At 61.6% G+C, this 57343-nt stretch carries 49 protein-coding genes and 1 riboswitch (2 of these 50 cut by a window edge); of the genes, 24 read left to right on the top strand and 25 right to left on the bottom strand.

Going from position 1 to position 57343, the window contains the following annotated elements; genetic code table 11:
- The 7 genes from AC07VF_RS02670 to AC07VF_RS02640 all read right to left on the bottom strand — a co-directional run.
- On the bottom strand, positions 1-1647 hold the beginning of the coding sequence (locus AC07VF_RS02670; protein ID WP_495008657.1) for a dermonecrotic toxin domain-containing protein. It extends 1746 nt beyond the left edge of the window; only the first 1647 of its 3393 coding nucleotides appear in the window; its start codon is at positions 1645-1647; its stop codon lies off the left edge, out of view.
- Between the two features lie 150 nt (positions 1648-1797).
- Complete coding sequence (gene uca, locus AC07VF_RS02665) at positions 1798-5487, bottom strand: urea carboxylase (RefSeq protein ID WP_495008658.1); 3690 nt, start codon at positions 5485-5487, stop codon at positions 1798-1800.
- Between the two features lie 135 nt (positions 5488-5622).
- Positions 5623-6246, bottom strand: coding sequence for an urea amidolyase associated protein UAAP2 (locus AC07VF_RS02660; protein ID WP_346627117.1), 624 nt, complete (start codon positions 6244-6246; stop codon positions 5623-5625).
- A gap of 10 nt (positions 6247-6256) precedes the next feature.
- The gene (locus tag AC07VF_RS02655) at positions 6257-6982 is read right to left on the bottom strand and encodes an urea amidolyase associated protein UAAP1 (protein ID WP_495008659.1); all 726 of its coding nucleotides are present in this window, start codon (positions 6980-6982) and stop codon (positions 6257-6259) included.
- A 12-nt stretch (positions 6983-6994) separates the two neighbouring features.
- A complete protein-coding gene (locus tag AC07VF_RS02650) occupies positions 6995-7759 on the bottom strand; it encodes an ABC transporter ATP-binding protein (protein ID WP_495008660.1) in 765 nt (254 codons plus the stop codon).
- Positions 7756-8571 (bottom strand): ABC transporter permease, encoded by an 816-nt coding sequence (locus AC07VF_RS02645; RefSeq protein WP_192171652.1) that lies wholly within the window; start codon positions 8569-8571, stop codon positions 7756-7758. The genes AC07VF_RS02650 and AC07VF_RS02645 overlap by 4 nt, the downstream gene beginning before the upstream one ends.
- An 18-nt stretch (positions 8572-8589) precedes the next feature.
- Entirely contained in the window at positions 8590-9657 is a 1068-nt protein-coding gene (locus AC07VF_RS02640; protein WP_495008661.1) for a putative urea ABC transporter substrate-binding protein, read from the bottom strand.
- A 59-nt stretch (positions 9658-9716) separates the two neighbouring features.
- Positions 9717-9818: riboswitch (guanidine-I (ykkC/yxkD leader) on the bottom strand.
- Between the two features lie 695 nt (positions 9819-10513).
- On the opposite strand from AC07VF_RS02640, the gene AC07VF_RS02635 reads away from it, so the two are divergent.
- The gene (locus AC07VF_RS02635; RefSeq protein WP_495008662.1) at positions 10514-10678 is read left to right on the top strand and encodes a hypothetical protein; all 165 of its coding nucleotides are present in this window, start codon (positions 10514-10516) and stop codon (positions 10676-10678) included.
- Positions 10679-11075: 397 nt separating this feature from the next.
- On the opposite strand, the gene dspII is transcribed toward AC07VF_RS02635, so the two are convergent.
- A complete protein-coding gene (gene dspII / locus AC07VF_RS02630) occupies positions 11076-12188 on the bottom strand; it encodes an enoyl-CoA hydratase/isomerase DspII (protein ID WP_495008663.1) in 1113 nt (370 codons plus the stop codon).
- Between the two features lie 171 nt (positions 12189-12359).
- Between dspII and ung the strand changes: the two genes are divergently transcribed.
- On the top strand, positions 12360-13055 hold the full coding sequence (gene ung, locus AC07VF_RS02625; RefSeq protein WP_282366139.1) for a uracil-DNA glycosylase: 696 nt from the start codon (positions 12360-12362) through the stop codon (positions 13053-13055).
- A gap of 187 nt (positions 13056-13242) precedes the next feature.
- On the opposite strand, the gene AC07VF_RS02620 is transcribed toward ung, so the two are convergent.
- The 4 genes from AC07VF_RS02620 to AC07VF_RS02605 form a co-directional block, all read right to left on the bottom strand.
- The gene (locus tag AC07VF_RS02620; RefSeq protein ID WP_495008664.1) at positions 13243-14274 is read right to left on the bottom strand and encodes an AbrB family transcriptional regulator; all 1032 of its coding nucleotides are present in this window, start codon (positions 14272-14274) and stop codon (positions 13243-13245) included.
- Positions 14267-15781 carry a tripartite tricarboxylate transporter permease gene (locus tag AC07VF_RS02615; RefSeq protein WP_065992418.1) on the bottom strand — a complete coding sequence of 505 codons (1515 nt, stop codon included), beginning with the start codon at positions 15779-15781 and terminating at the stop codon, positions 14267-14269. Before AC07VF_RS02615 ends, AC07VF_RS02620 begins: the two co-directional genes overlap by 8 nt.
- A 1-nt stretch (position 15782) precedes the next feature.
- Positions 15783-16241 carry a tripartite tricarboxylate transporter TctB family protein gene (locus AC07VF_RS02610; RefSeq protein ID WP_192171645.1) on the bottom strand — a complete coding sequence of 153 codons (459 nt, stop codon included), beginning with the start codon at positions 16239-16241 and terminating at the stop codon, positions 15783-15785.
- Positions 16242-16315: 74 nt separating this feature from the next.
- The gene (locus AC07VF_RS02605) at positions 16316-17296 is read right to left on the bottom strand and encodes a Bug family tripartite tricarboxylate transporter substrate binding protein (RefSeq protein WP_346627459.1); all 981 of its coding nucleotides are present in this window, start codon (positions 17294-17296) and stop codon (positions 16316-16318) included.
- 496 nt (positions 17297-17792) lie between these two features.
- Here AC07VF_RS02605 and AC07VF_RS02600 point away from each other — a divergent pair, with 496 nt between their 5' ends.
- Positions 17793-18464, top strand: a complete 672-nt coding sequence (locus AC07VF_RS02600) for a response regulator (protein ID WP_192171643.1) — start codon at positions 17793-17795, stop codon at positions 18462-18464.
- Complete coding sequence (locus AC07VF_RS02595; protein WP_495008665.1) at positions 18457-19881, top strand: sensor histidine kinase; 1425 nt, start codon at positions 18457-18459, stop codon at positions 19879-19881. The genes AC07VF_RS02600 and AC07VF_RS02595 overlap by 8 nt, the downstream gene beginning before the upstream one ends.
- Before the next feature lie 18 nt (positions 19882-19899).
- On the opposite strand, the gene AC07VF_RS02590 is transcribed toward AC07VF_RS02595, so the two are convergent.
- Complete coding sequence (locus tag AC07VF_RS02590) at positions 19900-20721, bottom strand: HDOD domain-containing protein (RefSeq protein WP_192171641.1); 822 nt, start codon at positions 20719-20721, stop codon at positions 19900-19902.
- Between the two features lie 97 nt (positions 20722-20818).
- The gene (ygfZ, locus tag AC07VF_RS02585; RefSeq protein WP_495008666.1) at positions 20819-21760 is read right to left on the bottom strand and encodes a CAF17-like 4Fe-4S cluster assembly/insertion protein YgfZ; all 942 of its coding nucleotides are present in this window, start codon (positions 21758-21760) and stop codon (positions 20819-20821) included.
- Positions 21761-21902: 142 nt separating this feature from the next.
- On the opposite strand from ygfZ, the gene AC07VF_RS02580 reads away from it, so the two are divergent.
- Positions 21903-22157 carry an FAD assembly factor SdhE gene (locus AC07VF_RS02580; RefSeq protein ID WP_495008667.1) on the top strand — a complete coding sequence of 85 codons (255 nt, stop codon included), beginning with the start codon at positions 21903-21905 and terminating at the stop codon, positions 22155-22157.
- Positions 22141-22608, top strand: a complete 468-nt coding sequence (locus tag AC07VF_RS02575; RefSeq protein WP_495008668.1) for a protein YgfX — start codon at positions 22141-22143, stop codon at positions 22606-22608. The genes AC07VF_RS02580 and AC07VF_RS02575 overlap by 17 nt, the downstream gene beginning before the upstream one ends.
- Here the strand turns inward: AC07VF_RS02575 and nadB are convergent.
- Positions 22577-24193, bottom strand: coding sequence for an L-aspartate oxidase (gene nadB / locus AC07VF_RS02570; RefSeq protein WP_346630741.1), 1617 nt, complete (start codon positions 24191-24193; stop codon positions 22577-22579). The genes AC07VF_RS02575 and nadB overlap by 32 nt on opposite strands.
- A 494-nt stretch (positions 24194-24687) precedes the next feature.
- Here nadB and rpoE point away from each other — a divergent pair, with 494 nt between their 5' ends.
- From rpoE to pdxJ, 11 genes are all read left to right on the top strand, one after another.
- On the top strand, positions 24688-25269 hold the full coding sequence (gene rpoE / locus AC07VF_RS02565; protein ID WP_037014368.1) for an RNA polymerase sigma factor RpoE/AlgU: 582 nt from the start codon (positions 24688-24690) through the stop codon (positions 25267-25269).
- Positions 25270-25302: 33 nt separating this feature from the next.
- Positions 25303-25890 carry a sigma-E factor negative regulatory protein gene (locus AC07VF_RS02560; protein WP_346630740.1) on the top strand — a complete coding sequence of 196 codons (588 nt, stop codon included), beginning with the start codon at positions 25303-25305 and terminating at the stop codon, positions 25888-25890.
- 8 nt (positions 25891-25898) lie between these two features.
- Positions 25899-26861 carry a MucB/RseB C-terminal domain-containing protein gene (locus tag AC07VF_RS02555; protein WP_495008669.1) on the top strand — a complete coding sequence of 321 codons (963 nt, stop codon included), beginning with the start codon at positions 25899-25901 and terminating at the stop codon, positions 26859-26861.
- 292 nt (positions 26862-27153) lie between these two features.
- A complete protein-coding gene (locus AC07VF_RS02550; RefSeq protein WP_197983661.1) occupies positions 27154-28590 on the top strand; it encodes a DegQ family serine endoprotease in 1437 nt (478 codons plus the stop codon).
- A 170-nt stretch (positions 28591-28760) separates the two neighbouring features.
- Positions 28761-30557: a translation elongation factor 4 gene (gene lepA, locus AC07VF_RS02545; protein WP_065992448.1), complete on the top strand. Its 1797-nt coding sequence runs from the start codon at positions 28761-28763 to the stop codon at positions 30555-30557.
- Positions 30558-30566: 9 nt separating this feature from the next.
- Positions 30567-31421, top strand: a complete 855-nt coding sequence (gene lepB, locus AC07VF_RS02540; RefSeq protein ID WP_192171634.1) for a signal peptidase I — start codon at positions 30567-30569, stop codon at positions 31419-31421.
- Positions 31422-31521: 100 nt separating this feature from the next.
- A complete protein-coding gene (locus AC07VF_RS02535) occupies positions 31522-31899 on the top strand; it encodes a DUF4845 domain-containing protein (protein ID WP_192171633.1) in 378 nt (125 codons plus the stop codon).
- Positions 31896-32585 carry a ribonuclease III gene (gene rnc, locus AC07VF_RS02530; RefSeq protein WP_037014347.1) on the top strand — a complete coding sequence of 230 codons (690 nt, stop codon included), beginning with the start codon at positions 31896-31898 and terminating at the stop codon, positions 32583-32585. Before AC07VF_RS02535 ends, rnc begins: the two co-directional genes overlap by 4 nt.
- Entirely contained in the window at positions 32578-33480 is a 903-nt protein-coding gene (era, locus tag AC07VF_RS02525) for a GTPase Era (protein WP_065992456.1), read from the top strand. The genes rnc and era overlap by 8 nt, the downstream gene beginning before the upstream one ends.
- Before the next feature lie 202 nt (positions 33481-33682).
- Complete coding sequence (gene recO, locus AC07VF_RS02520) at positions 33683-34372, top strand: DNA repair protein RecO (protein ID WP_282366177.1); 690 nt, start codon at positions 33683-33685, stop codon at positions 34370-34372.
- A 90-nt stretch (positions 34373-34462) separates the two neighbouring features.
- Positions 34463-35218 carry a pyridoxine 5'-phosphate synthase gene (pdxJ, locus tag AC07VF_RS02515; protein ID WP_495008670.1) on the top strand — a complete coding sequence of 252 codons (756 nt, stop codon included), beginning with the start codon at positions 34463-34465 and terminating at the stop codon, positions 35216-35218.
- 236 nt (positions 35219-35454) lie between these two features.
- On the opposite strand, the gene cmoB is transcribed toward pdxJ, so the two are convergent.
- The 3 genes from cmoB to AC07VF_RS02500 all read right to left on the bottom strand — a co-directional run bounded on the left by cmoB (position 35455) and on the right by AC07VF_RS02500 (position 39430).
- Positions 35455-36414, bottom strand: coding sequence for a tRNA 5-methoxyuridine(34)/uridine 5-oxyacetic acid(34) synthase CmoB (gene cmoB / locus AC07VF_RS02510; protein ID WP_495008671.1), 960 nt, complete (start codon positions 36412-36414; stop codon positions 35455-35457).
- Entirely contained in the window at positions 36411-37154 is a 744-nt protein-coding gene (gene cmoA / locus AC07VF_RS02505; RefSeq protein WP_133772470.1) for a carboxy-S-adenosyl-L-methionine synthase CmoA, read from the bottom strand. The genes cmoB and cmoA overlap by 4 nt, the downstream gene beginning before the upstream one ends.
- Positions 37155-37309: 155 nt before the next feature.
- Complete coding sequence (locus AC07VF_RS02500; protein ID WP_495008672.1) at positions 37310-39430, bottom strand: TonB-dependent siderophore receptor; 2121 nt, start codon at positions 39428-39430, stop codon at positions 37310-37312.
- Positions 39431-39646: 216 nt separating this feature from the next.
- Between AC07VF_RS02500 and AC07VF_RS02495 the strand changes: the two genes are divergently transcribed.
- Positions 39647-41443 (top strand): methyl-accepting chemotaxis protein, encoded by a 1797-nt coding sequence (locus AC07VF_RS02495; RefSeq protein WP_495008673.1) that lies wholly within the window; start codon positions 39647-39649, stop codon positions 41441-41443.
- An 85-nt stretch (positions 41444-41528) separates the two neighbouring features.
- On the opposite strand, the gene AC07VF_RS02490 is transcribed toward AC07VF_RS02495, so the two are convergent.
- A complete protein-coding gene (locus tag AC07VF_RS02490) occupies positions 41529-41921 on the bottom strand; it encodes a protease inhibitor I42 family protein (protein ID WP_495008674.1) in 393 nt (130 codons plus the stop codon).
- A gap of 129 nt (positions 41922-42050) precedes the next feature.
- A complete protein-coding gene (gene lon, locus AC07VF_RS02485) occupies positions 42051-44468 on the bottom strand; it encodes an endopeptidase La (protein ID WP_282366187.1) in 2418 nt (805 codons plus the stop codon).
- Between the two features lie 260 nt (positions 44469-44728).
- Between lon and AC07VF_RS02480 the strand changes: the two genes are divergently transcribed.
- The 4 genes from AC07VF_RS02480 to AC07VF_RS02465 are packed head-to-tail and all read left to right on the top strand — an operon-like array spanning position 44729 to position 49078.
- The gene (locus tag AC07VF_RS02480) at positions 44729-45400 is read left to right on the top strand and encodes a methylamine utilization protein (RefSeq protein WP_495008675.1); all 672 of its coding nucleotides are present in this window, start codon (positions 44729-44731) and stop codon (positions 45398-45400) included.
- Complete coding sequence (locus AC07VF_RS02475; protein ID WP_495008676.1) at positions 45397-47742, top strand: bifunctional diguanylate cyclase/phosphodiesterase; 2346 nt, start codon at positions 45397-45399, stop codon at positions 47740-47742. Before AC07VF_RS02480 ends, AC07VF_RS02475 begins: the two co-directional genes overlap by 4 nt.
- 32 nt (positions 47743-47774) lie before the next feature.
- Positions 47775-48647 (top strand): DUF3034 family protein, encoded by an 873-nt coding sequence (locus tag AC07VF_RS02470; protein ID WP_495008779.1) that lies wholly within the window; start codon positions 47775-47777, stop codon positions 48645-48647.
- Positions 48647-49078 (top strand): group I truncated hemoglobin, encoded by a 432-nt coding sequence (locus AC07VF_RS02465; RefSeq protein WP_192171620.1) that lies wholly within the window; start codon positions 48647-48649, stop codon positions 49076-49078. Before AC07VF_RS02470 ends, AC07VF_RS02465 begins: the two co-directional genes overlap by 1 nt.
- 105 nt (positions 49079-49183) lie before the next feature.
- On the opposite strand, the gene AC07VF_RS02460 is transcribed toward AC07VF_RS02465, so the two are convergent.
- Both AC07VF_RS02460 and AC07VF_RS02455 read right to left on the bottom strand, forming a co-directional pair.
- Complete coding sequence (locus AC07VF_RS02460) at positions 49184-51616, bottom strand: glucose/quinate/shikimate family membrane-bound PQQ-dependent dehydrogenase (RefSeq protein WP_495008677.1); 2433 nt, start codon at positions 51614-51616, stop codon at positions 49184-49186.
- A 113-nt stretch (positions 51617-51729) separates the two neighbouring features.
- Positions 51730-53112 (bottom strand): carbohydrate porin, encoded by a 1383-nt coding sequence (locus AC07VF_RS02455; RefSeq protein WP_495008678.1) that lies wholly within the window; start codon positions 53110-53112, stop codon positions 51730-51732.
- A gap of 619 nt (positions 53113-53731) precedes the next feature.
- Here AC07VF_RS02455 and AC07VF_RS02450 point away from each other — a divergent pair.
- A complete protein-coding gene (locus tag AC07VF_RS02450) occupies positions 53732-53962 on the top strand; it encodes a VF530 family protein (protein WP_192171617.1) in 231 nt (76 codons plus the stop codon).
- 28 nt (positions 53963-53990) lie between these two features.
- Complete coding sequence (locus AC07VF_RS02445) at positions 53991-54653, top strand: Pr6Pr family membrane protein (protein WP_495008679.1); 663 nt, start codon at positions 53991-53993, stop codon at positions 54651-54653.
- Between the two features lie 74 nt (positions 54654-54727).
- On the opposite strand, the gene AC07VF_RS02440 is transcribed toward AC07VF_RS02445, so the two are convergent.
- From AC07VF_RS02440 to AC07VF_RS02430, 3 genes are all read right to left on the bottom strand, one after another.
- Positions 54728-55498: a siderophore-interacting protein gene (locus AC07VF_RS02440; protein ID WP_495008680.1), complete on the bottom strand. Its 771-nt coding sequence runs from the start codon at positions 55496-55498 to the stop codon at positions 54728-54730.
- Complete coding sequence (locus AC07VF_RS02435) at positions 55495-56088, bottom strand: PadR family transcriptional regulator (protein WP_463581930.1); 594 nt, start codon at positions 56086-56088, stop codon at positions 55495-55497. Before AC07VF_RS02435 ends, AC07VF_RS02440 begins: the two co-directional genes overlap by 4 nt.
- Positions 56089-56218: 130 nt before the next feature.
- On the bottom strand, positions 56219-57343 hold the 3' portion of the coding sequence (locus AC07VF_RS02430) for a transglycosylase domain-containing protein (protein WP_495008681.1). The gene runs 1998 nt beyond the window's last position; the window shows 1125 of its 3123 coding nt (coding positions 1999-3123); its start codon lies beyond the right edge, outside the window — the gene reads right to left on this strand; it ends in the stop codon at positions 56219-56221.

Raw genomic sequence — 57343 nt, 5'->3', positions numbered from 1 at the left:
ATTGAGTCGATGCTGCATGAGTCCCAGAAAATCGACGCCCTGAATGTACGCCTCGACGCTGGCGGCGCTGATGTTCAATTCCGCCTCGGGCGACCAGGCCCCGTTTCCGCTCGGATCTGCGTAGACGACCCAGCGACCGCCTTCATCATCGTAGCCCTGGGGCTGAAGCGCCCTGAACCGGCTCAACAGTGCCTGACTCAGCGTGACGGGCGTTTCGTCCAGCGTGACAATCACGTTCGCCGCTGCGATTCGCGGGTGCCCCCACGGCGTCCTTGACGTGCCGGGCAGGTAGCGGATGAATACACGCCGGGGGTCTGTGATCGGCGTGTGCGTTTGCTTCAACGGGACGGGCTTGAGTCGGGGGGACACCTGCCTGAGCCACTGGCCCATGAGCCGGTTTGCGAACCCGAGCGGGGTCGGGATTCGCGCCAGCAGCGGCTCATGGTGCTGCCAGTGATCGAGGGCGCTGACCAGTGCCAGTGCCGGCTCGATGGGCATGAGCGCCGCGTGATCGTCGTCGATGAATGCGTCGGTTGATTCAACCGCATCGATGCCCGTCAGTCGCTCAGCGCAAAAGCGTTGCTGGGCGACACGCAGTTGAGTGAATACGTCGTCCGAAGGCGCCGCCAGCGTGAGGGTGATTTGCGTGCCATCGAGCGAAAGATTCAGCCGATGCCAGGCCGATGCGTTGATCGCCTCCAGCACCTTGTCCGCTTTCCAGGGCGCGTCATCGCTGATGTACTCATGGCACAGGGGCGCGCTGCCCAGCACGTGGACATAACAATGCCCCGTGGTATTGGAGCGCAGATGGAAGATACCGGGGATGATCTCGCCGTTCAGCGCCACCCCGCGCACGACCGAGCGTGCCGGCGGTCCGGCCGACTGCAGGTCCTGAACACCAAGCGGGAAACGTGTGAGCCCCAGCGCATCGAGTGCGAGCAGATGGCCCTCGTTATCGATGCGCTTGCGCGACTGCAAACGGGTCACACCGTCAAGAAACGCCAGCTCGGCGAGCCTCTTCCATGTGTCGCCGTGATGCTCCCAGAATTGACGTTGCACCTGCTCATATTCCAGTGTCCATCGGGCTTCGATGAGCAGCTCGAAAAACGCCGAGACGGTCAGGGTGGGCGTCGACGCCGACAGCGGGCGATCAGCCTCGGCGCAGCGTCGAAGGGCGAGGAGTCCGGGCGGATTCAGCGTCTCCCGGCCCAGCTCGCGTAACGTCAGGCGCAGCTCGAAACGCTCCCGACCGTCGGTTTCCACGGCCGGCTCCAGCGCGGTGCTAAAACTGACGTGCAGCTCATCAAGGTCAATGGGCGTGCCAAATCTGGCCTGTAGCGTTTCCTCCAGCCGCCGGTCCAGATGGCGGACGACCGAGGGCGGAAACGCCAGATCGAGTTGCCAGGCCTTCAACACCCAGACCGATCCGTACAACAACTCGGCGACCGGGCTGACGGCCTGGCGCATCAAGCGCTTGTGGTTAATCCCGTGAGCTTCGCTGGCGGGCGCGGCGGCGTGCTCCGGGGATTCAGCCGGGCGCAAAGGTTCCGCGAACGGCGAAACGCTGAAATCCCCGCCATTGGGCAGGGTGTCGTTGGAAAGGAGATCAAGGCCGCTCGCGGAATCAGAGCTGCTGCGGTCGTTCATGAAAAATCGCGCCACGTGGAAAGATGCCCACTATGGCGCGATGCCGGGTGGCAATGGCGGTAACTATGTATCGCGTATGCCACCGCGTCTTATGCCTCTATGAAAGCTGCAAGCGTTAAGCCGCAAGCTGCAAGGAACATCAAGCGCCAATCAGCCGACGTCCAGCACGACCACCCGTTGCCCGGCGCGCACCGCCGAGCCAGGCTGCACGCGGACGTCGCTGACCACACCGGCGTGGGGCGCCAACAGCGGGATTTCCATTTTCATCGACTCCAGAATCACCAACGTCTCGCCTGCCTCGACCCGCTGGCCGACGCTGACCTGCACCTGCCAGAGATTACCGGCAATGTGGCTGTCGACGCTGGTCTGCCCGTCTTGCAGCGGCGCTTCTTCCGTGGATTCGGCCACCGCTTCGTCGCTCTCGAACGAGGCCTGCCCGTTGGCGATCCAGCGTTCGCGCTCGGCGTTGAACGCGCTCTGCTGCTGGTTGCGGAATGCCGCGATGCTCTGCGCTTCTTCGGCCAGGAAGGTTTGGTACTCCGTCAGATTGAGCGTGCTGTGCTCGATTTGCAGCGGGTACCGACCGAGGGGGAAATCGCGGCGGATGGTCAGCAGCTCGTCGGCGCTGACCGGATAAAAGCGAATCTGATCGAAAAACCGCAGCAGCCACGGTTTGCCATCGAACGCCGCCACCGCGCGATAGCGGTTCCACATCTGCAACGTGCGGCCCACGAACTGATAACCTCCCGGGCCTTCCATGCCGTAGACGCACATGTACGCGCCGCCGATGCCGACAGAGTTTTCAGCGGTCCAGGTGCGCGCCGGGTTGTACTTGGTGGTGACCAGCCGATGGCGCGGGTCCAGCGGCGTGGCGACCGGTGCGCCGAGGTAGACGTCGCCCAGCCCCATCACCAGGTAACTGGCGTCGAAGACCGTGCGGTGCACTTCGTCGAGGTTCGGCAGGTCGTTGATGCGGCGGATGAATTCCAGGTTGCTCGGGCACCACGGCGCGTCCTTGCGCACGGTGGTCATGTACTTCTCGACGGCCAGCTGGCAGGCCGGATCATCCCAGGACAGCGGCAGATGAACGATGCGCGACGGCACCTCCAGATTCTTGCTGGCGCAGACGCCGTCCCACTCGCCGGCGACCACATCAAGCAGCGTTTTCAGCGGCAGTTGCTCAGGCTGGTAATGCACCTGCAGCGAACGAATGCCCGGCGTCAGGTCGATCACGCCGGTGAGCTGTTTGCCTTCCAGCGCCTGCATCAGCGCATGGCCGCGGAAGCGCAGCACCAGATCCAGCTCCGGCGCGCCAATTTCCAGCAACAGATGGGTGTCGCCGGACAGGCGAGCAACGAGGCGGGTATCTTCCTTGCCGATGTCGAGCACAACAGGCGAGGTCAACGCTGCCCCTTTTGGGAACACAGCGGGCGAGGTCAACGCTAAACCCTGTAGGAGCGAGCTTGCTCGCGAATGCGATGGCCCAGCCGACACAGATCCATCGGATGTACCGACCTCATCGCGAGCAAGCTCACTCCTACCCAGATCGGTGTTCAGTTTCAGCGAGCGGGCCGCGTCGAGACTGACCGGATAAAACCGCACCTTGTCCCCGGCCTTGAGCTGCCCCAACTGCCACAAATCCGCCTCGATGATCGTCACCGGACAGACAAATCCGCCCAGGCTCGGCCCGTCCGGCCCGAGGATCACCGGCATGTCCCCGGTGAAATCCACCGCACCGATGGCGTACGGATTGTCATGAATGTTCGACGGGTGCAGGCCCGCTTCACCGCCGTCGGCACGCACCCATTCCGGCTTCGGCCCGATCAGGCGCACGCCGGTGCGGCTGGAGTTGAAATGCACTTCCCAGTCGGTGGCGAAGAAGGTCTCGATGTAGCGCTCGGTGAAGTATTCCGGCGCGCCGTGGGGGCCGTAGATCACACGGATGTCGCGCACTTCCGGCAGCGCAGCGATGCGTTCAGCTGCCAGTTGTTGGCCTGCGCTGCGGTCAGACAAAGGCGCGATATGCAGCACGTCCCCTGCGCGCAACGCTCGCCCGCCGTGCCCGCCAAACTGGCCCAGCGTAAAGGTGCTCTTGCTGCCCAGGTAATCCGGCACGTCCAGCCCGCCCCGCACGCACAGATAACTGCGGGCACCGGCTCCCGCGATGGTGCCAAGCACCAAGGTCGATCCAGCAGAAACAAGCAACGATTGATTCATCGGCAGCGCTACGCCATCCACCGACAGCGGAATGACCGCGCCCGTCACGGCAATGACCGCATCAGTGTTGAAGCGCAGCGTCGGCCCACTCATGGTGATTTCCAGCGCGGCGCAGCCTTCAGCGTTACCCACCAGAGCATTGCCCAGACGCAATGATCGACTGTCCATCGGACCCGACGGCGGCACGCCCACTGCCCAGTAACCCAGGCGCCCCGGATAATCCTGAACGCTGGTCTGGGTGCCGCCGCTCAGCACTTCGAAGGTGTCGGCTCGATAGGTCAGCCCCTCAAGGCATCGCGTCCACGGCTGGCCGCTGGCGAACGGCACGTCCGCGATGATCTGACGCAAGTAGTCGCGATTGGTCTCGATCCCGTAAAGCCGGGTTTCGCTCAGGGCCCGGGCCAGCCCCTCGCTGGCGGACGCTCGGTCAGGCGCCCAGCTGATGACCTTGGCGATCATCGGATCGAAAAACGGCGGGATCTCGCACCCGGCCTCGACCCAGGTGTCGATGCGCAGGTGTTTGCCGTCGGCGGCGGGGAAGTGCACCGAGGTCAGCAAGCCCGGGCTCGGCTGAAAATCCCGACCCGGGTCTTCAGCGTACAAACGCGCCTGAATCGCATGGCCGACTGGCTGTAAACCCGCGCGCAATTCAACCAGCGGCGGCAGATCGCCGGCTGCAAGCTGAATCATCCAGCTCACCAGGTCCACGCCCCAGACTTGCTCGGTCACGCCGTGCTCGACCTGCAAACGGGTGTTCACTTCCAGAAAATAAAACCGCTGATCATCGCTGTCGAAGACGAACTCCACGGTGCCGGCGCTACGGTAGTTGACCGCTTTCGCCAGCTTGATCGCCGCGGCGCACAGCTCATCGGCCATGCCGGCGGGCAGGTTCGGCGCGGGGGTTTCTTCGAGGACTTTCTGATTGCGACGCTGCACCGAGCAGTCGCGCACGCCGAGGGCGATCACTTCGCCACGACCGTCGCCGAACACCTGCACTTCCAGATGGCGGGCGCGCTGGATGTACTTCTCGATGAACACCCCGGCGTCGCTGAAGTTGTTCTGGCCCAATCGTTTGACAGCTTCGAATGACTCGCTCAGTTCGCTGGCGCTGCGGCACACGCGCATGCCGATCCCGCCGCCGCCCGCCGTGCTTTTCAGCATGACCGGGTAGCCGATGGTTTCAGCAGCGCTCAATGCGGCGTCCGCGCTGTCCAGCAGTTCGGTGCCTTCGAGCATCGGCACGCCGTGCTGTTTGGCGAGGGCGCGGGCGGTGTGCTTGAGGCCGAAGACCCGCAGTTGTTCAGGTGTCGGGCCGACAAAGGCGATGCCGGCGTCTTCACAGGCCTGGGCAAAGGCCGCGTTTTCGGACAAAAAGCCGTAACCCGGATGAATCGCTTTGGCGCCGGTGGATTGGGCGATGGCGAGAATCTTGTCCACCGCCAGGTACGTGCCGGCGGCGCCACCTTCGCCCAGGCTGTGGGCTTCATCAGCCTGAAGAATGTGCAAGCTGGCAGCGTCCGCTTCGGCGTACACCGCAACGCCGCCGACCTGCAGGTCGCGAAGGGTACGCAGGATGCGGCAGGCAATGGCGCCGCGGTTGGCAATCAGCAGTTTGTCGAACATGGCATAGACCCCGGGGATCGAGAGCGATCAATCCCTCACTGGGTAGCGGGCCGTCCCGCTGTGGTACGCGTTGCACGAAGGCCGTCCCTCGCGCCGAAATCTTGAAGCTTGAACCCGTGAAACTGGGGGCAGCGGTCAGTCCCAGACGAGCAGTTCTGCCGGGGTCGGGTTGTAGCCGTTGCACGGGTTGTTCAACTGAGGGCAGTTGGAAATCAGCACGATCACGTCCATCTCGGCGCGCAGTTCGACGTACTTGCCGGCGCCGGAAATGCCGTCCTCGAACGTCAGCCCACCGTCAGCCGTGACCGGCACGTTCATGAAGAAATTGATGTTCGGGCTGATGTCGCGTTTGCCCAGCCGACCGTCGTGGATGCAGGCGCGCAGGTAGCTGTCGCGGCAGCTGTGCATGTGCTTTTTATCCAGCGCATAACGCACGGTGTTGCTCTCTTGGGCGCAGGCGCCGCCGAGGGTGTCGTGGCGTCCGCAGGTGTCTTCGACGATGGTCAGCATCGGCTTGCCCAGGTTCGAATACAGGACGCTGCCTTTGCTCAGGTAAACGTTGTTCTGCCGACGCAACGTGCGTTGCACGTCATAGCGTTCACGGGGGTTGGCGAGGCTGTAAAACAGCGTGTCGACCGCCTGATTGCCTTCGAGATCGAGCAGGCGCAGGGTTTGCCCGGCCTTGAGTTCGGTCAGTGATGGCTCGCCGGCCGGGATGCGGGTGACGGAAACGGGGGCAGAGGTCATGGTGCTGGTCATACTGGCCTCCTCAGGCGAACAGGCGATCGGTGTTGATGAAACCGCGCACATTTTCTTCGCGGGACGTGCGGCAGTGCTCGGCGACGCTGGGGTCGGCCTTTATCCAGCTCAGCTGGACCGGCTGCGGTGCGTACTCGGGGTTGGGGTCCATCGGGTGTTGCAGGGCGGTCATCACGACCAGCGTGTCCATCGGCGCGTACAGCTCGATGCTGTCGCCCGCTTTCGAGTTGCCCGGGACGAAGGCCAGCGCGCCGTGATCGTCGACGTTGACCCGGCTGAACAGGTTCAGCGTCATCAACAGATCCGACAGGCCCAGGCCCCACTTGCCCATCTCCACCAGCAGGTTGTCGGCGCCGTTGCGGAAGAAGCCGTTGCGCAGTTCCTGATAGCGGCCCTGGCCGTATTTCTCGGTGACCTCTTCGGCGCACAGCACGCCGCCGATGCTGTCGCTCCAGCCGCAGGTGTCAGCGGTAATCGCCGCCAGCACGCGGCCCATGTCCGAATACAGGCAATGGCCGCTGGTGAGCTTGGCGGTGTGCTGGCACTTGAGGCTGTCAGGCAGGTTGAGCCGCTCGGTTTTTTCGTGGGCGTTGAACATCGTCAGGCTGACGTTGGCGTTGCCGTTCAGGTCGGTCAGGCGCAGCAGTTCACCCCGTTTGAGCACGAATGACAGGTGGCCGCCGCCGGGCAGCAGCTCTTCGGCGAACACGGGAAACAGCGTGGTTGAATCAGTCATGGGCAATGTCCTTCAAGCCGTTTTCAGCGAATCAAGCGCCACGCGGGCGGCGCGACGATCGCTGTTCAGGGGAATGTCGTAAGTGATGCGCGCGCCATAGGCGCCGGGGGCGTGGGGGTCGATGCGGACCTTGTCGAACACCAGCAGCCGGGTGCCGAGGTTGAAGCCTTCGGACAGGTCGTGGGTGACCATGAACACCGTCAATTTGGTCTCCCGCCACAGCTCCAGCAGCAGGGCGTGCATGTCCTTGCGGATGCCGGGGTCGAGGGCGCCGAACGGCTCGTCCAGCAACAAAACCCTTGGCTTCATGATCAGCGCCTGGGCGATGGCCACACGCTGTTGCATGCCACCCGACAGTTGAGTCGGGTACTTGTCCAGCGCGTGATCGAGGCCGACCTTGTGCAACAGCGCCGCCGCCTGCTCCCGGGCGTCACGCTTGGCGGCGCCGAACAGCCGCCCGAGCAACGCCGAGCGGGGCAATTCAAGGCCGAGCGCGACGTTGTCCAGCACCGACAAGTGCGGGAACACCGAATAGCGCTGAAACACCACGCCACGGGTCGAATCCGGTTCCTTCGCCAGCGGCTGACCGTCCAGCAAAATCGTGCCTTTGCTGGCGACCTCCTGGCCCAGCAGCAGGCGCAGGAACGTCGATTTGCCGCAACCCGACGCGCCCACCAAGGTGCAGAATTCGCCTTCGGCGATGCTCAGGTTGAGGCCTTCGAGCACCACCTGATCGCCATATTGCTGCCAGACGTTTTTGACCGAAATAAAGCTCATGGGCGCGCCCCCTCGTACCACGGGAACGCCTTGCGCGTGAGGGCTTTCAGGCCCCAGTCCATCAGCCAGGCGAGGAGGGTGATCCACACCACGTAGGGCAGAATCATGTCCATCGCCAGATAGCGCCGCACCAGAAAGATCCGGTAACCCAACCCATCGGTGGAAGCGATGGCTTCGGCCGCGATCAGAAACAGCCACGCCGACCCCAGCACCAGCCGCAGCGAGATCAACAGGCGCGGCAGCAATTGCGGCAGCACCACCCGCAGGATCAGCGTCCAGGTCGAGGCGCCCAGGGTCTGCGCCTTGATCAGCAGTTCGACCGGAATCTCCCGGGCGCGCTGCTCCAGATCACGGGCCAGCACCGGCGTGATGCCGATGACGATGAGCATCACCTTCGACAGCTCGCCCAGACCGAAGACGATGAACAGGATCGGCAGAATCGCCAGCGGCGGCACCATCGACACCACGGTCAGTAACGGCGAGAGCGGCGCGCTGAACAACGGCAGCACCCCCGACGCAATGCCCAGGCACAGCCCGACAATGGCGCTGATCGCCAGGCCGACCGCGAGGCGCTGCAGACTGGCGCCGGTGTCCTGCCAGAGCAGGTATTCGCCGGTGCGTTGATCGGGCACGAACGCCACCCGTTTGATCGCATCGGTCATCTGCACGGCGCTGGGAAGCAGCTTGTCGTTGGGGTTTTCCGTCAGCCGCGTCGCCGAGCCCGTGAAATAGGCGAACAGCAACAGGGCGAACGGCAGGAGCACCAGGATCAGGCGACTGGCGCGATCCGGGCGGCGGTTAATCAAGCGCATGGCAAAGACCTTTGGTTTTTACAGCGTGCCGTCGGCAGCCATCTGCACGTAGCTCGGGTCGAAGTGCAGCTTGAGGTTGGCCTTGTCGCCTTCGGTCACGCTGTTGGCGAAGGTCATGCCGACCGCGCTGGCGTCTTTGGCGCCTTCGCCCAGCAGGCCGTGGTCGAAGGAGAAGTCAGCGACCTTGCGCATGGTCGTCGGCAGTTGCTTGCTGGTGGCGAACTCCAGCGCTTCTTTAGGCGTGGCGAACAGCTTGGTGGTGTCCAGTTGCGACTGGAAGCCGGCCAGATCGGTGCCCGACGCCTGAGCCATGTGTTCCAGCGCTGCTTTCGATTCCGCAGATTTGGCGTTCATCAATGCCACCACTTCAAACCATGCGCCGGTCAGGGCTTTGCCCAATGCCGGGTTGTCTTTCAAGGTCTGGGTGTTGACCACCATCATGTCCATGATCTCGCCGGGGATCTTGCTGGAGTCGAACACTTCGGTGACGCCGGGCTTGGCCTTGATCTCGGAGAGCATCGGATTCCAGGTGGTGACGGCCTTGACCTCGCTGGTGTTGAAAGCGGCGGCGATGTCGGCGTCGGAGGTGTTGACGACTTTCAGGTCTTTTTCGGTCAGGTCCACCGAGTCCAGGGCGCGGGCAAGCAGGTAGTGGGACACCGACAGCTCGACCAGATTGACGTCCATGCCCTTGAGGTCGGTGACTTTCTTGCCGTCGCCCTTGATGACGATGCCGTCGTTGCCGTTGGAGAAGTCGCTGACCACCAGCGCGGTGCTTTCAACGCCGCCGGCGGCCGGGATGGTGAGGGCGTCCATGTTGGTCATGGTGCAGCCGTCGAACTGGCCGGCGGTGTACTGGTTGATGGATTCGACGTAGTCGTTGAGCTGGGTGACTTTGATGTGGATGCCGTACTTCTTGGCCCATTTGTCGACGATGCCTTGAGTCCCTGCGTATTCCCATGGCATCCAGCCGGCGTAAATGGTCCAGCAGACGTCGAAATCTTTTTTCGGCGCGGCGGTGGCCGAGAGGCTCAATGCGGCAAAGACGCCTGCGGTGAGCAGGCTGAACAGACGGGACTTTTGCATGGGGTGTCTCCAGTAGCGAAAAGGGACGGTCAGGAGCACGGCGACACCACTGGTGTCCTGTCTCCCGGGCTTTTATCCCGCCGTGTAACCTCTACTGGAGGTCGCCAACTCTCGGACCAGCCACTCGCGAAACGCGAGCCGGAACCCTAGTCGGCTATTGCAAATTGTGGTGCCGCGAACCTGTGGTGACTCCTGCACATCCTCTTCCAAGCGAGAGTTGTGCCAAGTTGCGCAAACCCTTGTGGCGCCTGAGCTGGGCGGGCGGAGGTGGTTTGACGACGGGCGAGACGTGCACTGATGCAGGGCGCCGTCTGGCGCCTGGGGACCGCGGTGGGGCACTAGGTCTGCAATTCGGAGTCTCAGTTAACGTTCTCGGCAGTTTCGAGAACGCCGACCAGCGCCGCTGGTTCGAGCTCTACCGCGGTCCGGGAGGCCGCCATGTATCGACGATTGCTTACCGCTTTGATGACGTTGTCCCTGGCAGGTTGTTACGGAGGTTATTACGAATCAGAAAGCTACACGCAGCCGATCTATAGCAGTGGCTACAGCAGTGGTTACGTGTACGACAGTTATCGCCCGGTCGCTCCGGTGTATTCCGGAGGGGCGGTGTATTACTCCTCGCCGCGTTACTACTCGGCACCCCGCTACTACGCGCCGCCACCCCGTTATTACGCGCCTCCACCCCGTTATTACGGGCCTGGATATGGCGGAGGTCGCCCCGGTTACGGAGGTCGCCCTGGTTATGGTGGCGGCAACTGGAATGGTGGAGGCGGCGGGTACCACGGAGGGGGTGGCTATAACGGTGGTGGCAACGGCTATCGCCCGCCACCCCAAGGCCCGAGACCCGGAGGCGGCAATGGCCCAGGGCCCGGCGGCGGTTGGCATGGCAATCCAGGCGGGGGCGGCGGTGGTGGCGGTGGTCCACGTCCAGGCCCCGGCGGATCTGGCGGCAATCACCGCGAAGACGGCGGTTTCGGTCGCGGCGGACACGGCGGGCCGGGTGGCGGCAATCGCTGAGTGATACAAGAACGGCGCTCCGAGGAGCGCCGTTTTTTATGGGTTGTATGGATGGCCCGAGCGGCCAGCGTGTACGCATTCCAAACGTAGGACCGGCTTCAGCCGGGAAGAGGCCCGTCCATTCACCCTCACATTTGCGGTGTAGCACCCGACGCATTCCCGGCTAAAGCCGGTCCTACAGGGAGTACGCATTCCAATAGTGGGACTGGCTTTAGCCGGGAAGAGGCCCGTCCATTCACCCTCACATTTGCGGCGTGGCATCTGACGCTTTCCCGGCTAAAGCCGGTCCCACAATCAGATCTCCGCCAATCCCGCTGAATGCACGCGATTCGAATGTAGGACCGGCTTTAGCCGGGAAGGCGCCCGTTTGAACACCGTCCATGCAGGCATGAATTCAAGCCTCAATACTCCGACAAATCCGCCAGCGGGTGCCTTCCTTCCCAGGCCTTCTCGAAATGCGCGTCCACAACCGCCAGCGGGATGGTCGAGATGTCCTGCCAGTGCCAGTGAGGCGTTTGGTCCTTGTCGATCAACCGCGCCCGCACCCCCTCGGCAAACTCGGGATGGCGGCAGCAATTAAGGGCCATGGTGTATTCCATCTGAAACACCTCGGCCAGCGACAAATGCCGCGCCCGCTCAATCTGCTCCCACACCAGATGCGCCGTCATCGGGCAGCCGTCAGTCAGCGTTTTCGCCGCCTTGGCCAATAACAGGTCATCGCCATTCAAATGATGTTTCAACGCATTCCAGGCGCTCGGTGCGTCGGCGATATCCAGCAGCTCATCGATCGTCTCGCGCCGAGGCAGCCATTGCGCGGCGGGCAACTGATCCACCGCCTCCAGTTGCAGCGCCCTGAACAGGCTGGTCAGTTGCACCTTGGTCTGCTCCTGCCAGTTGAGCTGCAGCAGCCGGTCGATCATTTCCTCCTGCTGATCGTCCAGGAGAAAACGATCCGCGAGACCAAGGTCCAGCGCGTCACGGCCGTTGATGTGCGCGCCGGTCAATCCAAGAAACAGCCCCAACTTGCCCGGCAGTCGCGACAGGAACCAACTGGCGCCGACGTCAGGAAACAGGCCGATGCTGATTTCCGGCATCGCCAGCCGGCTGCTCGGCGTCACGACACGAATGTTCGCCCCTTGCAGCAAACCCATCCCGCCGCCCAGCACATAGCCGTGGCCCCAGCAGATCAGCGGTTTGGGAAAAGTGTGCAGCGTGTAATCCAGTCGATATTCCGCAGCGAAAAACTGTGCAGCCAGTGGCGGAACCGTACCCGGCTGTCCACGCCCGGCCTCGACCAGCGCACGCACGTCGCCACCGGCGCAGAAGGCTTTTTCGCCATTGCCGCGCAGCAATACGCAGACGATTTGCGGGTCGCTGGCCCACTCATTAAGGCGGTCCTGCAGCGCCAGAATCATCGGCAGCGACAGGGCATTCAGGGATTTTTCCGCATCCAGCGTGGCGATGCCCAGGCGGGCGCCGTCGGTGGCGGTGAGCTCTTCAAATTGCAGATTCATCGTGACCTCTTGTCAGTGGTACGGGGATCTATCGTGACTTGTGAGTCCCCGCGACGCCCGGAAGTTGCAAACCGGCGGCTGTGAACGAGTGTAGGAAGATCCGACGGCGCCGCGCTGGAAATAATCAGCCACAGTCCCTAAAGTTGCGCATTGTTTCTGCCGGATCACACCATGACAAACGACGACCGCATCAAACTGGAGGCCAGCTGGAAGCAGGCCCTGCGCGACGAGTTCGAAAAGCCTTACATGGGCGAGCTGCGCGAATTTCTGCGTCAGGAGCATGCGGCGGGCAAGGAAATCTATCCGCCGGGGCCGCTGATCTTCAATGCGCTGAACTCGACGCCGCTGGATAACGTGAAAGTGGTCATCCTCGGCCAGGACCCGTATCACGGCCCCAATCAGGCCCACGGCCTGTGCTTCTCGGTGCAGCCGGGCGTGCCGGCGCCGCCTTCGCTGGTCAACATCTACAAAGAGCTCAAGCGCGACCTGAACATTGACATCCCCAATCACGGCTATCTGCAGTCGTGGGCGGAGCAGGGCGTGTTGATGCTCAACACCACGCTCACCGTCGAGCGCGCCAACGCCGCGTCCCATGCCGGCAAAGGCTGGCAGCATTTCACTGACAAGATCATCGAAACGGTCAGCGCCCATCAGCCGCACTTGGTGTTCCTGCTGTGGGGCGCCCATGCCCAGAGCAAGAAAAAGCTGATCGACGCGTCCAAGCACCTGATCCTGACCGCCGTGCACCCGTCGCCGCTGTCGGCGTACAAGGGGTTTATCGGATGTGGACATTTTGGTCTGGCGAACAAGTTTCTGGAGCAGAACGGCCTGGCGCCGATCGAGTGGCGACTGCCGGCTGTTGTCTAGCGCGGGATGACGTCAGAAGTTGGGGTACTCCTGACACCGGATCATTCCTGGACAGACGCAGACCTTGTGGGAATGACCGGGGTGGCGTTCCACCTTGCTCACGAAGAAGGTATTTCAACCGCTGAAAATTTAGCGGATGTACTGACCTCTTCGCGAGCAAGCTCGCTCCCACATGTTGAGTGAGTCGTTAACCCAGCCGTCGATCCCAATACCGAAACAACGGCTCGGCCAGAAACAGCACAAACAACAACCTCATCACCTGCATCGCCGTCACCAGCGGTACCGACAGCTGCAGCACCTCCGCCGTCAGGCTCATTTCGGCAATCCCGCCCGGCATCATCCCCAGGGTCAACGAGCGCAAATCCAGATGAGTCAGCGTGCTCAACCCCAGTGCGCACAACGCCGCGATGCTCATCGTCAGCGCCGTCCCCAGCAACGTGCGGCCGATGAACGACGGCGCACGGCGAAAGAACGCCCGGTTGAAGTGGCAACCCAGGCCGCTGCCGATCAGCCACTGCCCCAGCTGACTGCCGCCCTGGGGCAGGCCGATGTGCAAATCGAAACTGATGCTGATTACCGCGCTGATCAGCAACGGCCCGAACAACCACGGATTGGGCTGTTTCAGCCGCTCCCAGCCCCAGGCCACCAACGCGCCCAGCGGAAACAACAGCAGCAGCCACCGCCAATCCACCACCGTCCCATGGGAAGGCGGGCCGCCATCGCCCATCAAATACTTGAAGATCGCCGGCACGCAGAGCACCACTGCCAGCACCCGCAGGCTCTGCCCGGCGGCGACGTTGCTGAGAATCGCGCCGTTGCGTGCGCCGAGGTTGACCATCTCGCCCGAACCGCCGGGCATGCTGGAAAAGAACGCCGTGGCGCGGTCCTCGCCGGTGCGCAGCATCAGCCACACGCCGACCACGCTGGAGACACTGGTCACCAGTGCGCCGATGAAAATCAGGCCGAAGTGAGAAAGGACTTGTTCGATGACGACGGGGGTGAAGTGCAGGCCGATGCCGATGCCGACCACCCATTGGCCGCATTTGCGGCCGCCGGGAATTTCAGCCAACTGCCAGGGCGTTAGGCAGCGGACCAGGATGATCGCCAGTAACGAGCCGACCATCCAGGGCAGTGGCCAGCCAACCTGACTGGCGAGAAATCCCCCCAGCAGGCCGACCAGCGGTGTGCCCCACCACGTGCTGAATGGCCGGTCAGACATCGGCCAGCGCGCGACGCTGCCTGGAGCGTTTGCGCCAGATGCGGATCAGCGGGAACACCAGCATGAACGCCGTCACGACCCACATGCCCAGGGTGATCGGGCTCGACCACAGAATCTCCAGGCCGCCGTTGGAAATCGACAGCGCGCGACGCAGGTTTTGCTCCATCAACCCACCGAGGATGAACCCCAGCAGAATCGGCGACAGCGGGAAATCCAGCTTGCGCAGGATGTAACCGAAGATGCCGATGCCGACCATCAGGAACAGGTCGAAGGTGGTGGCATGTACCGCGTAGACGCCGATCCCGGTGATGATCGCGATCACCGGCACCAGTGCCCAGTTCGGCACCGACAGGATGCGGGTGAAGATGCGGATCATCGGGATGTTGAGGATCACCAGCATGATGTTGGCGACGAACAACGACGCGATCAGGCCCCAGACGATGTCCGGTTGCTGCTGAAACAGCAGCGGCCCCGGCGTGATGTTGTACAGCGACAGGGCGCCGATCATCACCGCCGTGGTGCCCGAACCCGGCACGCCCAGCGTCAGCATCGGCACCAGCGCGCCGCAGGCCGTCGCGCCAATGGCGGTTTCCGGCGCTGCCAGACCGCGCATGTCGCCCTGGCCGAATTTGCCGCTTGCCCCGGCGATGCGTTTCTCGGACATGTAGGTCACGGCGCTGGCCAGCGTCGCGCCCGCACCCGGCAACACGCCCATGATGAAACCCATCAGACCGCAACGGATGTTCACCCAAAAGACCGAACTGGCCTCCTTGAAGTTGAACATCATGCGGCCGGTGGCTTTCACCGCTTCCTGGCCGCGATGGGTTTTCTCCAGCAACAACAGGATCTCACTGATTGAGAACAGACCCAGCACCAGCACGACGAACTGAATGCCGTCAGCCAGATGGATGTTGTCGCCGGTGAAGCGGTACACGCCACTGTTGGCGTCGATACCGATGCTCGACAGAAACAGCCCGATCAACGCAGCGACAAAGGTCTTCAGCGGTCGATCACCGGCCATGCCGCCCAGGCAGACGATCGCGAAAACCATCAGCACGAAGTACTCCGCAGGACCAAACGCAATCGCCCATTTCGCCAGCAATGGCGCGAACATGACCATGCCGCAGGTGGCGATGAACGCGCCGATGAACGAACTCCATGCCGACAGCGACAACGCCACGCCGGCCATGCCCTGACGCGCCATCGGGTAGCCGTCCAGCGCGGTCATTACGGTCGATGCTTCGCCCGGAATGTTGAGCAGGATGGAGCTGATGCGGCCGCCGTATTCGCAGCCCAGGTACACCGCCGCCAACAGGATCAATGCTGACTCCGGCGGCAGGCCCAATGCGAAGGCGATCGGGATCAACAGCGCCACACCGTTGATCGGACCCAAGCCGGGGAGCAGGCCGACGACAGTGCCGATCAGCGTGCCGGACAGGGCGGTGATCAGGTTGTAAGGGGTCAGCGCGACGCCGAAGCCCTGGCCGAGATAGCCGAGAGTGTCCATATCAGTTCTCCATAACGTCGAGCAGACCGAGGGGCAGGGGCACATCCATCACTTTGTCGAACAGCACGTACAGCGCGATGCTCATGAAGGTGATGATCACGACACTCGGCAGCCAGCGGCCGCCGTACAGACGCGCCATGGGAATCCCGATCAGAATGCTGCTCAGCACAAAACCCAACGGCTCGAACAGCCCGGCGAACACCAGCAGCAGCACAGTGCAGATGCCGATCTTGATGAGTGTGGGACGGTCCAGCGCCGGCTCTTCCTCGGAATGCACGATCGGCGTCGGACGAATCGCCATGTACAGCAGCGAAATGCCCATCAGCGCCAGCATCAGCAGCGGAAAGGCGCGGGGGCCGACGGGTTCGTAGGAAAAGGGCGCCTGATAAGGCCAGGCCATCATTGCCAGGCCGATACAGACCAGCAGCAGCACGACGGCGAAAATGCGTTGTATCACCATGGAAAACTCCCGGATCACGCCACCGCACAGGCGGCGCAATCCTCAGCCAATCAAGTACGCTTCGATGGGGTCAGTCACTGAATCAGGCCGAATTCCTTGGCCAGCGTCTTGTACTCGGCGACGCGGGTTTTCACGTACTTGTCGAGCTCTTCGCCGGTCATGGCGAACGGGAACAGCTCACGCTGATCGCGCAGCTTGGCGAAGTCTTCCGAGGCCAGCAGCTTGTCGAACGCCGCTTTCCACCAGTTGTACTCCTCGTCCGACACCTTTGGCCCCAGATAGAAACCGCGCACCACCGGCCAGACGATGTCGTAGCCCTGTTCTTTGGCGGTCGGGATGTTCTTCATTTCCGGCTCGTCCAGACGTTCTTCGGAGAACACCGCCAGCAGGCGCATGTCGCCGCTGAGAATGTGCGGCATGGAGTCGGAAATGTCGGTGGAGCCCACTTGAATGTGCCCGCCGAGCAGGGCAGTGGCGATTTCACCGCCGCCTTCGAGGGCGACATAACGCAGTTCCCGTGGGTTGATGCCGGCGGCCTTGGCAATCAGCGCGGTCTGCATCCAATCCTGGCTGCCCACGGTCCCGCCGGAGCCGATGACCACTTTGCCCGGGTCGGCCTTCAGTGCTTTAACCAGATCGTCGAGGTTCTTGTAGGGCGAATCGGCCTTGACCGCGATCGCGCCGTAGCTGGTGCCGACGGCGGCCAGCCAGCGCACGGCGTTCTCGTCAAAACGGCCGAACTTGCCCTGGGCCAGGTTCAACAGCGAGCCGCTGGACCAGGCCACCAGCGTACCGGCGTCGGCCGGACGCTGAGCGACCACCGCGTTGTAGGCCACGGCGCCGACGCCGCCCGGCATGTAGGTGACGCGCATCGGTTTGGAGAGGATCTTCTCGTTGATCAGCGCGCTTTGCGCCAGTTTGCAGGTCAGGTCGAAGCCGCCACCGGGCGAGGCCGGCGCGATGCATTCAGGACGATTGGGCTCGGCGGCCCACAATTGGGTGGCCATCAGCATGCAGCTGGCGGCGACGCTGATATGGCGCAACGATAGGTTCATGGTCCGTCTCCAGAGGAGTTGTTGTTTTAATGGGGGCAGGCGGTCGTACGTTCGTCAGGCAGTCGTGTCACACCTTCGCAAAACTGCGGGCAGCCAACGTGCAGACGTGACGAAACACCGCGCAACAGGGCTGCGAGGTGAACAGAAAACATAATGGGATTCAGACGGCGCGAGGGCCGATGATTGCAGTGAGGGCATCACTGATGACTCCGATATTGTTCTTATTGTTGAAAACGCATCGAGGCGTTTTTCGTCACGACCCTGGCATCAGCAGCGTCACGCGGGACGCAATCGTGACAAGTCGTAACGGGATCCTAGTCAGCGAACCTTTCATCAACCTTTCAACTACCTTTCACGAAGCGCTCAGGCTGCGTTCGGCTGGACCGTTGCAGAGACGTTGCTCGTCAGCGCCGGAGTCATTCCAGCGCGCCGGGCCTTCACAGACGACGGCGCGCCTGTAAACTCCGCCCATAAAATGCTCAATGGGGAGAAATCGATGCGTGTCCTGCTCGTCGAAGATCATCTGCAACTGGCGGAAAGCGTCGCGCTGGCACTCAAGAGCAGCGGCCTGACCGTTGACGTTCTGCACGACGGCGTTGCAGCTGATCTGGCCCTGAGCAGCGAAGAATATGCCGTGGTGGTGCTCGATGTTGGCCTGCCGCGCATGGACGGTTTTGAGGTGCTGGCGCGTCTGCGGGCGCGGGGCAAGAACACCCCGGTGCTGATGCTGACTGCCCGCAGCGACGTCAAGGACAGGGTCCACGGCCTGAACCTCGGCGCCGACGACTACCTGGCCAAACCCTTCGAACTGTCTGAGTTGGAGGCGCGGGTCAAGGCGTTGTTGCGCCGCAGCGTACTCGGTGGCGAACGCCAGCAACGCTGTGGCGAACTGGTCTACGACCTCGATACCCGCCGCTTCACCCTCGGTGAAGAACTCCTGACGCTGACATCCCGCGAGCAGTCCGTGCTCGAATCGCTGATCGCCCGACCCGGTCGGGTCATGAGCAAGGAGCAACTGGCGGCGCAGGTGTTTGGGCTGGACGAAGAGGCCAGCGCCGACGCCATCGAAATCTACGTACACCGTCTGCGCAAGAAGCTCGATGGGCACCCGATTGCGATCGTCACGTTCCGGGGCCTGGGTTACCTGCTGGAAAGCCGGGATGCTTAATCCGTTTCCTTCAGCGGAAAACAGCCTGCGCTGGCGCTTGCTGTGGAACCTGGGTTTGCTGCTGGTGGTGCTGATGATCGCCAGCGGCATGAGCGCCTACTGGAACGGACGCGAAGCAGCAGACACCGCTTACGATCGCACCCTGCTGGCCTCGGCGCGGACCATCGCCGCCGGGCTGTCGGAGCGCGACGGCACCCTCAGCGCCGACGTACCCTACGTGGCCCTGGATACCTTCGCCTACGACAGCGCGGGCCGCATTTACTACCAGGTCAACGACATCAATCAGAAGCTCATTTCGGGCTACGAAAACATCCCCGCGCCGCCGCCGGGCACGCCGCGCACCGACGCTTATCCGGCCCTCGCCAAGTTCTACAGCGGCCGTTATCAAGGCCAGGACGTACGGGTGGTCAGCCTGCTCAAGGCCGTAAGCGAACCGAACATGAACGGCATGGCCGAGATTCGCGTGGCGGAAACCGAAGAAGCCCGGGTGGACATGGCTCAGGCCTTGATGGCCGACACCTTGCTGCGTCTGGGCATGCTCGGCAGCGGCGCGTTGTTGCTGGTCTGGTTCACGGTCAGCGCCGCGTTGCGGCCCCTGGATCGCCTGCGCACGGCGGTGGAAGAACGCCAGCCTGACGATTTGCGTTCGCTGCCGCTGGTCGAAGTGCAGCACGAGCTGCGCCCGCTCGTCAGCTCCCTCAACCACTTCACCGAGCGGCTGCGCATGCAGTTCGAGCGCCAGGCGCAGTTCATCGCCGACGCGGCCCATGAATTGCGCACGCCGCTGGCGGCATTAAAAGCGCGACTGGAGCTGGGGCTGCGTGATCAGGAGCCCGCCGCGTGGCGCAACACCCTGGAAAGCGCCGCCTCCGGCACCGACAAACTGACCCATCTGGCCAATCAGTTGCTGTCGCTGGCACGCATCGAAAACGGCGCGCGGGCCATCGCGGAGGGCGGCGCGCAATTGCTCGACCTCAGCCAACTGGCGCGGGAACTGGGCATGGCCATGGCGCCGCTTGCCCACGCCCGGGGTGTGGCGTTGGCGCTGGAAGCCGACGAGCCGGTGTGGATGCGCGGCGAACCCACGTTGCTCAACGAGCTGCTGAGCAATCTGGTGGACAACGCGCTTGCCCACACCCCTGCGGGCGGCAACGTGATCTTGCGCGTCCATGCGCCGTGCACGCTGGAAGTCGAGGACGACGGCCCCGGCATTCCGGCTCACGAGCGCGACCGGGTGTTCGAGCGCTTCTATCGACGCAATCAGCAGAGCAAGGGTTCGGGCCTGGGGTTGGCCATTGTGGGTGAAATCTGCAGGGCACATCTGGCGCGCATCACCTTGTATGACGGCGCACAGCGGGGCCTGAAAGTGAGAGTGAGCTTTATGGTGCCGGAGTCGGGACTGGTGGGACTCGGCTGAGCGGGCCCATAAAAGCGATCAGTACAGCAGCGTCATCGCCTGATTCATCTCGTTGATCAGCGCGCCGTCAGCCATGTTCAGGCCCAACCGCGACACGGCCGGCACTGACTGAAACTGCAGATTGGAGTACGGCGTGCCGTTCATCTCATGAATGTGAATCGTCGCCACCTGCACCAGATCCACGTAGTCGGCCTGATCGGAAACACGGCTGAAATTCTGAAACTGCCGGGGCACGATCGCCAGGCCCTCCGGGAAATCCCACGAGCGCAGAAGCCGCTCGCCAATGACTGGATGGATGCGTTCGATAACGTGATTGAGGCTGATAGGGTCGGCGAGCAACTCGTAGTTGTCTTCGGCGTAGGTCAGGATTGGCAGCACGCCAATGAGGTGAACGAGCCCGGCCAGGGTGGCTTGGTCAGCCTTTAAACGCGCACTGCGGTAACTGAGGACATTACACACCCCGGCCACCTGCATGCTGAGTTTCCAGATGTCGCGCATCTTGTTTTCAATGACATCGGACTTGGCGTGAAACATCTGCTCCACCACGAGCCCGATGGCCAGGTTACAACTGTAGTTCACGCCCAGGCGCCGAACCGCCGTCAGCACGTCGCTGACTTCAAAGTTCGGCCGCAACAGTGGGCTGTTGACGACTTTGATCAGCCGGGCCGACAGCGCAGTGTCGCTGCCGATGACCTTGCTCAGCGCGGCAATGGAGATTTCCGAGTCTTCCGCCGCCAGACGAATCCTCAGTGCAACTTCAGGGAGAGTTGGCAGAAACAGAGCATCCTTGTCGATCGCCTTGATCAGATCCCTCTGCACTTCGTCAGCCATGCTACTCATATTGGATCTCTGGACATTGCATTCCGGCCAGCGGCCGCCCACTCGAGGGGACGGCGCTGGTGACTACGCTGACGTCTCGCACATGCTTCAACCGGGTTCAACGCTGTGTTTCGAGCTTCGCGTCGAGGGTGTAGGGCAATTCGTTCAAGTGCAGGGCCTCGCCCTCTGCCCCACCAAGGTGGATCCGACCATCTTCCGCCGCATCCGCCTGCAAGACCGCCAGCACCTCGATCCCGACATCAGACCGGGCCGCGATCACAACGTTGCCTACCGCGCTTGAATGTACTGGCGAAAACAACGCAGCGCCGGGCTCGGGCAGCTCGTTGCCGGCCATGGTCAGGCGATACAGCCGGCGTTTCAGCTTGCCGAGGTACTGCATCCGCGCCACGATTTCCTGGCCGGTGTAACAACCTTTCTTGAAACTCACACCCCCCACGGCTTGCAGGTTGATCATCTGCGGGATGAATTCTTCACGGGTCTGCCCGAACACCTGGCCAATGCCGGCGCGGATCTGCCCCAGCAGCCAGTCGTTGAGCGGTGCTTCCGGGACGTGGGCGATCAGCCGGCTGCGCACGTCATCGGCCTGCTCGGCACGGACCCACAATTCGGCGCGGGCCGGGGAGACGCGAATGGCAATGAGGTCATTGGCGCGGACGACCGAGTCTGTCTCCTGCGCCAGGTCGAGGCCGAGGCTGACGAGTGCGCCGTCGCCGTCCTGCAGGCCGAATCGCACCCAGTAGGCGCTTTCGTCGGTCAGTTTGGATTTGGAGAAGACGGCGTATTTCTTCAGGTCCAGCAATTGCGCTTCGATCAGCTCGCTGGCCATTGCCAGCAACACGCCGTCACCCTCAAGCAGGATGCGAAAGCTGGATTGCATGCGGCCCTTTTGCGTGCAGCGCGCACCGAGGGTGGCCTTGGCTTCGCTGAGGTAATCGAGGTTGCAAGTCAGTTGGCCTTGCAGGAATTTGCCGGCATCCACGCCGCGAACGGCGAGCACACCTTCATGGGACAGGGGGCAGAAAAATGCTGGAGCGGCCATGAGTCATCGCAGGGTAGAAGTCTGGGGCACCATCATAGTGCCGCGTGTCGTTAATGGGTATACGCAAAAAGCTGCGACCAACTGCAAGTACGCCCCGGGACGATGCGCCTGTATACTCGCCGGCAAATTCGAGGAGCCCTCCATGGTCGAAGATGTTGAACTCAATCGCCTCTTTTGGCACAGCCGTCGCGGCATGCTCGAGCTGGACGTATTGCTGGTGCCGTTCGTCAAAGAAGTCTATCCGACGCTCAACCAGGTCGATCGCGACCTCTATGTGCGCCTGCTGACCTGCGAAGATCAGGACATGTTCGGCTGGTTCATGCAGCGCGCGGAGTCGGAAGACCCGGGGCTGCAGCGCATGGTTCGGATGATTCTGGACCGTGTCCAGCCGAAGTGATCGTTTCGAATGCCGTTGGCAACCCTCGCGGGTGCTGCTAACGGCGTACCTCGTCACGCAAATCCTTGCGCTGGCGTCAATAGTCCTCCTTTCAATTCCCCTGTGGGCGAAAGCCATCGGCGTCCTGCTGTGCGCCTTGCACGCATCCCGCAGTCTTCGCCCATTCATTCTGCTCGATCAGCCGCAGTCGCTCACCGGGCTGCGGCGTGACGGCAGCGGTTGGGCGTTGTGGAGTGAAGAGGGCGGCTGGCAACCGGTGCAGCTACGCCCGGACAGCCTGGCGCTTCCTAAGGTGGTCGTGTTGCGCTTCAAGGTTGCGAAGGGCTCTTGGCTGAGCCGCTTGTGGGTTCGGAGTCTGTGCATCCCGGCAGACGCCATGGGGCCGGACAGCCACCGGCGCCTGCGTCTACGCCTGAAGTTCAGCCGGCGTAGGTGGGCGGCACCAGAATAGTGTCCAGCGCTTCGGGCAGCATGTCCGGATAATCCAGCGTGTAATGCAACCCGCGGCTTTCCTTGCGCGCCATCGCCGACGCAATCATCAGTTCTGCCACCTGGGCCAGGTTGCGCAGCTCGATCAGATCGCGGCTGACCTTATAGTTGCTGTAAAACTCGTCAATCTCGTCCAGCAGCAACCGCACCCGATGCTGGGCACGCTGCAGACGTTTGTTGGTCCGCACGATCCCCACGTAGTCCCACATGAACCGACGCAGCTCATCCCAGTTGTGGGCGATGATCACGTCTTCGTCGGAATCGGTCACCTGACTCGAGTCCCATGCCGGCAGGTTTTGCGGCTGCGGGATTTGCTCGAGCTGAGTCACGATGTCCGCCGCAGCGGAGCGGGCGTAAACGAAGCATTCCAGCAGCGAGTTGCTGGCCATTCGATTGGCGCCGTGCAGGCCGGTGAAGCTGGTCTCGCCGATGGCGTAAAGGCCGGGCACATCGGTGCGGCCTTGCTGGTCAACCAGAACGCCGCCACAGGTGTAGTGCGCCGCCGGGACCACAGGAATCGGCTGACGCGTGATGTCGATGCCAAACGTGAGGCAACGCTCGTACACGGTCGGGAAGTGGCTCTTGATGAAGGCTTCGGGCTTGTGACTGATGTCCAGAAACACGCAATCGGCGCCCAGGCGTTTCATCTCGTGGTCAATGGCGCGAGCAACGATGTCCCGGGGCGCCAGTTCGGCGCGCGGGTCAAAACGCTGCATGAAGCGCTCGCCATTGGGCAGCTTAAGGTAGGCGCCTTCGCCACGCAGGGCTTCGGTAATCAGAAAGCTCTTGGCTTGCGGGTGGTACAGGCACGTGGGGTGGAACTGGTTGAACTCCAGGTTGCCCACGCGGCAGCCCGAGCGCCAGGCCATCGCGATGCCGTCGCCGCAAGCGCCATCGGGATTGCTGGTGTACAGGTAGACCTTCGCTGCGCCGCCGGACGCCAGAATGGTGAAGCGCGCGCTGTGGGTGTCGACTTCGCCGGTCGCACGATCCAGCACATAGGCGCCCAGGCAACGCTCCCCCTCCAGACCCAGCCGCGATTCGGTGATGAGATCAACCGCCACGCGTTGTTCCAGCAGTTTGATATTGGGACGCGACTTGGCCTGCGCCAGCAATGTGCGGAAGATCGCTGCGCCGGTGGCGTCGGCGGCGTGAATGATCCGGCGGTGGCTGTGCCCGCCCTCGCGGGTGAGGTGAAACTCGAACCCGCCGTCCACACCGCTTGATGGGTCATCCCGGGTAAAGGGCACGCCAAGGTCGATCAGCCACTGAATGGCCTCGCGGCTGTGTTCGACGGTGAACCGGACTGCGTCCTCGTTGCACAGCCCGCCGCCTGCGTTCAGCGTGTCTTCGACGTGGGACTGAACGGTGTCGGTGTCATCCAGTACCGCCGCAACGCCGCCCTGGGCCCAGAAAGTCGAACCGTTCGCCAGATCGCCTTTGCTGAGGACCGCCACGTGCAGATGACCGGGCAATGTCAGCGCAAGGCTCAAACCGGCTGCGCCGGAGCCTATTACCAATACGTCGTGCTGGAAATGCTGACTCATCTCTGCTTCCGGTATCTAAATGGCCACTAGTATAAGCAAGGGTGGAACGGCACAATGGCCGCGCTTTATGGCAACGGTGAATCACAGTGGGAGCGGAGTGTGCGCCACCCTGCGACGTCCTGCACCCCGTTGATGGACGCGATCTTTCCTACAGCTTCATACGGATTGAGTCCTACAGCTGACGGGACGTGTGTCTTACACCCAATAATGAACGGTGGGAACTTTTCACGAACCCGCACGTTCAATAGTGGGTTGCCCATAAAGGAACAGCGTCGACGTTACGCAATGGCGGTTTTCAGCCAGTACGAACGCTTCTGACGACAAGATTATTTACGCAGCCGACCTGGTTCGAGCGGCGTTTTCCGTGCGGGCAGCAGACGCTCGCTGGAAACTTGCTTGAAGGGGGGAGAACTTTTGCTTAAAGCCCGAGTCTATGTTTGCAAGCCTGCGAAAGAGCCGATGCGATGCTCCTTTAAGCTTTATGAGGAGTGTTCATGCTAACCCAGGAAGAAGATCAGCAGCTGGTTGAACGCGTACAGCGCGGCGACAAGCGAGCCTTTGATCTGCTAGTGGTGAAATATCAGCACAAGATTCTTGGGTTGATCGTGAGATTCGTTCACGACACCCACGAAGCCCAGGACGTTGCGCAAGAGGCGTTCATCAAAGCCTATCGCGCACTTGGTAACTTCCGCGGTGACAGTGCGTTTTATACGTGGCTGTACCGTATTGCCATTAACACGGCGAAGAACTATCTGGTGTCGCGAGGTCGGCGGCCGCCGGATAGCGATGTCAGATCGGAAGACGCGGAGTTCTATGACGGCGATCACGGCCTCAAGGACATCGAGTCGCCAGAGCGGGCATTGCTGCGGGATGAGATCGAGGGCACCGTCCACCGAACCATCCAGCTACTGCCAGAAGATTTGCGTACAGCTTTAACGTTGCGTGAGTTCGACGGTCTGAGTTACGAAGACATTGCCAGCGTCATGCAATGTCCCGTTGGTACCGTGCGCTCTCGCATTTTCCGCGCTCGGGAAGCCATCGACAAAGCCTTGCAACCTCTGTTGCAGGAAACCTGAGACAGCGGCGATAGCCACAAGAGAGGAACCGCCATGAGTCGTGAAGCCCTGCAGGAATCGCTGTCCGCGGTGATGGATAACGAAGCGGACGAATTGGAACTGCGTCGCGTGCTTAGCGCTATTGAAGATGCGGACACACGAGCCACCTGGTCCCGTTATCAGATTGCCCGTGCGGCGATGCATAAAGAATTACTGATGCCTCATTTGGATATTTCGGCCGCTGTTGCCGCCGGGATCGCTGATGAAGTCAGCCCGCTGAAGGCCGGCCGCGGTCCTTGGCGCACCTTGGGCCGTCTGGCCGTAGCCGCCTCGGTAACGGTTGCCGTGCTGGCCGGTGTACGTATGTACAATCAGGACGAAATTGCAGGGGCGCAACTGGCCCAGCAATCCCAGCCGAGCAACGTCGCAATGCCGCAGGCCAAGGGGCCGGCAGTATTGGCGGGCTACACGGAGGGCGAACAGTCCCCGGGTCCGATGGCAAGCGGTGTGCTGCAGAATCAGGCCGGCTGGCATGACCAGCGTCTGCCAGGTTACCTGCGTCAACATGCTCAGCAAGCTGCGATGAAAGGCGCTGAAGGCGCTCTGCCGTACGCTCGCGCTGCAAGCCTGGAAAACCGTTAAGGAGGATCATGCGCGCCATCCCTCTACTGCCGCTTCTGCTGGGTGGATGGCTGGTCCTTCCCGCTCATGCCGATGACGCGCAAGACCAGTTGAAACGTCTTGCGCAGGCTGAGCAGCAGCAAAGCTACATCGGCACATTCGTTTACGAGCGTAACGGCAGTTTCTCCACTCACCGAATCTGGCAGCGGGTCGCCGACGGCAAGGTTCGTGAGCATCTTCTGCAACTGGATGGCTCTCCTCAGGAAGTGCTGCGCGTCAATGGGGTAACCCAATGCGTTAGCGGTACCCTCGAAGAAGGGGTGTCCAGCGTTCCTGACTCTCCGGCCCGAGCGTTCGATGCTGCCAGGTTGTCATCCTGGTACGACATCAAATCGGCAGGCACTTCGCGTGTTGCTGGACGTCTCGCCAATGTCGTGACGCTGACTCCCCGGGATCAGCACCGTTACGGCATTGAACTGCACCTCGACAGTGAAACCGGCTTGCCCCTGAAGTCGTTGTTGCTCAGCGACAAGGGCCAGTTGCTCGAGCGTTTTCAATTCACTGACCTCAATACCTCGCAGTCGCTGACCGATCAGATGCTCGCCGCCGGTGCTGACTGCAAGCCGGTCGAAGTGGTCAAAGCAAATACTGATTCGCCCAAGCAAAAGGTCGCGTGGCGGTCCGACTGGCTGCCGCCGGGTTTTGACTTGAGCAGCGCTGCGGCACGCAAGGACCCGGATTCCAAGAGTCTGGTAACGAGTCTGATGTATGACGATGGCCTGGCTCGATTCTCGGTATTCGTCGAGCCGGTCAGCGGTGCGGCCGTGACCGATATTCGTACTCAGCTGGGCCCGACCGTTGCTGTTTCCCGTCGCGTAACCACGCAGAAGGGTGATGCCATGGTGACTGTGGTGGGCGAGATCCCGATCGGGACGGCCGAGCGCATCGCGCTGTCCATGCGGGACGATGCTGCGGCTACGAGCAAAAACTGATTCGGCGCACCGGTGATGGCCACGATGAAAAAGGTTTCATTTGGTCGTTTCACGTTCACAAGCCTTTAAATATGGGCTTCACTGGTACTGCTGAAATGATTGGTGCGCTTTGTCGGTTGCAATCGGATGTGTTTTTTTCTATAGGTCACAGCTTCACAGCTGTGGCCTTTGTTGTTTCAGGGTCCAGGAAACTGGAGCAGATACAGGTGTCGCGGGAAGTCGCGACGCACAGATGCTTCGCGAGCCCGCGGGCTCGTACCGCTTAACCATGCTCGTTGTAAACGGGAGCCATATGTCGATACCACGCTTGAAACCTTACCTGGCCTGGATGGCCGCTGTGCTGATGCTCGGACAGGTCGTCACCGCTCAGGCCGAAGCCTTGCCGGACTTCACCTCTCTGGTGGAGCAGGCTTCCCCCGCAGTCGTCAACATCAGTACGCGGCAGAAGCTGCCGGACCGCGCGGTTGCCCAGGGTCAGATGCCTGATCTGGAAGGCCTGCCACCGATGCTGCGCGAATTCCTCGAGCGCAGCACGCCGCCAGGCTCCCGTGCGCCAGGAGGCGGCAAGGGTGATCGCCAGCGCGAGGCGCAGTCACTCGGCTCGGGCTTCATCATTTCCGCGGACGGTTTCATCCTGACCAACAACCACGTGATTGACGGTGCCGACGAAATCCTTGTGCGTCTTTCAGATCGCAGTGAGATGAAAGCCAAACTGATCGGCACCGATCCACGGACCGACGTGGCGGTTCTGAAAATCGATGGTAAGGACCTTCCAACCGTCAAGCTGGGTAACTCCGACAAGCTGAAAGTGGGTGAGTGGGTGCTGGCGATCGGTTCGCCGTTCGGCTTCGATCACTCGGTGACCAAAGGCATCGTCAGCGCCAAGGGCCGCAGCCTGCCGAATGACACTTATGTGCCGTTCATCCAGACCGACGTTGCGATCAACCCGGGTAACTCGGGCGGTCCGCTGTTCAACATGGCGGGCGAAGTGGTAGGGATCAACTCGCAGATCTTCACGCGCTCCGGTGGCTTCATGGGCCTGTCGTTCGCAATTCCGATCGATGTGGCGATGGACGTTGCCAACCAGCTCAAGGCCAGCGGCAAGGTCAACCGTGGCTGGCTGGGGGTTGTGATCCAGGAAGTGAACAAAGACCTGGCCGAATCCTTCGGTCTGGACAAGCCGGCCGGTGCGCTGGTGGCTCAAGTGCTTGAAGATGGTCCCGCCGCCAAAGGCGGTCTGCAGGTTGGCGACGTGATCCTGAGCGCCAACGGCACCCCGATCGTGATGTCCGCAGACCTGCCTCACCTGATCGGTAATCTGAAGGACGGCAGCAAGGCCGAGCTTGAAGTGATTCGTGATGGCAAGCGTCAGAAGCTCACCGTGACCGTGGGTGCCTTGCCGGCCGAAGGCGAAGAGATGGGCGCAGCCGACACCGGTGTCGAACGCAGCAGCAACCGTCTGGGCGTTTCGGTTGTCGATCTGACCGCCGAGCAGATGAAGTCGCTGGACCTCAAAGGCGGCGTCGTCATCAAGGAAGTCCAGGACGGTCCGGCTTCGCTGATCGGCTTGCAGGCGGGTGACGTCATCACTCACCTGAACAACCAGGCGATCACTTCGTCGAAGCAGTTCACCGAAGTGGCCAAGGACCTGCCGAAGAATCGCTCTGTCTCCATGCGCGTGCTGCGTCAGGGCCGTGCGACGTTCATCACGTTCAAGCTGGCGGAATAACCCGTCGGGAATAAAAAAAGGGGCGGTTTAACCGCTCCTTTTTTTGTGGCCCGAAGGGCATGGCGGCGCAGGCTCTGCGCGTGAACGTGACGCCTGATCGTTCCTTCAGGTACAATTCCCGGCTATTTTTGGCGGGCAGTCTGCCTGCGACCTTTTTCGAGTGTTGATCCGTGAGTGATTTGAGTCATATCCGCAATTTCTCCATCATCGCCCACATTGACCATGGCAAGTCGACGCTGGCTGACCGGTTCATCCAGATGTGCGGCGGCCTGACCGAGCGCGAAATGGAAGCTCAGGTCCTTGATTCCATGGACCTGGAGCGTGAGCGCGGGATTACGATCAAAGCCCACAGCGTCACCCTTTATTACAAGGCGAAGGACGGCATCACCTACCAGCTCAACTTCATTGACACCCCGGGCCACGTCGACTTCACCTACGAAGTCAGCCGTTCGCTGGCGGCGTGTGAAGGCGCGCTGCTGGTGGTCGATGCCGGTCAGGGCGTCGAAGCCCAGTCCGTGGCCAACTGCTATACCGCCATCGAACAGGGCCTGGAAGTCATGCCGGTCCTGAACAAGATTGACCTGCCCCAGGCCGATCCGGACCGGGTCAAGGAAGAAATCGAAAAGATCATCGGCATTGATGCCACCGACGCCGTGGTCTGTAGCGCCAAGACCGGCCTGGGTGTCGACGAAGTGCTTGAGCGTCTGGTCCACACCATTCCCGCACCGACCGGCAACATCGAAGACCCGCTGCAAGCGCTGATCATCGACTCATGGTTCGACAACTACCTGGGCGTTGTTTCCCTGGTGCGTGTGCGTCATGGCCGCGTCAAGAAGGGCGACAAAATCCTGGTCAAGTCGACCGGCAAGATGCACTTGGTCGACAGCGTAGGCGTGTTCAATCCCAAGCACAGTGCCACCGCTGATCTGAAAGCCGGTGAAGTGGGCTTCATCATTGCCGGCATCAAGGATATTCACGGCGCGCCAGTGGGCGACACCCTGACCCTTAGCACTACGCCGGACGTTCCGGTGCTGCCCGGCTTCAAGCGCATCCAGCCGCAGGTATACGCCGGTCTGTTCCCCGTCAGCTCCGATGACTTCGAGGATTTCCGCGACGCTCTGCAGAAGCTGACGCTGAATGACTCGTCTCTGCAATATCTGCCGGAAAGCTCCGACGCGCTGGGCTTCGGCTTCCGCTGCGGCTTCCTCGGCATGCTGCACATGGAGATCATCCAGGAGCGCCTCGAGCGCGAGTACGACCTGGACCTGATCACCACCGCACCGACGGTAATCTTCGAGTTGCTGTTAAAGACCGGTGAAACCATTTACGTCGACAACCCGTCGAAATTGCCAGACCTGTCCACGATCGAGGACATGCGTGAGCCGATCGTGCGGGCGAACATTCTTGTGCCTCAAGAGCACCTGGGCAACGTCATTACGCTGTGTATCGAGAAGCGTGGCATTCAGCACGACATGCTGTTCCTCGGTACGCAGGTGCAAGTGACCTATGATTTGCCGATGAACGAAGTGGTTCTGGACTTCTTCGACCGTCTGAAGTCGACCAGCCGTGGCTATGCCTCGCTGGATTACCATTTCGATCGTTATCAGTCGGCCAATCTGGTTCGTCTGGACGTGATGATCAACGGTGACAAGGTCGACGCTCTGGCGCTGATCGTGCACCGTGACAACGCAGCCTACAAAGGCCGCGCGTTGACTGAAAAGATGAAAGAACTGATTCCTCGTCAGATGTTCGACGTGGCAATCCAGGCTGCGATTGGCGGCCAGATTATCGCGCGCACAACCGTCAAGGCGCTCAGAAAGAACGTACTGGCCAAATGTTACGGCGGCGACGTCAGCCGTAAGCGCAAGCTGCTCGAGAAGCAGAAGGCCGGTAAGAAACGCATGAAGCAGGTCGGCAACGTGGAAATTCCACAGGAAGCCTTCCTTGCAGTGCTCAGGTTGGAATAGTCAGGCCCTATGTCACTAAATTTCCCGCTGTTGCTGGTCGTCGCCGTGTTTGTTTGCGGTTTGCTGGCCCTGTTCGATCTGGTCATATTGGCGCCGCGTCGCCGCAACGCGATTGCGAACTATCAAGGCAGCGTGAGCCAGCCTGATGTCGCGGTCGTGGAGCGGTTGAACAAGGAGCCGTTTCTGGTCGAGTACGGCAAGTCGTTCTTTCCGGTGTTGTTCATCGTTCTGGTGCTTCGCTCGTTCTTGGTCGAGCCGTTCCAGATCCCTTCGGGCTCGATGAAGCCAACGCTGGACGTGGGCGATTTCATCCTGGTGAACAAGTTCTCGTACGGCATCCGCCTGCCGGTGATCGACCTCAAGGTCATCCCGGTCGGCGACCCGCAGCGGGGCGACGTGATGGTGTTCCGCTACCCAAGCGACCCTAACGTCAACTACATCAAGCGCGTCGTCGGCCTGCCAGGGGATGTGATCCGCTACACCAACGACAAGCAGTTGTTCATCAACGGTCAGTTGGTGGCCAAGCAGCTGATCGGTTCGGAACCTGGCACGCTGGGTAGCGCAGAACTCTATAACGAGAAGCTGGGCGAGGTGGAACACCAGATCCGTCAGGAAATGAGCCGCTACCGCGCGCCGCCTGACCATGAATGGACCGTTCCGGCCGCCCACTACTTCATGATGGGCGACAACCGCGACAACTCGAACGACAGCCGTTACTGGGATGACCCCAATATTCCCAAGGACGAGCTGGGCATGGTCCCCGACAAGAACATCGTCGGCAAGGCCTTCGCGGTCTGGATGAGCTGGCCTGAACCCAAGCTCAGCCACTTTCCGAACTTCTCGCGAGTCGGTCTGATCAAGTAATCGATGCGGCGCTGCCACTGGCAGCGCCGTATGTCATTCAGGGCCATGTTGCGTGGCCGATCTCGCAGGTGACAGGGAAGGGCTACTCTTGAAAGCAACCATGACGTCTGCCGGTCCGCAAAAGGGCCTGTCGTTCATCGGCTGGCTGGTGTTGCTGGCGATTCTGGCCTTTGTCGGAAGTGCTGCCGCCAAGATCGTGCCGCACTACATGGACTACCTGTCGATGAAGAAAATCATCGAAAGTGCCGGCACTGATCGCACGGCAGACATCACCAACGCCGGTGACCTTAACGCCTACGTGGCCAAAGGCATGCTGGTTAATAACATTCGGGATTTGGATTTGAACAAGGCGTTAACTGTGACGACGGAGAACAACAGGTTCCTCGCCCATTTGAAGTATGAAAAACGTGAACCACTGATCCAGAACATCGATCTGGTGGTCAAGTTCGACCACGAATTCAGCGTGGGTAAACCGTGAGCGTTTCATTAAGTCGCCTGGAGCGTCAGCTCGGCTATACCTTCAAGGATCAGGAGCTGATGATCCTGGCCCTGACCCACCGCAGCTTTGCCGGACGCAACAACGAGCGTCTGGAATTCCTCGGTGATGCCATTCTCAACTTCGTCGCCGGCGAAGCGCTGTTCGAGCGTTTCCCCCAGGCGCGCGAAGGTCAGTTGTCCCGCCTGCGCGCCCGCCTCGTGAAAGGCGAGACCCTCGCGCTGCTGGCCCGTGGTTTTGATCTGGGTGAGTACCTGCGCCTGGGCTCGGGTGAGCTGAAGAGCGGCGGCTTTCGCCGTGAGTCGATTCTGGCCGACGCGCTGGAAGCCCTGATCGGTGCGATCTACCTCGACGCCGGCATGGACATGGCAAGGGATCGCGTGCTGGCCTGGCTGGCCAGCGAGTTCGAAACCCTGACGCTGGTCGACACCAACAAAGACCCGAAAACACGGCTGCAGGAATTCCTTCAGTCACGCGCCTGTGACCTGCCGCGCTATGAAGTGGTGGACATCCAGGGCGAGCCGCATTGCCGAATCTTTTTCGTCGAATGCGAGATCTCTTTATTGAATGAAAAAAGCCGGGGACAAGGTGTCAGCCGTCGCATCGCCGAACAGGTAGCAGCGGCCGCAGCCCTTATCGCCCTGGGTGTGGAGAATGGCAATGACTGATTCACCTGCAACACGCTGTGGCTATGTTGCCATTGTTGGCCGGCCAAACGTGGGCAAGTCGACACTGCTGAACCACATCCTCGGCCAGAAACTGGCGATCACGTCGCGCAAGCCGCAGACGACCCGGCACAACATGCTCGGGATCAAGACTGAAGGCGCCGTACAGGCGGTTTACGTCGATACGCCCGGCATGCACAAAAACAGCGACAAAGCGCTTAACCGTTACATGAACAAGACCGCTTCGGCAGCGTTGAAAGACGTCGACGTCGTGATCTTCGTGGTCGATCGCACCAAGTGGACCGAAGAAGACCAGATGGTCCTCGAGCGCGTGCAGTACGTGACCGGCCCGTTGATCGTGGCCTTGAACAAGACTGACCGCATCGAAGACAAGAGCGCACTGATGCCGCATCTGTCCTGGCTGCAGGAGCAACTGCCGAACGCACAGATCATCCCGATCTCGGCGCAGCAGGGGCATAACCTGGAAGCACTGGAAAAGGTCATCGCCGATCAACTGCCGGAGAATGAGCATTTCTTCCCGGAAGATCAGATCACCGACCGCAGCAGCCGTTTTCTCGCCGCGGAACTGGTGCGCGAGAAGATCATGCGTCAGCTCGGCGCCGAGCTGCCGTATCAGATCACTGTCGAGATCGAACAATTCAAACAGCAAGGCAAGACGCTGCACATCCACGCGCTGATTCTGGTCGAGCGCGACGGGCAGAAGAAAATCATCATTGGCGACAAGGGCGAGCGCATCAAGCGTATCGGCTCGGATGCGCGCCGCGACATGGAAGTGCTGTTCGACTCCAAGGTCATGCTCAACCTATGGGTCAAGGTCAAAGGCGGCTGGTCTGATGACGAGCGCGCGTTGCGTTCGCTGGGTTACGGCGACTTGTAAGACGCCGATCGACACCGCTGCTCTGTGGGGAAATCCCACACTGCCGCGCAGCAGATCCAACCTTGTGGGAGTGAGCTTGCTCACGAAGACGGTATTTCAGCCGCTGACTATTCAGCGGATGGAGCCGGGTTTTCGTGAGTAACCTCACTCCCACAGTCGTTTAAGATTGCCCGTCCGGCCGCGTTCTTTCATCGAGATAGCCATGTCACAAACCCCTCCCGTCGGTCAGCTCGCCTATGTGCTGCACAGCCGTGCGTACCGCGAAAACAGCGCGCTGGTCGACTTCATTACCCCGCAGGGTCGCTTGCGTGCGGTGTTGCGCAGCGCGCGGGGGAAGGCGGGGACGATGGCGCGGCCGTTTGTGCCGCTGGAAGTCGAGTTTCGCGGGCGGGGCGAGTTGAAGAATGTGGGGCGAATGGAAGGCGCTGGCGTCGCCACGTGGCTGGAAGGCGAGGCGCTGTTCAGCGGTCTTTATCTTAATGAGCTACTGATTCGCCTGCTGCCCGCCGAAGACCCGCACCCGGGCGTGTTCGAACATTACGCCGCGACGCTTGTGGCGTTGGCCGAGGGGCGCGCGCTGGAACCGTTGCTGCGCTCGTTCGAATGGCGGCTGCTGGACGATCTCGGTTACGGTTTTGCGCTGGACGCGGACGTCAACGGCGATCCACTGGCCAGCGACGGCCTGTACCGGCTTCAGGTGGATGCCGGCCTTGAGCGGGTTTATCTGTTTCAGCCAGGATTGTTTCAGGGCGCCGAATTGCAGGCGATGTCTGAAGCGGACTGGAGTTCGCCGGGGGCGCTGTCTGCGGCCAAGCGTCTGATGCGCCAGGCCCTGGCCGTGCATCTGGGCGGGCGCCCGTTGGTCAGCCGTGAATTGTTTCGCAAACTCTAGCGTCCGGCGGCGCAAACCTAGAAAATCCTTCCTCGCGTGCGTAATCAGCCACCCATTGGCTGGCACCGCCACAGTAATCAGGAGAACCCCGTGACCCACAGCACTCGCATTCTGCTCGGCGTGAACATCGACCACGTTGCTACCTTGCGTCAGGCCCGCGGGACGCGCTATCCCGATCCGGTCAAGGCAGCGCTGGATGCTGAAGAAGCAGGCGCCGACGGCATCACCGTGCATTTGCGGGAGGACCGTCGGCATATTCAGGAGCGCGATGTGTTGCTGCTGAAAGACGTGCTGCAAACGCGCATGAACTTCGAGATGGGTGTCACCGAAGCGATGATGGCGTTTGCCGAGCGCATTCGGCCTGCGCATATCTGCCTGGTACCGGAGACCCGTCAGGAACTGACCACCGAGGGCGGGCTGGATGTCGTCGGTCAGGAAGCGCGCATCAAGGCGGCGGTGGAGCGGTTGTCGGTCATCGGCAGCGAAGTCTCGTTGTTCATCGACGCCGATGAGCGCCAGATCGCAGCGTCGGCCCGGGTTGGCGCGCCGGCCGTCGAGCTGCACACGGGCCGTTATGCCGACGCTGAAACCCCGGCCGCTGTGGCCGAAGAACTCAAGCGCATTGCCGATGGTGTCGCCTTCGGTTTGGCCCAGGGCCTGATCGTCAACGCCGGCCATGGTTTGCACTATCACAACGTTGAAGCCGTCGCGGCGATCAAGGGCATCAACGAGCTGAACATCGGCCACGCGCTGGTGGCCCATGCTTTGTTTGTCGGCTTCAAGTCGGCCGTGTCAGAGATGAAGGCGTTGATTCTGGCAGCGGCGGGTTCTGCTCAGGACAAATGACAGATAGGGGATTGCGCATCGTCTTGACACTCCGCTTTCGTGCAGCAGACACAAACTTTGTGGGAGCGAGCTTGCTCGCGAATAGGCCGGCACTCTCACTCACTATGTCGGCAGACAGAATGCCTTCGCGAGCAAGGTGGAGCGCCACCCCGGTCGCTCTCACGGGTGATTTGTCCGCACTGACATCTGCGGTGTTGTCATGTTCAATGAGCGCGCGCAATAGCGCTTTTGTCGGGTTACGGCTTGCGCCCCACAATCACCGCACGCCGCGGCGCCGGCAGGCCTTCTACGGTTTTGCTGTGGTCCGCCGGATCGAGGAAGTCGCTCAACGACTGAAAGCGCATCCAGTCGGTGCCGCGTTGTTCTTCCACCGTGGTGGTGCTGACGTCGACGCAGCGCACATCCACAAAGCCCGCGCGGCGCAGCCACAGTTCCAGCGCGGGCACTGACGGCAGAAACCACACGTTGCGCATCTGCGAGTAGCGGTCTTCCGGCACCAGCACCTGATTCGCGTCGCCTTCCACCACCATGGTTTCCAGCACCAGCTCTCCGCCTTTGACCAGGCAGTCCTTCAGCGCCAGAAGGTGATCGATGGGCGATTTGCGGTGATAGAGCACGCCCATGGAAAACACCGTGTCGAATCCTTCGAGCCGCGCCGGCAGATCTTCCAGGGTGAACGGCAGGTGCCACGCCGGCAGGTCCGGCAGATAGCGCTGCATGGCCTGGAACTGGCAGAAGAACAGCCAGTTGGGATCGACGCCAATCACGCTGTCGGCGCCTGCGCCCAGCATGCGCCACTGGTAATAACCGTTGCCGCAGCCCACGTCCAGAACGCGCTTGCCTTTCAGATCAAGGTGCGGCGACACCCGCGACCATTTCCAGTCCGAGCGCCATTCGGTGTCGACGTGCACGCCGAACACATCAAAAGGGCCTTTGCGCCATGGTGACAGGCCGATCAGCGCAGCGCGGGTCTGCTCGCGGGTGGCGTCATCGCAGTCGGCGTCGAGGATGAAATCGTTCTTCAGCTCGATGCGGCTTGGCGTCAGATCAGGCAAGGCATTCAGCGCGCCTTGCCAGCGCTCCAGGTCGCCGTGACCCTTTTCCATCTTCGCGTCGAGTTGCGCCTGCAGGCCTTGGGCCCAGGTATACAGTGGCGTGCCCGCCAGACGGCGGACCAGGGGAGCGAGATCAATCATGGCAGGGCAATCAACGAGGCGAAATTAAGGCATTGGAACCAGGGCACGACTTTGCTGAAACCGGCGGCCAGCAGGCGTTCGCGGTGTTGCTCAAGGCTGTCGGGTTTCATCACGTTTTCGATGGCGCTGCGTTTCTGCGCGATCTCCAGCTCGCTGTAACCGTTGGCGCGTTTGAAGGCCACGTGCAGATCGGTGAGCAGCGCGTGCTCTTCGGTGTCATCAAAGCGCAGCTTCTCCGACACGATCAGCGCGCCGCCGGGCAGCAGCGACTGGCGGATACGCGTCAGCAGAGCGAGGCGTTGTTCCGGCGCGATGAATTGCAGGGTGAAGTTCAGCGCGACCACCGAGGCGGGCTGAAACTCGAGATTCAAGATATCACCGTCGATCACCTCCACCGGCAGCAGCTCCTGATACATCGAGTCCTGAGCGTTGAGGTACTCGCGGCAGCGTTCGACCATGGCCGACGAGTTGTCGATGGCGATCACCCGGCAATCTTCAGTGCGCACATGCCGACGCAATGCCTGAGTGACGGCGCCCAGTGAACTGCCCAGGTCATAGAGCACGCTGTGGGGCTGGGCGAATTGCGCCGCGAGCACGCCGAGGTTTTCGACGATGGTCGGATAGCCCGGCACCGAGCGCTTGATCATGTCCGGGAACACCCGCACCACGTCTTCGTTGAAGGCGAAGTCGGGCACCTGGGGCAGCGGCTGGGCGAATAGGCGGTCGGGTTCTGGGCTCACGGCGATTCCGGGGGACAAGGCGAAAAGTGCGGCATTTTAGCCAATTCCGTCCCTCGGCTGGAACCTCATCTCATCGCTCGTGTGCTGACGTCTGGTCCGCCCATAAAAAAGCCGCGTCCGATTGCCCGCACGCGGCCGATACATGAGCAGTGAACTCAGTATCTCCAGCTCACCGACGCGGTGAAGTTGCGTGGATCCCCGAAGTTGCTCTGGTTGTAGCGCAGGCTCTGTTGGTATTTCTCGTTGGTCAGGTTGTTGAGGTTGAGCTGGGTGCTCCAGTGCTGATCGATGTCGTAGCGGGTCATCAGCCCGATGAGCGCGTAGGCGTCCTGGCGGGCCGCGGGCGAGTCGTCGTTCTGAGTCTTGCTCTGCCAGCTCAGGCTGCCGCCGACCTTGACCTTCGGCGCCGTCGGCAACTGGTAGGTCATCGACGACGTCAGGGCGTGGCGCGGGATGAACTTGCGCGCACGGCTGTCGTTGTCGTCAGTGATATAGACGTAGGTGTACCCGCCGTTGACTTGCAGCCCCGGCGCCACTTCGCCCGACGCTTCCAGCTCCAGGCCGCTGCTGTCGTAGGACATCGCCTCGTAGACATAGCCGCCCAGGTTGGCGTCATAGGTCGAACTGCCCGGCACGTTGTCTTGCTTGGCATGGAACACCGCTGCGCTGACGTTGAGCTTCTTGTCCAGCAACTGACCTTTGATGCCCGCCTCGTAGCTTTTGCCTTCAAGCGGATCGAGCACCCGGCCTTGGCCGTCGAGGTAATACTGCGGATTAAAGACTTCGGTGTAACTGGCGTACAGCGCGTATTCGGGGGTCAGGTCGTAGACGATACCGGCATACGGCGTGACTTTGCCGTGAATGCGCACCTCTCGCGCGGAGCCGTAGTTGTCGCCATTGCTGTCCGCGCTGAGCATGCGGGCGCCGGTGATCACATGCAGATCGTCGGTCAGGCTGAAACGCGCGCCGGCGTAAACGCTCTTCTGGCGATCGGTGTAGTTCGAGGTCGCAGCGGGTAACGCAGCGACGTAATTCGGCTGCGGCAGGTAGCCATGCAGCGCATCTTCAAGCGTCACAGGCGAGTAGTTGAGGACGTCACCGTACTGCGAGGATTCGCGGTTGCGCTGGCGTGCAGCGTTCGCCCCCAGCGTGAGTTGATGTTCCCGACCGCCGAGCATGAAGGGCCCGCTCAGCGAGTAATCTCCACTGAGTTCGAGGTTCTTGTCTTTGTACTTGGAGCCCAGTCCGGTGTAACCGGTGGGTGAAGTGCTGTCGCCGTACATGTAGAACATCTCGGTGTCTTCGCGGTGCTCGGCGCCGGCGACGGTCAGCTTCGACTTCCAGTCGTTGGCGAAGGTGTGTTCCCACTCGGCAAACGCACGTTGCGTGTGAACGTCCCAATGCACCCACGGCTGGGAAATATTGGAATGGGTGCTGCTGTAATGAATGGCGTTGCCATTGCCATCGACCAACGGCAGTGCGCCCCAGCTTGAGCCATTGGCGTTGGTCTTCTGGTCCTCGTAACCAAGGGTCAGCGTGTCGCTGTCGCTCAGGTCGAATGCCAGCAGACCGCTGAAGATGTTCTTCTCGCGGGAGTAGCGATCAAGGTATGAGTTGCCGTTTTCGTTGGCGTAGATGACGCGCCCCCGCACGTTGCCCGAGTCGGTCAGGGGGCCGGAGACGTCGATGTCCACCCGGCGTTTGTCCCAGGAACCGGCTGTCACGTCAATCTTTGCCTGGGGATCGTAGGTCGGGCGTTTGCGGATGAAGTTGACCGTGGCCGAGGGGTTGCCGGCCCCGGACATCAAGCCGTTGGCGCCGTGAACGATATCGACCTGTTCGTAGGGCGCCAGGTCGATATCGCCCACCAGCAACCCATTGGTCATCGGCATCGCCGTGCCGTCGTACTGGAAGTTGTTGATGTCGAAACCGCGCGCGGTGAAGTAGGTGCGGTCTGTTTCGACTTTCTGCACGTTGACGCCGGGGGTGCTGGTCAACACATCGCGGATGCTGTTGAGCTTGAAGTCATCCATTTGCTCGCGTTTGATGTTGGTCACACCCTGGGGCGTTTCCTGGTTGGTCAGGTCCAGCCGGGTGGTGGTGCTGCTGGGCTTGCCTTGGTAGCCCTGCGGGTTGCCGGTGTCGCCGTAGGTGGCGGTTGACGTCACGTCAGTGGCCGGCAGGCTGAGCGCTGTCTCTTCGGCATTCGCTGTGTTGAGCACGCTCAGGGCGATTAACGAAAGGGCCTTTGGGCAAAAGGGGATCGAGTAACGCATGGCGGGCAACGCTCCGGCGAATGTAACAAATGGTGGTGGTTCTCATTATCGGCAAGTTAAAATTGAGAATCAATGTCATTTAGTCCATTCGTCGGTGTTGGCTGCAACGCTGGCCATGACCGGGTGCCTTCCCCCCGCAGCGTTAAAGCTTTCCCCCCGGCAGTCGAAACACCTTAATTCGCAACTCATTTCATTACTGGCACAGGGAACCGTGGCATGCATGCGTTCAAGGCGTTGTACGAGTCCATCGAAAGGCAGTTTTTCAATTCTTTGACCAAGAAGCTGTCGAGCCTGTTTCTGATCGTGGTGGTGAGCGCCGTGGTGTACTGGGTGGCCGTGAGCCTGCGCGCGGACATTCTTCTGCAGTTGCGCAGCGCGCAGTTGCCGGCGGAGACGCTAAGCATGATCGAGGGGAAACTCGATGTGCTGAGCAACGCCATTCTGGGCAGCACGCTGTTTACCCTGTGTCTGGTCAGCTTCATGGTCTGGTATTTCCGGCACTTGATCGTGCGGCCGGTGACCCAGATGAGCTTGGCGCTGGAAGGCATTGCCAACGGCGAGGGCGACCTGTCCAAGGACTTGCCGCTGTTGACCCACGATGAAATTCGCGTGCTGGCGAGTACCTGCAACCGGTTTCTGGCCAAACAGCGGGAGATCATCAGCAGCGTTCAGGCGTTGACCGTGCACATTGCCGTGGAGTCCGCGCGCTCGCTGAAAAACATCAGCGATTCCAGCGACAGCGCGACCCATCAGGCGCGCTTCGCCAAGGAAGTCATGGAGCAGAGCAACGACGCAGTGGGTCGGATTGCCGAAGTGTCCCGGCAGACTCAGGGCATTTCCGGGACCACCGCGCAGAACCTCAGCATGGCCCGCGACTCCTACACTGAACTGCTGGAAGTGACCGGCAACATCAGTGAGATTTCCAGCAGCCTGAATGAGTTCGGCACCCTGGTTTCGGCGCTGAACCAACGTTCGTCGAGCATCAAATCCATTGTCGGATTGATTCAACAAATCTCCTCCCAGACCAATCTTCTGGCGCTCAACGCGGCGATCGAGGCGGCGCGTGCAGGGGAGAGCGGGCGTGGTTTCGCAGTGGTTGCCGACGAAGTCCGGACCCTCGCCCAGAACGTCAGCCGCGCCACCGAGGACATTTCCCAGAACATCGACGCCATGTTGCTGGAGGTGAGCTCGACCCACGAGCAAACCACCCAGATCAGCCACAGCGCCCGGGAGACCCAGAAAGTGGTTGAGCGCGCGTCTGGGCATTTCGAGAGCATGATCGGCGACTTCGAATCCACTCACACGAAGCTTGAGGACATCGCCTCGCACATCCAGCAGTCTGCCGACAGCAACACCGGCATCAACGACCGCGTCACGCAGATTCATGCGGACAGCCAGTCCATCGACCAGCGCATGCAGCATTCGGCCACGGCCACCCGAGACCTCTCGGGCGTGGCGGAAAAGGTTCAGGCGCTGCTGGGCCGGTTTGTTCTCGGGCATGGCGCGCTGGACGCTGGCATTACCCGCGCCAGTCATTGCCGCGATCGGCTCCAGGTGCGTCTGGCGGCGCTGCAACGTGAGGGCGTCAACCTGTTCGATCAGAACTACAAATTGATTCCCGGGACTGATCCCAAGCAATACACGACCAGCTACACCGAACGCTTTGCGCAGATCTGTCAGGAAGAGTGCGACGCGCTCACCAAAGGCACGCGGGGCGGAAAGGTCACCTTCATCGTCGACAGCAAGGGTTACTGCCCGGTGAACAACAGCTGGGTGTCGAAAAAACCTACGGGCGACCGAGCTATCGACCTACCGGTGTGCCGGAACAAGCGCATGTTCGCTGACCCCATCGGCCTGCGCGCAGCCGCTAACCAACAGCGCTTCCTGCTGCAAACCTACCTGCGCGACACCGGCGAAATCATGACCGAAATTGACGTGCCGTTCTTCTTCGAAGGCCGTCATTGGGGCAACTTGCGCATGGGCTTCGACGCTGCGCAATTACTGGCCGAGTGACAGAGGTTCATGCCAGTGCTCAGCGACTGATCAGCCCTTCGCCTGCAAGGATTTTCCTGCGGGCGGCCGTGGAATGGGCGGGCGATCAGTTCACTGTAATGACGCAGTCGAAGGTGCGCGCTGGCGCCACTTCCGGCGCCCAGGGTTGTTGGTAGACCATCATCAGGTGACCCGTGCCCGGATTGGCGGCTCGGTAGCGCCAGACTGACTGACCGCCTTCACCGACCAAACCTACGTCTTTGGAGGCATTGAACACCTCGGGTCCCAGGCTGCTCAGGATGGACGGCGCAGGGTTTTGCATCAGCCAGCGGTGCCCGGTCGTGGGATTGCTGGGCAGCATCAGCATGAGGGTCTGGCCGGTTTTGAGAGAAAGGGGACAGTCTTGCTGATCGTCCAGGGAGACGATCTGTTTTGGCGCCTGGACGCAAGCGGCAAGCAGGGTGAGGCTGAGCGGGACGAGCAAGCGGGCAGCGGTCATGAAGGCTCCGGTCATAGGCAACATGGGGGGAGCATAACCGAAGACGGGAGAGATGCTAATCAGGTGGGCCGCACAAGACGTGTGAGGGCGGCCAGAGTGGCGCCCCCACACGTTGAGGCGAGGTCCGTCTTAGAACAATATCTTCGCCACATCCGCAAAGCGTTTGGCGAAGTGCGCGGTAATGCCTTCTTTCAGGTAATCCGGCAGCTCTTCGAAGTTGCCACGGTTGGCTTCCGGGAGGATCAGCTCGTAGATCTTCTGGCGCCGCGCCGCGATCACCTTCTCCCGCACGCCGCCAATCGGCAGTACGTGCCCGGTCAGGGTCAGTTCGCCGGTCATCGCCACGCCTTTTTTCGGCGCCTGGTTACGCGCCAGCGACAGCAGCGCGCTGGCCATGGTCACACCGGCACTTGGCCCGTCTTTCGGCGTCGCACCTTCCGGCACGTGAAGGTGAACGAAGGCTTCGTCGAAGAAGGTTTTGTCGCCGCCAAACTTCGCCAGATTGGAGCTGACGTAGCTGTAGGCGATTTCGGCAGATTCCTTCATCACGTCGCCTAACTGGCCGGTGAGCTTGAAGCCGCGGTTGAGCGTATGGATGCGGGTCGCTTCGATCGGCAGTGTCGCGCCACCCATGCTGGTCCAGGCCAGGCCGGTAATCACGCCGGTGCCCGACAACACTTGCTCGTTGCGGAACACCGCCATGCCCAGCGAAGCTTCCAGCTCTTTCGGGCCGATCTTGACCACGGTGTCCGGGTTGTCCAGCAGCTTGACCACGGCCTTGCGCACCAGCTTGCCCAGCTGTTTTTCCAGCTGCCGCACACCGGCTTCCCGCGCATAGCCTTCAATCACCGCGCGCAACGCACTGTCGCTGATCATCAGGCTATTTTTCGACACGCCGGCCTTGGCCAGTTGCTTGGGCCACAGATGGCGCTTGGCGATGGCGAGCTTTTCTTCGGTGATATAGCCGGACAGGCGAATCACTTCCATCCGGTCCAGCAATGGGCCGGGGATCGAGTCCAGGGTGTTCGCGGTGCAGATGAACAGCACCTTCGACAGGTCCAGACGCAGGTCGAGGTAGTGGTCGAGGAATTCGACGTTCTGCTCAGGGTCCAGGGTTTCCAGCAGCGCCGAGGCCGGGTCGCCCTGGAAGCTCTGGCCCATCTTGTCGATCTCGTCGAGCATGATCACCGGGTTCATCACTTCCACGTCTTTCAGCGCCTGCACCAGTTTGCCCGGTTGGGCGCCGATGTAGGTGCGACGATGGCCCTTGATCTCGGCCTCGTCGCGCATGCCGCCAACGCTGAAACGGTAGAACGGCCGGCCCAGGGATTCCGCGATCGATTTGCCAACGCTGGTTTTACCCACGCCCGGCGGGCCGACCAGCAGCACGATGGAGCCGGAGATTTCGCCTTTGTAGGCGCCCACGGCGAGGAATTCGAGAATACGGCTCTTGATGTCATCAAGGCCGGCGTGGTGCTGATCGAGCACCTTGCGCGCGTGTTTCAGGTCGAGCTTGTCGTCACCAAACACGCCCCATGGCACCGAGCTTGCCCAGTCCAGGTAGTTGCGCGTGACGGCGTATTCCGGGGAACCGGTTTCCAGCACCGAGAGCTTGTTGATCTCTTCGTCGATGCGCTTGCGCGCCTGGGGCGGCAGGGTCTTGCCCACCAGACGCTCTTCGAACTGTTCGATGTCAGCGCTGCGGTCGTCCTTGGTCAGCCCCAGTTCCTGCTGGATGACCTTCAGCTGTTCCTTGAGGAAGAACTCACGCTGGTGCTCGCCGATCTTACGGTTCACTTCCGCGGAGATTTCTTTCTGCAGGCGCGCGACTTCGACTTCCTTGCGCAGCATCGGCAGGACTTTTTCCATGCGCTTGAGCACGGGCACGCAATCGAGCACCTGCTGCAGCTCGACGCCCGTGGCGGAGGTCAGGGCCGCAGCGAAGTCGGTCAGCGGGGAAGGATCGTTGGGGCTGAAGCGATTGAGGTAGTTCTTCAATTCTTCGCTGTACAGCGGGTTGAGCGGCAGCAGTTCCTTGATCGCATTGATCAGCGCCATGCCGTAGGCCTTGACCTCGTCGGTCGGCTCGTTGGGCTGGTGCGGGTATTCAACCTCCACCAGAAACGGCGGGCGATGGTGCTTGAGCCAGGTCTTGATGCGCACACGGCTCAGGCCCTGGGCGACGAACTGCAGCTTGCCGTTTTCACGGCTGGCGTGGTGCACCTTGACCAGCGTGCCGTACTCCGGCAACGCCTTGGTGTCGAAATGACGGGGGTCGTCGGGCGGGGTGTCCATGAAAAACAGCGCCAGTGAGTGGTGATCAGACTTGCTGACCAGCTCCAGCGTTTCGGCCCAAGGCTCTTCATTGACGATGACCGGCAGCACTTGCGCGGGGAAGAACGGACGGTTGTGGATCGGGATGATGTACACCTGATCCGGCAGGTTCTGGCCGGGCAGGGCGAGGCGCTTGTTGTCGGAGCCGAGGATTTCGTGCTCATGATCGTCGTCGGGGTGCGGCTGGTTGGCGTCGGACTGCTGGTCGCTCATGGGGCACCTGCATAAATGGAGATGAGCCTTAGATGGGGCGCAAGGCCTCAGGTTTCAATAGCGCCGGTCGATAGCAATGACTAAGCAGGCCGATTTAAAAGCATATGTGGCGTTGCGCCAGGCCGTGGCCTCCAATAGGTGATGGCCATGTGCTTTGCCGGAAGTCCGTCTGATATCGCCGACCTTCGATCCGTGGGCTACGCTGGAAATCATCGCCAAGTAGGCTCTCTTTGCGGGCCTCGCTGTCTGGAACATCTGTCATGCGCCGTGTTTTTATTTCGTTGTTGCTGGCTGTAACCGCTCTGTATGGCACCTTCGCCCATGCGGCCAGCCTGACCGCCGAGTTCGTCGATGGCCAGGGAAAGCCGCTTCCGGACGCGGTGCTCACCCTGCGCGGTGCTACTTTGCCGCCTGCGGGGTCGCTGAAAGCCGACATGGACCAGCGCGATGTGCAATTTGCCCCCCATGTGCTGGCGGTGCGCACCGGTACTCAAATCAGTTTTCCCAACAGCGATCAGATCCGCCATCAGGTGTATTCGTTCTCGACGCCCAAGCGTTTCGAACTGCGGTTGTATGGCGGCACACCGTCGGCCCCCGTGCTGTTCGACAAGCCGGGCGTGGTGGTGCTCGGCTGCAACGTGCATGACAACATGCTCGGTTACGTGTACGTCACTGACGATGGCTGGTTCGGCGTGAGCAATGACAAAGGTGCGCTGACCCTGGATCAAGTGCCCGCGGGTCACTACACCGTCACCCTCTGGCACCCGCAGGCCCCCGACATGCTGCCGGTGTCCGGCGGCGAGATCGACATTCCGGCCGGCGGCCTCAAGCAGCGGTTCAGCATCGCCGTACAGCCCAACGCCGAGAACACCCCCGCCGCGCCGCCGTCCAGCGCGTTTGGCGACGCCTTTCATAAAGCGGCCCACGAATGAAGGTGCGCATCAGCTTTCAGGCGCGGATTGCCGGCGTGTTGATCATGCTGCTGCTGATCGTGGTCTTCGCCGTGTTTATTGCGGTGAAAGCCGCCACCCAGGACGCTGTGCGCAAACAGGCCCAGGCGCAGCTCGAAGTCGGCACCCGGGTGTTTGAAGGCTTGCTGGAAATGCGCGGCAAGCGGCTGCGCGACGCCGTGCAGTTGTTGTCCACCGACTTCGGTTTCCGTGACGCCGTGGCATCCGCGGACTCGGCAACCATTCGTTCGGTGCTGCTCAACCACGGCGCCCGAATCAACGCCAATGACATGTTCCTGCTGGGCATGGACGGCACGGTGATGGCCAGCACCGTCGCGCAGATCCCAGAAGGTTCGCCGTTCCCGTACATCCAGGCGCTGCGTGACCTCAAGGGCAAGAATCAATCGATGCTGATCGTGCCGTTGCAGGGGCAGCCGCACTTGCTGGTTGAAAGCACCGTGCTCGCACCGCTGCCGATTGCCCGCGTGGTGATGGGTTTCAGCATGGACGGTGACTTGGCGCAAGAACTGCGCTCGTTAAGTGGTTTGCAGGTGTCTTTTCTGTCGCTCGTGCAAAAGCAGCCGGGTCAGATGATCAGTACCCAGCCGGAGACGCTGTTTGACAGCCTGCGCAGCGTGATGATGAATCCGCCCACCAACGAGATGCAGATGACCGAGCACCACAGCCAGAGTTTTCTGAGCAAAACCCTGCGGCTGGGGAGCAACAGCGACAGCGAGGTCGTGGCCCTGCTGCAGAGCCCGCTGGATCAAGCCATGCAGGCATTCGCGCCGCTGGATAAGACGCTGTTCTGGATCACTGTCGTGGCGTTGGCGTGTTCGCTGGTCGGCGCGTTGTTACTGGCGCGCAGCCTGTCGCAGCCGGTGAGTGCCCTGGCTCAGGCCGCCCGGCGTATTGGCGAAGGTGATTACGCAACGCCCGTGGTGCTGGATCGCGGGGACGAACTGGGCCTGCTCGCCAGCGCCATCAATTCGATGCAGAGCGGGATCGCCGAGCGTGAGCTGCAGCTGGCGCACAATGCCCTGCATGATCCACTGACCGGGCTGCCCAACCGCGCGTTGGTGATGGAGCGCCTCGGCAGCGCGGTCGTTGCACAGCGACCGGTGGCGCTGCTTTATCTGGGCATCGATAACTTCCGCGCGATCAGCACCAACGTCGGTCTGGAGGGGGTTGAGCAACTGCTGCGGATTATCAGCGGACAACTGCAAGAGCCGCTGCGTCCCGGCGATACGGTGGCGCGGCTCTCCGACAACGAATTTCTGCTGCTGGTGCAAAACGCCGAGACCGACAGCGCCGTCGCGGTGGCTGACCGGCTGCAGCGTTTACTGGTCAAGCCCCAGCGCATCGGCGAGCAGGACATCGCGATGGATGCCTGCATCGGCATCGCGGCCTATCCGGCCAATGGCGATTCGGCGACCGAGTTGCTCAGGCGTGCGTCCATTGCGCGGCAGGACGCGGCGCAGTTGCCGGGCCGTCTGCAGGTCTATGTGGACGGTCGGGATGTTGCCCACTTGCGCCAGATCAGCCTGATCCGCGACCTGCGTCAGGCCGCGCGCAATGGCGAACTGTCCCTGCATTACCAGCCCAAACTGGACATCCGCAACGGCCGGGTCACTCAGGCCGAGGCCTTGCTGCGCTGGCAGCACCCGCAATTCGGCTCGGTATCGCCCGCCGAGTTCATCCTGCTGGCGGAACGCACCGGCAGCATTCAGATCCTCACCCACTGGGTCATCGAAGATGCGCTGCGCCAGCTCGCCGAGTGGGCGCAGCGCGGTCTCATTCTGCAGGTCTCGGTGAACATCTCGGCGGACGACCTGCTGGGCAACGATCTGGCTGACCGCGTTGCTGCGCTGCTCAAGCTCTACCGCGTGCCGGCTGAACAGTTGATTTTCGAGATCACTGAAAGCGCGATCATGCGCGAGCCCGAGCAGTCGTTGAAAGTGCTCAATCGCCTGCGTGATTTCGGCATCAGTCTGTCGGTGGATGATTTCGGCACCGGTTACTCCTCGCTGGCCCACCTCAAGCGGCTGCCGGTGCAGGAATTGAAGATCGATCAGTCCTTCGTGCGCGACCTGGACGAAACCAGTGAAGACGCCGTGATCGTGCGCTCGACCATCGAGATGAGCCACAACCTGGGCCTGAAGGTGGTCGCTGAAGGCGTCGAATACGAACATAGCCTGCGTCTGCTGGAGCGCTGGCACTGCGACACCGCACAGGGCTATCTGATCAGTCGGCCGCTGAGTGCGGTCGCCTTCGAAGCCTGGATCGCGCAGGCCCAGCTCCCACCCCGCATGACGATGCACTGATGGAACAGAGATTTATGGCACGAAGTCTTTCGATGTACGTAAACCCCGTGGTACTGGCCAGTGTGGTGGGAGCTTGCGCAGCGTGGGTTGCGCCAACGGCTGAAGCCGAACAGGGCCGGCTGATCGCGACCGGCGGCGCCAGCAGCATTGAAGGCGGCGCAGGGGGCGGGATCATTCCCTGGGCCATGCTCGCCGGGTATGACGAGCAGGGCGAGTGGGGCGGCAACGCGTTCGCGACCCACGTCGACTTGCCGGACTACACCCTTGATGTGGTCGGCGCTGCGGCGTCCTACGGTAATCGCGTCGAGATTTCCTACGCCCATCAACGCTTCGATCTGGGGTCACTGGTCAGCAAGCTCAATCTGCCGGAGGACAACCTCACTCAGGACATCTTCGGCGTGAAGGTTCGCCTGTTTGGCGACCTGATCTACGATCAGCTGCCGCAGGTGTCGGCGGGGCTGGAATACAAGCACCAGAACGATTTCCTCATCCCCAGCCTGGTGGGCGCCAAGCGGGATTCGGATGTCGAGGGCTACGTCACGGCGAGCCGTCTGTTCATGGGCGCGGCCTTTGGCTACAACGTAGTGGTCAATGCCGGTTTGCGTTACAGCCGCGCCAACGAAACCGGTTTGATGGGCTTTGGCGGCGACCGCCGCGATACCCGCAGCGTACTGAAAGAGGGCGGCGCAGCCATCCTGTTCAACCCGCACTGGGCGGTGGGCATGGACTACCGCGAGAAGCCCGACAACCTGTCGTTCGCCGGCGAAAGCGACTGGGCAGACTTCTTTGTTGGCTGGTTCCCCAACAAGCATGTTTCCGTGGTGCTGGCCTACGCGCATCTCGGTGAAATCGCCACGCTGGACAACCAGAACGGCACCTACCTTTCCGTGCAAGGGAGCTTTTGATGAAGCGGTCTTTGTGGCTGATCGTCGGGCTCAGTCTGTCGCTGCTGGTGGGGTGCGCCCAACAGCCGCCCAAGGACGACAGCCTTTATCAGGACCTGGGCCAGCGCGCCGGCATCCAGAAAATCGTCGAAGGCATGCTGCTGCACATCGCCCAGGATGACCGCATCTATAAATACTTCGCCAAGGTCGACATCGTCCGGGTGCGCGACAAGCTGGTGGAGAGATTCTGCGTCGAGGCAGGCGGGCCGTGCACGTACACGGGTGACTCTCTGGAAGAAGTGCACAAGGGCATGAAACTCAGCCGCAGCGATTTCAATGCGCTGGTCGAGGACCTCATCGATGCGATGAACGAGCAGCACATTCCGGTCACGACGCAGAACCGGTTCATTGCCCGGCTGGCGCCTCAGCGTGGGGAAGTGATCGAGAAGTAGCCTCTCGCGCCTCACTCCTGGCATCCGTTCAGCGCGCACAAAAAAGGCGGTCACCTCACGGGACCGCCTTTTCTGTTACTGCACGCAGCTAATCAGTGAAACTGATCAATCCGGCAGTTTATAGGCGATGACGTAATCGCCCTGTTTGGTGCCCAGCGAACCGTGACCGCCTGCAACGACCAGCACGTATTGCTTGCCGTCCTTGCCGGTGTAGGTCATCGGCGTGGTCTGGGCGCCTGCTGGCAGACGACCTTCCCACAACTGCTTGCCGTTACGGACGTCGTAGGCGCGCAGGTACTGGTCCAGTGTGGCGCTGAGGAACGACACACCGCTGGCGGTGATGAACGTGCCGCCCAGGCTTGGAACGCCCATGGTCAGCGGGATCGGAACCGGCGAGCTGTCACGCACGGTGCCGTTCTTGTGCTTCCAGATGGTCTGGTGGTTGGTCAGATCGACCGCCGCCACGTAACCCCATGCTGGCGCCTGGCAAGGCAGGCCCATTGGCGACAACAGCGCTTCGAGGATCACACCGTACGGCGCGCCTTTGTTCGGCTGCACGCCTTCGGTTTCGCTCTTGCGACCCGGGCCGCCTTCAACTTCTGCTGCCGGTACCAGCTTGGAACGGAACGCCATGTAGCTCGGGTTCACGAAAGCAATCTGACGCACCGGATCGACCGAAATGCCGCCCCAGTCGAACACGCCGAAGTTACCCGGATACACCAACGTGCCTTGCAGCGACGGCGGGGTGAACGGGCCTTCATAACGCAGGGATTTGAAGTCGATCCGGCAGAGCATCTGATCAAACGGCGTCACGCCCCACATGTCGCGCTCTTTCAGCGGCGGCGGCATGAAGTTCAGGTCGGACTTCGGCTGGGTAGGCGACGTGTGATCGCCGGCAACCGCGCCCTGGGGTACAGGGATTTCGTTGATCGGCACGATGGGCTGACCGTTGCTGCGGTCCAGCACATAGATGCTGCCCTGCTTGGTCGAGGCCAGAACAGCAGGCTTCACGCCGTCAGCGGTTTTCATGTCCATGAGCGTTGGCTGACCGCCGACGTCCATGTCCCACAGATCGTGGTGGGTGAACTGGAAATGCCATTTCACGTGACCGGTGGCGATGTCCAGCGCGACCAGACCGGCGCTGAATTTCTCCGACGCCTCGGTGCGGTTGCCGCCCCACTGGTCAGGCATCTGGTTGCCCATTGGCAGGTAGAGCATGCCCAGCTTTTCGTCGACGCTGAACATCGACCACATGTTGGGCGAGTTGCGGGTGTAGGTCTTGCCCTCGGCAATCGGCGTGGTGTCGTCCGGGTTGCCACTGTCCCAGTTCCAGACCAGACGGCCGGTGTGCACGTCGAACGCACGGATCACGCCCGAAGGCTCGTCGGTGGACACGTTGTCGGTGACGTGACCGCCAATGACCACGAGGTCTTTGGTTACGGCCGGTGGCGACGTCGAGTAGTAACCGCCCGGTGCGTACGTACCGATGTTGGCGCTCAGGTCGATCGAACCGTGATTGCCGAAGTCTTCACACATTTTGCCGGTGTCGGCGTTCAGGGCGATCAGACGGGTGTCGGCGGTCGGCAGGAAGATCCGACGCGGGCAGGCATTGGCTGCGCCAGCAACTGCCGGAGCGGCCGGGCTTTGCGCAGGGGCGGCAGCGTTGGTCGGGGTGGTGGCAGCGTAGGAGGCGTCATCGTGATACGACACGCCACGGCAGGTCATGTGCGCCCAACCCTTGAAGTTGGCCGCCTTGCCGCTGCTGATCTTCGGGTCGAAGCGCCAGATTTCCTTGCCGGTGTCCGGGTCCAGTGCGATGACCTGGCTGTGCGGCGTGCAGACGTAGAGCATGCCGTTAACTTTCAGCGGGGTGTTTTCGGCCGTGGTTTCACCCGGATCGTTCGGACCCGGAATGTCGCCCGTGCGATAGGTCCACGCCGGGACCAGCTTGCTGACGTTGTCCGGGGTGATCTGCGACAGCGGCGAGTAGCGATCGCCGAAGGCCGTGCGACCGTAGGACTGCCAGTCGCCGTCAGGCATGGCCGGCGCGGCGCTGGTGGTGCCGGCGGTTTCGCGGTCCAGCTGGCCTTTGATTTCACCGGGGTGTGTGAACTGGCTGGCCAGCGCGGCGATGCCCGCGACAATCACGGCAGCGCCCAATGCGCGAGTACCGGTATCGCCGACCTGGCCACGCAGGACCGGACGACGGAACCATGGCAGCAGCATCACGATGCCCAGGGCAAACCAGAGTGCCAGACGCGGCACCAGCTGCCACCAATCCAGGCCGACTTCCCACAGCGCCCACACGGTACTGGCGAACAACACCAGTGCGTACAGGCCGAAGGCCGCGCTGCGACCCATCATCAGCAGGACGCCGGTGATGGCAAAGCCGATGCCGGCCAGCAGGTAGTAAAGCGACCCGCCCAGGGTCAGCAGTTTGATGCCCCCGACCAGCAAGGCCAGACCCATTATCAGAATCACCAGCCCGAGCAAGCTCGGAAGCAGGCGACCCTTACCGAAAGCACCCTCAGTGCTCATAAGTGTTGTACTCCGTAACGATGTGGTGGTTAACGCGTGTTGGCGTGAAGGCGCGGCGGCTAAGCCATGCCTTCAATGCCGATGCCTGGGTGCAGCCGGACGAGCGGGACTGATCAGAACGAGGACTGGATTTTCAACCCCGCGACCAGTGCGTCATCGACCTGATTCACGCCGCCCGGATGACGGATGAATTGCAGGTTCGGGCGCACGGTTAGCCAATTGGCGACGTGCACGCCGTAGTAGATTTCGGCGTTGTATTCAGTGTCCTGCACGGGCAGGAAGGCCGGGTCGTTGTAGTCCGAGACGCCTTCGGCCTGATTGCGCAGGTTGATGTTCTTGCGGTACGCCGGGTTGACGTGGATGCGGCTGATGCCGACGCCGATGTCATCCTCGGGGCGCGCGTCGAACGGGCCTTTGTACGTCGCGCCGAGGGCAACGAAATTGTCGATCATGTTGGTTTTCTTGTCGTGCAGCGTGCCGTTGGCGAACAGGCTCAGGCCGCGGCTGTTGTCGCTGGCCTCGCTGCTGACTTGCTGGCGCAGGGTCAGCCACATGCCGTGTTTGCTGGACGACGAGGCGTAGTCATCGCCGCTCTGGGCGGCGTATCGACCGTTGCTGTCCTTGTAAACGTCGCTGCTGTCGGCGGTGCTGTAGTAGTAACCGGCGCGGTATTCGCCCGGCAGGCCGTTGACCTTCGGCGACCACACCACCTCGACGGGCAATACCGCGCCTTGGGTGCCACTGCCGCTGAGTTTGAAGGCGTTGTCGTTTTCCAGGTTTGACGGGTTCTGCTCGAACGCACCGACCTGCACGAACAGTTCGGGGTTCAGCTGGTATTTGACGCGCATCGCCCACTGGCTGATCGGCCAGTTGTACCAGATGCCGCCGCCCCAGTTGCCGACCTGCGAGCCGCACAGCGCCAGGTTCTGGAAGTCGCACGGGAAGGTGTTGAAGTCTTCGCCTTCATTGAACCGGCCGACTTTTACGCTGAGCGTCTGGTCGAGAAATTTCTGCTGGTACCAGAGGTCGGTCAGGCGCGTGACGTTGCCACGGCCCCAGACTTCCTGGGACGACGAAATGGTGCCGGTGCGCGGATCACCCACGCGGTCGTTGCTGATGTTGTCGCCGTTGCGATTGGTCAGGGTCAGCTGAAATTCGGCGTCGTGCCAGCCGAGGATTTTCTGCAGGTCCATGTGCGCGCCGAGGGCGAACTGGTCGCTGTAGCGGGTTGCCTTGTCATGGTTGTAGCCGCCGTGCAGGTTGGAGCCCACTTCCACGACTGAATCGAGCTTGAAGTCGTAACCCTGTTCGGAAAGCTCGCTGCGCTTGCCGCCCCAGTCACCCAGCATCCACGGCGACGTGCTGTCGAACGCCGGCGCGGCATGGGCGCAGGTCGCGAACCCCAGCGCCGCAAGGCTCAGCGCGCTGGCATGACGAAGGGCTCGGGACGATTTGCAGGTCGGGGTGCAGGTCAGGCGTTTCAGATGACTGGGCATAGGGCGGGAGGTCTTTTTGAGTTATTCGAGAGCAAAAGGCGATGCCGCTCGCAACGCTTTGAAGGCGCATTGCAAGGTCTTAACAAATGACGAATTAACCGTTTCAGCGTTTAGGGCGGCGATGATAGGGCCCTAACGATTTTTTAAAAAGTCGAAATTGCGACATGGATCGTTGCGATTGGCGTAACAGTGGCGGGCAGGCAGGGCAGCGCTGTCTACTGTTCAACCCGCCTGTTTACGGTGCTGCGGGGAAGGGCGATTTGCCGCTGACCTTTGCAGGCAGCGCATGGATGAGTGTTTAGTCAGGGGCATCCAGGCCGCAGGATTCTGCAACATGGCGGCTGGCGCTTTCCCGGCTGAAGCCGGTCCCACTAAAATTCGGCGCCGTGCCAGCGAGAATGGACTGAGTGCACGCAATTCAATTGTGGGACCGGCTTTAGCCGGGAAGAGGCCGGTTGGGTCACCCGGAAATTTGCGGCGTGGCGAATGACGCTTTCCCGGCTGAAGCCGGTCCCACTTAAAGCCCGACAATCGCTCAACCCTTCACACCCGCCGGTGCGTCCGCTAAGGTGCGCAGCTCGCGAAACTGTCCTGTCCCATCAGCGTCCATAGGCCCGCCATGACCACACCCAACAACAACCCGCTGCACGGCGTGACGCTGGAGCAGATCCTCATCGCGCTGGTCGAGCATTACGAGTGGTCGGGGCTGGCTGAGCGGATCGACATTCGCTGCTTCAAGAGCGACCCGAGCATCAAGTCCAGCCTGACGTTTCTGCGCAAGACTCCTTGGGCGCGGGAGAAGGTCGAAGGGTTGTACATCAAGCTGGCGCGTACCAGGCGCCCGAGCTGACTTGCCGCCTGCCAAGGATTTGATCGACATGCCCAGCCCCACGTTGCACCTGTCTCCAGGCGGGCGCCGTTTTGTCATCACGGCCGCCATGCTGGGCTGGTTCGGGCTCGCGGTGCAGCTGTACCTGATTCTCTGGGGGCGATGGATCGACCATGCCAGCCTCCTCGGCGGACTGGTGCGCTTCTGCAGCTTCTTCACCGTGGTGACTAACACGCTGGTGGCGGTGGCACTGAGCTGTGCGGTCATCGACCGGCACTCGGCGGGGTATCGGTTCTTCCGTTCCCCCGTTGTCTGCGCGGGCATCACCACCAGCATTATTCTGGTGAGCCTGGCCTACAACCTGCTGCTGCGCCATCTGTGGACGCCCGAGGGCTGGCAGTGGGTCGCCGATGAATTGCTGCACGACGTCATGCCGCTGCTGTTCCTCGGCTACTGGTTATTCTTCGTGCCCAAAGGTCTGTTGAGACCTCGACATGTGCTGATCTGGACGCTGTATCCCGTTGTGTACTTCGGCTATTTGCTGCTGCGCGGGAATATCTTCGGCGACTATCTCTATCCATTCCTGGACATCGGCACGCTTGGAGTGGCCAAGGCGCTGACCAATGCGTTGGGCGTGCTGGCAGGTTTTGTGGTGATTGGGTCAGTCGTGTATGGGATAGACAGGATTTCGGGCCGCAGAGGGCAGTCGTAAACCTCAATCATGCTGAGACGCCCCGAATCTGGCGCGCCTGCAGCACTCAATTATTCCCGGCGACCTCAACCGCCTCATTCCTCGCCCGAACGGTCCGCGCGCCAGTAGCCTGCTGCCTTGACGGCCGCTTCGTCCAGCTTGAACTCATCCAGCAGCACGCGCCGCACTTTGCGTGACAGGGACGATTCGGTCGCTACCCAGGCGTACAAACTGCCTTGCGGCAGGGTCAGTTGGCGCGTGACTTCAAGCAGATCGTGCTCGCCACGCACCACCCAGATCACTTCAATCTTCGCATCGCTGGTCAGCGCCTGACGCTCCGCCGGGTTGTCGATTTCAACGACCACCAGCGCACGTCGACTGGCCGGCAATGCTTCCAGCCGACGACCGATGGCGGGGAGGGCGGTTTCGTCGCCGATCAGCAGATAGCTGTCGAACATGTCCGGCACGATCATCGAACCCCGAGGTCCGGCGATATTCAGCGTTTGCCCGGCTTGCGCCTGAGCCGCCCAGGTTGCCGCCGGACCGTCGCCATGCAGCACGAAATCGATGTCCAATTCGCCGGTCTGCGGGTCGTAACGACGCGGGGTGTAGTCGCGCATCGTCGGGCGCGGGCCTTCAGCGTTTTGCAGCGGCGCATCGCTGTCCAGCGCCGCCTGCTCTTCGAGCGTGGTGGCGAACAACAGTTTGACGTGGTCATCCGTGCCCAGACTGATGAACCCCGCAAGCTCCGGACCGTTCAGGGTGATGCGGCGCATGCGCGGGGTGATGTCGGTCACCCTCAACACTTGCAGCTTGCGACGTTTGATCTCGTGGCTGACGCGGTGAATTCCCTGGGGTGCATTCATTCCGGTTTCTCCGACGCAGGTTGTTGGCCGTCGACGATGGCTTTCGCGGTGTCGTTCAGCAGGTCGCGAACCCGCAGGATTTCCTCAGGGTTCCAGCGACCGTGGTGCATCTGCAAGGCATGACGCAGGTTGTGCACGGCCTCGTGGATTTCCGGCGGACGATCATGCCCACGCAACGAGCGCTTGCTGACCTCGATGCGCATTTTCACGCCATCCAGCGCGACGGCTTGTTCCGTCAGGAACTGCTGACCGGCCTCAGTGATGCCATAGCGCTTCTTGCCGCCGTCGGCATCGCCCTGAATCAACTCGCTCTCTTCCAGAAAGGTCAGCGTCGGGTAAATCACGCCCGGGCTCGGGCTGTAGGCGCCGTCGAACAGCGCTTCGATCTGGCGAATCAAGTCATACCCGTGGCACGGCTGATCGGCGATCAACGCCAGCAGCAGCAATTTCAGGTCGCCCGGGGCAAATACCCGAGGCCCACGGCCGCCGCGTTCACGGCCGGTACGTTTCTCGAAACCATCGCGGCCGTCGCCGTGTTCGCCGAAGTGAGGACGATGGTGGTGGGGGTGATCGTGTGAGTGGTCTTTCATTTTTTTCATCTCTTGGTACAAGTTAGATATACCTTAAGATATATCTTAAGTTTTCCGCAAGATGCGTTAAGACGAACGGTTGTCTCCCGGTTTTCAGGAGACGAACGCGATGACTTCAATGAAAAACCGGCTAAAGACGCGTTGTCACCTGCGTAGGAACGGGCGCCTTGCACTGCGTGAAAGTGCCCGGCTCCAGGTAGGGATTGAGAATCGGCGCCATGCCTTTGAGCACTTGCACCGGAAGGGCTGAGGTGAATTTGAAGCTCTCGGCGGCGCGGCCCGGGACGTACGCCGTCAGCGTGCCGTAATGGTTATCGCCGATGAAAAATACGAAGGTCGCGGTGCGATTGATGGCCTTGGACGCCAAGATTCGCCCGCCTGCGCCGATGCTTTCGATACGGTTGTCGCCCGTGCCGGTCTTGCCGCCCATGGCCAGCACGCTGCCATCCTGAGTTTTGAAACTGCCGGACACGCGCCTCGCCGTGCCGGCATCGACCACCTGGGAAAGCGCCTCGCGCATCGCGGCAGCGACCTCCGAGGGCAGCACCCGCTTGCCCAACTCGGGGTTGTTGATCAGTTGGGTTTCGTAAGGTGTTTGCGCGGCGAAGTGCAGGCTGTCGATGCGCAGCACCGGCAGCCGAATACCATCGTTCTGGAGAATGCCGATGAGTTCGGCGAGCGCGGCGGGTCGATCACCAGAACTGCCGATCGCGGTCGCCAGTGAAGGCACCAGATGATCGAACGGATAGCCCAGTCGCTGCCAGCGCTGATGGATATCCAGGAACGCTTCGATCTCCAGCATCGTGCGAATGCGGTTGTCGCGAGCGCTCTTGTGCTGGCTCTTGAACAGCCAGCTGTACACTTCCTGCCGCTCGAAACGGCTGGCCGCGACGGCGTCCTTGAACGTGGCGTCCGGGTTCTGCAGCAGATACCCCACCAGCCACAGATCCAGCGGGTGCACGCGGGCGACGTAGCCCTGATCCGGCAGATCGAACTTGCCAGGGCCATAGGCGAAATAGAGTTCGTCCAGACGCTTTTCGGTCAGCGCCGTTTTGCCTTTTTCCCCGGCCATGTGCGCACGAACAAACGCATTGAACGCGCTCTGCGTGGCGTCCGGCAGCAGATAGCGGTGCACGGCGGCAAGCCGGCTCGCAGCGGGATGCACCCCGTCGAGAAAGGTGTCGAGCCGGTCCTGGGTGGATTTGTTTTTATAGCGCTTCCAGAAGCGCAACAGGAATGACTTGCCCTCGCGGTC

Source organism: Pseudomonas sp. GW821-FHT02H06 (assembly GCF_059421525.1).
The sequence above is the reverse complement of the archived record's forward strand: the minus strand, read 5'-3'. Positions and strand labels throughout refer to the sequence as shown.

Bases quoted from the DNA above. Each gene is read 5' to 3' on its own strand.
- ygfZ (WP_495008666.1), bottom strand. From the start codon at position 21,760: ATGGCCGCTCCAGCATTTTTCTGCCCCCTGTCCCATGAAGGTGTGCTC.
- AC07VF_RS02490 (WP_495008674.1), bottom strand. From the start codon at position 41,921: ATGACCGCTGCCCGCTTGCTCGTCCCGCTCAGCCTCACCCTGCTTGCC.
- recO (WP_282366177.1), top strand. From the start codon at position 33,683: ATGTCACAAACCCCTCCCGTCGGTCAGCTCGCCTATGTGCTGCACAGC.
- AC07VF_RS02435 (WP_463581930.1), bottom strand. From the start codon at position 56,088: ATGAAAGACCACTCACACGATCACCCCCACCACCATCGTCCTCACTTC.
- ung (WP_282366139.1), top strand. From the start codon at position 12,360: ATGACAAACGACGACCGCATCAAACTGGAGGCCAGCTGGAAGCAGGCC.
- AC07VF_RS02600 (WP_192171643.1), top strand. From the start codon at position 17,793: ATGCGTGTCCTGCTCGTCGAAGATCATCTGCAACTGGCGGAAAGCGTC.
- cmoB (WP_495008671.1), bottom strand. From the start codon at position 36,414: ATGATTGATCTCGCTCCCCTGGTCCGCCGTCTGGCGGGCACGCCACTG.
- AC07VF_RS02500 (WP_495008672.1), bottom strand. From the start codon at position 39,430: ATGCGTTACTCGATCCCCTTTTGCCCAAAGGCCCTTTCGTTAATCGCC.
- lon (WP_282366187.1), bottom strand. From the start codon at position 44,468: ATGAGCGACCAGCAGTCCGACGCCAACCAGCCGCACCCCGACGACGAT.
- AC07VF_RS02640 (WP_495008661.1), bottom strand. From the start codon at position 9,657: ATGCAAAAGTCCCGTCTGTTCAGCCTGCTCACCGCAGGCGTCTTTGCC.
- AC07VF_RS02440 (WP_495008680.1), bottom strand. From the start codon at position 55,498: ATGAATGCACCCCAGGGAATTCACCGCGTCAGCCACGAGATCAAACGT.
- dspII (WP_495008663.1), bottom strand. From the start codon at position 12,188: ATGAATCTGCAATTTGAAGAGCTCACCGCCACCGACGGCGCCCGCCTG.
- AC07VF_RS02635 (WP_495008662.1), top strand. From the start codon at position 10,514: ATGGCCCAGGGCCCGGCGGCGGTTGGCATGGCAATCCAGGCGGGGGCG.
- AC07VF_RS02620 (WP_495008664.1), bottom strand. From the start codon at position 14,274: ATGTCTGACCGGCCATTCAGCACGTGGTGGGGCACACCGCTGGTCGGC.
- AC07VF_RS02465 (WP_192171620.1), top strand. From the start codon at position 48,647: ATGAAGCGGTCTTTGTGGCTGATCGTCGGGCTCAGTCTGTCGCTGCTG.
- AC07VF_RS02535 (WP_192171633.1), top strand. From the start codon at position 31,522: ATGACGTCTGCCGGTCCGCAAAAGGGCCTGTCGTTCATCGGCTGGCTG.
- era (WP_065992456.1), top strand. From the start codon at position 32,578: ATGACTGATTCACCTGCAACACGCTGTGGCTATGTTGCCATTGTTGGC.
- AC07VF_RS02580 (WP_495008667.1), top strand. From the start codon at position 21,903: ATGGTCGAAGATGTTGAACTCAATCGCCTCTTTTGGCACAGCCGTCGC.
- AC07VF_RS02555 (WP_495008669.1), top strand. From the start codon at position 25,899: ATGCGCGCCATCCCTCTACTGCCGCTTCTGCTGGGTGGATGGCTGGTC.
- AC07VF_RS02595 (WP_495008665.1), top strand. From the start codon at position 18,457: ATGCTTAATCCGTTTCCTTCAGCGGAAAACAGCCTGCGCTGGCGCTTG.
- AC07VF_RS02450 (WP_192171617.1), top strand. From the start codon at position 53,732: ATGACCACACCCAACAACAACCCGCTGCACGGCGTGACGCTGGAGCAG.
- AC07VF_RS02610 (WP_192171645.1), bottom strand. From the start codon at position 16,241: ATGGTGATACAACGCATTTTCGCCGTCGTGCTGCTGCTGGTCTGTATC.
- AC07VF_RS02590 (WP_192171641.1), bottom strand. From the start codon at position 20,721: ATGAGTAGCATGGCTGACGAAGTGCAGAGGGATCTGATCAAGGCGATC.
- AC07VF_RS02650 (WP_495008660.1), bottom strand. From the start codon at position 7,759: ATGAGCTTTATTTCGGTCAAAAACGTCTGGCAGCAATATGGCGATCAG.
- AC07VF_RS02480 (WP_495008675.1), top strand. From the start codon at position 44,729: ATGCGCCGTGTTTTTATTTCGTTGTTGCTGGCTGTAACCGCTCTGTAT.
- AC07VF_RS02645 (WP_192171652.1), bottom strand. From the start codon at position 8,571: ATGCGCTTGATTAACCGCCGCCCGGATCGCGCCAGTCGCCTGATCCTG.
- nadB (WP_346630741.1), bottom strand. From the start codon at position 24,193: ATGAGTCAGCATTTCCAGCACGACGTATTGGTAATAGGCTCCGGCGCA.
- rpoE (WP_037014368.1), top strand. From the start codon at position 24,688: ATGCTAACCCAGGAAGAAGATCAGCAGCTGGTTGAACGCGTACAGCGC.
- AC07VF_RS02470 (WP_495008779.1), top strand. From the start codon at position 47,775: ATGTACGTAAACCCCGTGGTACTGGCCAGTGTGGTGGGAGCTTGCGCA.
- AC07VF_RS02560 (WP_346630740.1), top strand. From the start codon at position 25,303: ATGAGTCGTGAAGCCCTGCAGGAATCGCTGTCCGCGGTGATGGATAAC.
- AC07VF_RS02445 (WP_495008679.1), top strand. From the start codon at position 53,991: ATGCCCAGCCCCACGTTGCACCTGTCTCCAGGCGGGCGCCGTTTTGTC.
- lepB (WP_192171634.1), top strand. From the start codon at position 30,567: ATGTCACTAAATTTCCCGCTGTTGCTGGTCGTCGCCGTGTTTGTTTGC.
- uca (WP_495008658.1), bottom strand. From the start codon at position 5,487: ATGTTCGACAAACTGCTGATTGCCAACCGCGGCGCCATTGCCTGCCGC.
- AC07VF_RS02475 (WP_495008676.1), top strand. From the start codon at position 45,397: ATGAAGGTGCGCATCAGCTTTCAGGCGCGGATTGCCGGCGTGTTGATC.
- AC07VF_RS02460 (WP_495008677.1), bottom strand. From the start codon at position 51,616: ATGAGCACTGAGGGTGCTTTCGGTAAGGGTCGCCTGCTTCCGAGCTTG.
- AC07VF_RS02660 (WP_346627117.1), bottom strand. From the start codon at position 6,246: ATGACCAGCACCATGACCTCTGCCCCCGTTTCCGTCACCCGCATCCCG.
- AC07VF_RS02455 (WP_495008678.1), bottom strand. From the start codon at position 53,112: ATGCCCAGTCATCTGAAACGCCTGACCTGCACCCCGACCTGCAAATCG.
- AC07VF_RS02495 (WP_495008673.1), top strand. From the start codon at position 39,647: ATGCATGCGTTCAAGGCGTTGTACGAGTCCATCGAAAGGCAGTTTTTC.
- AC07VF_RS02550 (WP_197983661.1), top strand. From the start codon at position 27,154: ATGTCGATACCACGCTTGAAACCTTACCTGGCCTGGATGGCCGCTGTG.
- AC07VF_RS02655 (WP_495008659.1), bottom strand. From the start codon at position 6,982: ATGACTGATTCAACCACGCTGTTTCCCGTGTTCGCCGAAGAGCTGCTG.
- AC07VF_RS02615 (WP_065992418.1), bottom strand. From the start codon at position 15,781: ATGGACACTCTCGGCTATCTCGGCCAGGGCTTCGGCGTCGCGCTGACC.
- AC07VF_RS02605 (WP_346627459.1), bottom strand. From the start codon at position 17,296: ATGAACCTATCGTTGCGCCATATCAGCGTCGCCGCCAGCTGCATGCTG.